This window comes from Arcobacter sp. YIC-80 (genome assembly GCF_044841725.1).
Taxonomy (GTDB): Bacteria; Campylobacterota; Campylobacteria; order Campylobacterales; family Arcobacteraceae; genus Arcobacter_B.
The window spans coordinates 288,357-346,027 of record NZ_JBJBSI010000001.1 but is presented as its reverse complement, the minus strand read 5'-3'; the positions used below and the strand labels follow the sequence as shown (position 1 = coordinate 346,027).

General features: G+C 26.6%; 57 protein-coding genes (2 of these 57 cut by a window edge). 31 read left to right on the top strand and 26 right to left on the bottom strand.

Features of this window, described 5'->3' with window-relative positions; all coding sequences use genetic code 11:
• The 3 genes from ACH5BK_RS01530 to ACH5BK_RS01520 all read left to right on the top strand — a co-directional run.
• Positions 1-1,434: the 3' portion of a transporter substrate-binding domain-containing protein gene (locus ACH5BK_RS01530; RefSeq protein WP_404304041.1), read on the top strand. 1,992 nt of this gene lie to the left of the window's left edge; only the last 1,434 of its 3,426 coding nucleotides appear in the window; its start codon lies off the left edge, out of view; the stop codon is at positions 1,432-1,434.
• A 69-nt stretch (positions 1,435-1,503) separates the two neighbouring features.
• Positions 1,504-2,721, top strand: coding sequence for a tryptophan synthase subunit beta (gene trpB / locus ACH5BK_RS01525; protein WP_404304040.1), 1,218 nt, complete (start codon positions 1,504-1,506; stop codon positions 2,719-2,721).
• A 172-nt stretch (positions 2,722-2,893) separates the two neighbouring features.
• The gene (locus tag ACH5BK_RS01520; RefSeq protein WP_404304039.1) at positions 2,894-3,781 is read left to right on the top strand and encodes a formate dehydrogenase subunit gamma; all 888 of its coding nucleotides are present in this window, start codon (positions 2,894-2,896) and stop codon (positions 3,779-3,781) included.
• A 25-nt stretch (positions 3,782-3,806) separates the two neighbouring features.
• On the opposite strand, the gene ACH5BK_RS01515 is transcribed toward ACH5BK_RS01520, so the two are convergent.
• Positions 3,807-4,709, bottom strand: coding sequence for a DMT family transporter (locus ACH5BK_RS01515; RefSeq protein ID WP_404304038.1), 903 nt, complete (start codon positions 4,707-4,709; stop codon positions 3,807-3,809).
• A gap of 76 nt (positions 4,710-4,785) precedes the next feature.
• On the opposite strand from ACH5BK_RS01515, the gene ACH5BK_RS01510 reads away from it, so the two are divergent.
• The 12 genes from ACH5BK_RS01510 to ACH5BK_RS01455 all read left to right on the top strand — a co-directional run bounded on the left by ACH5BK_RS01510 (position 4,786) and on the right by ACH5BK_RS01455 (position 16,182).
• Positions 4,786-5,391: a hypothetical protein gene (locus ACH5BK_RS01510; RefSeq protein WP_404304037.1), complete on the top strand. Its 606-nt coding sequence runs from the start codon at positions 4,786-4,788 to the stop codon at positions 5,389-5,391.
• Between the two features lie 98 nt (positions 5,392-5,489).
• Positions 5,490-6,260, top strand: coding sequence for a bifunctional hydroxymethylpyrimidine kinase/phosphomethylpyrimidine kinase (thiD, locus tag ACH5BK_RS01505; protein WP_404304036.1), 771 nt, complete (start codon positions 5,490-5,492; stop codon positions 6,258-6,260).
• 13 nt (positions 6,261-6,273) lie between these two features.
• On the top strand, positions 6,274-7,032 hold the full coding sequence (locus ACH5BK_RS01500) for an SDR family NAD(P)-dependent oxidoreductase (protein ID WP_404304035.1): 759 nt from the start codon (positions 6,274-6,276) through the stop codon (positions 7,030-7,032).
• Positions 7,029-7,460, top strand: a complete 432-nt coding sequence (locus tag ACH5BK_RS01495) for a nuclear transport factor 2 family protein (protein WP_404304034.1) — start codon at positions 7,029-7,031, stop codon at positions 7,458-7,460. Before ACH5BK_RS01500 ends, ACH5BK_RS01495 begins: the two co-directional genes overlap by 4 nt.
• A 346-nt stretch (positions 7,461-7,806) precedes the next feature.
• A complete protein-coding gene (locus ACH5BK_RS01490) occupies positions 7,807-9,045 on the top strand; it encodes an NAD(P)/FAD-dependent oxidoreductase (protein WP_404304033.1) in 1,239 nt (412 codons plus the stop codon).
• The gene (locus ACH5BK_RS01485; RefSeq protein ID WP_404304032.1) at positions 9,042-9,788 is read left to right on the top strand and encodes a DUF1365 domain-containing protein; all 747 of its coding nucleotides are present in this window, start codon (positions 9,042-9,044) and stop codon (positions 9,786-9,788) included. Before ACH5BK_RS01490 ends, ACH5BK_RS01485 begins: the two co-directional genes overlap by 4 nt.
• A 1-nt stretch (position 9,789) precedes the next feature.
• Positions 9,790-11,016: a class I SAM-dependent methyltransferase gene (locus ACH5BK_RS01480; RefSeq protein WP_404304031.1), complete on the top strand. Its 1,227-nt coding sequence runs from the start codon at positions 9,790-9,792 to the stop codon at positions 11,014-11,016.
• A 52-nt stretch (positions 11,017-11,068) separates the two neighbouring features.
• The gene (pdxH, locus tag ACH5BK_RS01475; RefSeq protein ID WP_404304030.1) at positions 11,069-11,710 is read left to right on the top strand and encodes a pyridoxamine 5'-phosphate oxidase; all 642 of its coding nucleotides are present in this window, start codon (positions 11,069-11,071) and stop codon (positions 11,708-11,710) included.
• Positions 11,711-11,719: 9 nt separating this feature from the next.
• The gene (locus ACH5BK_RS01470) at positions 11,720-12,775 is read left to right on the top strand and encodes an EAL domain-containing protein (protein WP_404304029.1); all 1,056 of its coding nucleotides are present in this window, start codon (positions 11,720-11,722) and stop codon (positions 12,773-12,775) included.
• Complete coding sequence (locus ACH5BK_RS01465; protein ID WP_404304028.1) at positions 12,775-14,169, top strand: cryptochrome/photolyase family protein; 1,395 nt, start codon at positions 12,775-12,777, stop codon at positions 14,167-14,169. Before ACH5BK_RS01470 ends, ACH5BK_RS01465 begins: the two co-directional genes overlap by 1 nt.
• Before the next feature lie 41 nt (positions 14,170-14,210).
• The gene (locus ACH5BK_RS01460) at positions 14,211-15,452 is read left to right on the top strand and encodes a putative DNA modification/repair radical SAM protein (RefSeq protein WP_404304026.1); all 1,242 of its coding nucleotides are present in this window, start codon (positions 14,211-14,213) and stop codon (positions 15,450-15,452) included.
• Between the two features lies 1 nt (position 15,453).
• The gene (locus ACH5BK_RS01455; RefSeq protein ID WP_404304024.1) at positions 15,454-16,182 is read left to right on the top strand and encodes a TIGR03915 family putative DNA repair protein; all 729 of its coding nucleotides are present in this window, start codon (positions 15,454-15,456) and stop codon (positions 16,180-16,182) included.
• A gap of 15 nt (positions 16,183-16,197) precedes the next feature.
• On the opposite strand, the gene ACH5BK_RS01450 is transcribed toward ACH5BK_RS01455, so the two are convergent.
• On the bottom strand, positions 16,198-16,866 hold the full coding sequence (locus tag ACH5BK_RS01450) for a hypothetical protein (protein ID WP_404304022.1): 669 nt from the start codon (positions 16,864-16,866) through the stop codon (positions 16,198-16,200).
• Positions 16,867-17,080: 214 nt separating this feature from the next.
• Here ACH5BK_RS01450 and ACH5BK_RS01445 point away from each other — a divergent pair, with 214 nt between their 5' ends.
• From ACH5BK_RS01445 to ACH5BK_RS01415, 7 genes are all read left to right on the top strand, one after another.
• The gene (locus tag ACH5BK_RS01445) at positions 17,081-17,593 is read left to right on the top strand and encodes a lipocalin family protein (protein WP_404304021.1); all 513 of its coding nucleotides are present in this window, start codon (positions 17,081-17,083) and stop codon (positions 17,591-17,593) included.
• A gap of 4 nt (positions 17,594-17,597) precedes the next feature.
• Positions 17,598-17,882: a TIGR03643 family protein gene (locus ACH5BK_RS01440; protein ID WP_404304020.1), complete on the top strand. Its 285-nt coding sequence runs from the start codon at positions 17,598-17,600 to the stop codon at positions 17,880-17,882.
• A 141-nt stretch (positions 17,883-18,023) separates the two neighbouring features.
• Positions 18,024-21,197, top strand: a complete 3,174-nt coding sequence (locus ACH5BK_RS01435; protein WP_404304018.1) for a hypothetical protein — start codon at positions 18,024-18,026, stop codon at positions 21,195-21,197.
• Positions 21,194-23,209, top strand: coding sequence for a hypothetical protein (locus tag ACH5BK_RS01430; RefSeq protein WP_404304016.1), 2,016 nt, complete (start codon positions 21,194-21,196; stop codon positions 23,207-23,209). The genes ACH5BK_RS01435 and ACH5BK_RS01430 overlap by 4 nt, the downstream gene beginning before the upstream one ends.
• 103 nt (positions 23,210-23,312) lie before the next feature.
• Entirely contained in the window at positions 23,313-23,576 is a 264-nt protein-coding gene (locus ACH5BK_RS01425) for a hypothetical protein (protein ID WP_404304015.1), read from the top strand.
• A gap of 65 nt (positions 23,577-23,641) precedes the next feature.
• Positions 23,642-25,129 (top strand): ABC1 kinase family protein, encoded by a 1,488-nt coding sequence (locus ACH5BK_RS01420; RefSeq protein WP_404304014.1) that lies wholly within the window; start codon positions 23,642-23,644, stop codon positions 25,127-25,129.
• A gap of 9 nt (positions 25,130-25,138) precedes the next feature.
• Complete coding sequence (locus ACH5BK_RS01415; protein WP_404304013.1) at positions 25,139-26,056, top strand: NAD(P)-binding protein; 918 nt, start codon at positions 25,139-25,141, stop codon at positions 26,054-26,056.
• Positions 26,057-26,163: 107 nt separating this feature from the next.
• Here the strand turns inward: ACH5BK_RS01415 and ACH5BK_RS01410 are convergent, their stop codons facing one another.
• The 17 genes from ACH5BK_RS01410 to ACH5BK_RS01330 all read right to left on the bottom strand — a co-directional run bounded on the left by ACH5BK_RS01410 (position 26,164) and on the right by ACH5BK_RS01330 (position 40,447).
• The gene (locus ACH5BK_RS01410; protein WP_404304012.1) at positions 26,164-27,792 is read right to left on the bottom strand and encodes a DUF6119 family protein; all 1,629 of its coding nucleotides are present in this window, start codon (positions 27,790-27,792) and stop codon (positions 26,164-26,166) included.
• 47 nt (positions 27,793-27,839) lie between these two features.
• Positions 27,840-28,580 (bottom strand): MBL fold metallo-hydrolase, encoded by a 741-nt coding sequence (locus tag ACH5BK_RS01405; protein ID WP_404304011.1) that lies wholly within the window; start codon positions 28,578-28,580, stop codon positions 27,840-27,842.
• Positions 28,581-28,613: 33 nt separating this feature from the next.
• Entirely contained in the window at positions 28,614-29,303 is a 690-nt protein-coding gene (locus ACH5BK_RS01400) for an endonuclease/exonuclease/phosphatase family protein (protein ID WP_404304010.1), read from the bottom strand.
• Positions 29,296-29,826, bottom strand: a complete 531-nt coding sequence (locus ACH5BK_RS01395; RefSeq protein ID WP_404304009.1) for a hypothetical protein — start codon at positions 29,824-29,826, stop codon at positions 29,296-29,298. Before ACH5BK_RS01395 ends, ACH5BK_RS01400 begins: the two co-directional genes overlap by 8 nt.
• Before the next feature lie 9 nt (positions 29,827-29,835).
• Positions 29,836-30,474: a DapH/DapD/GlmU-related protein gene (locus tag ACH5BK_RS01390; RefSeq protein ID WP_404304008.1), complete on the bottom strand. Its 639-nt coding sequence runs from the start codon at positions 30,472-30,474 to the stop codon at positions 29,836-29,838.
• Between the two features lie 55 nt (positions 30,475-30,529).
• On the bottom strand, positions 30,530-31,669 hold the full coding sequence (locus ACH5BK_RS01385; protein ID WP_404304006.1) for an alpha-D-ribose 1-methylphosphonate 5-triphosphate diphosphatase: 1,140 nt from the start codon (positions 31,667-31,669) through the stop codon (positions 30,530-30,532).
• Between the two features lie 116 nt (positions 31,670-31,785).
• Positions 31,786-32,478 carry a phosphonate C-P lyase system protein PhnL gene (gene phnL / locus ACH5BK_RS01380; protein ID WP_404304005.1) on the bottom strand — a complete coding sequence of 231 codons (693 nt, stop codon included), beginning with the start codon at positions 32,476-32,478 and terminating at the stop codon, positions 31,786-31,788.
• Between the two features lie 8 nt (positions 32,479-32,486).
• On the bottom strand, positions 32,487-33,323 hold the full coding sequence (locus ACH5BK_RS01375) for an ATP-binding cassette domain-containing protein (RefSeq protein ID WP_129088956.1): 837 nt from the start codon (positions 33,321-33,323) through the stop codon (positions 32,487-32,489).
• Positions 33,323-34,153 (bottom strand): alpha-D-ribose 1-methylphosphonate 5-phosphate C-P-lyase PhnJ, encoded by an 831-nt coding sequence (locus ACH5BK_RS01370; protein ID WP_404304003.1) that lies wholly within the window; start codon positions 34,151-34,153, stop codon positions 33,323-33,325. Before ACH5BK_RS01370 ends, ACH5BK_RS01375 begins: the two co-directional genes overlap by 1 nt.
• The gene (locus ACH5BK_RS01365) at positions 34,150-35,226 is read right to left on the bottom strand and encodes a carbon-phosphorus lyase complex subunit PhnI (RefSeq protein WP_404304002.1); all 1,077 of its coding nucleotides are present in this window, start codon (positions 35,224-35,226) and stop codon (positions 34,150-34,152) included. The genes ACH5BK_RS01370 and ACH5BK_RS01365 overlap by 4 nt, the downstream gene beginning before the upstream one ends.
• Before the next feature lies 1 nt (position 35,227).
• Positions 35,228-35,764 (bottom strand): phosphonate C-P lyase system protein PhnH, encoded by a 537-nt coding sequence (gene phnH, locus ACH5BK_RS01360; protein WP_404304001.1) that lies wholly within the window; start codon positions 35,762-35,764, stop codon positions 35,228-35,230.
• A 9-nt stretch (positions 35,765-35,773) separates the two neighbouring features.
• Complete coding sequence (locus ACH5BK_RS01355; protein ID WP_404304000.1) at positions 35,774-36,187, bottom strand: phosphonate C-P lyase system protein PhnG; 414 nt, start codon at positions 36,185-36,187, stop codon at positions 35,774-35,776.
• The gene (phnE, locus tag ACH5BK_RS01350; RefSeq protein ID WP_404303998.1) at positions 36,187-37,044 is read right to left on the bottom strand and encodes a phosphonate ABC transporter, permease protein PhnE; all 858 of its coding nucleotides are present in this window, start codon (positions 37,042-37,044) and stop codon (positions 36,187-36,189) included. Before phnE ends, ACH5BK_RS01355 begins: the two co-directional genes overlap by 1 nt.
• Before the next feature lie 49 nt (positions 37,045-37,093).
• Entirely contained in the window at positions 37,094-37,957 is an 864-nt protein-coding gene (phnD, locus tag ACH5BK_RS01345) for a phosphonate ABC transporter substrate-binding protein (protein ID WP_404303997.1), read from the bottom strand.
• Between the two features lie 31 nt (positions 37,958-37,988).
• On the bottom strand, positions 37,989-38,714 hold the full coding sequence (phnC, locus tag ACH5BK_RS01340; protein WP_404304646.1) for a phosphonate ABC transporter ATP-binding protein: 726 nt from the start codon (positions 38,712-38,714) through the stop codon (positions 37,989-37,991).
• Between the two features lie 21 nt (positions 38,715-38,735).
• Entirely contained in the window at positions 38,736-39,458 is a 723-nt protein-coding gene (locus tag ACH5BK_RS01335) for a GntR family transcriptional regulator (protein WP_404303995.1), read from the bottom strand.
• A gap of 170 nt (positions 39,459-39,628) precedes the next feature.
• The gene (locus ACH5BK_RS01330; protein ID WP_404303994.1) at positions 39,629-40,447 is read right to left on the bottom strand and encodes a ferritin-like domain-containing protein; all 819 of its coding nucleotides are present in this window, start codon (positions 40,445-40,447) and stop codon (positions 39,629-39,631) included.
• 52 nt (positions 40,448-40,499) lie between these two features.
• On the opposite strand from ACH5BK_RS01330, the gene ACH5BK_RS01325 reads away from it, so the two are divergent.
• Genes ACH5BK_RS01325 through ACH5BK_RS01315 form a run of 3 tightly spaced genes read left to right on the top strand, consistent with a single transcriptional unit; the run spans position 40,500 to position 43,001 of the window.
• Positions 40,500-41,102: an MBL fold metallo-hydrolase gene (locus ACH5BK_RS01325; RefSeq protein ID WP_404303993.1), complete on the top strand. Its 603-nt coding sequence runs from the start codon at positions 40,500-40,502 to the stop codon at positions 41,100-41,102.
• A 9-nt stretch (positions 41,103-41,111) separates the two neighbouring features.
• On the top strand, positions 41,112-42,017 hold the full coding sequence (locus ACH5BK_RS01320; RefSeq protein ID WP_404303991.1) for a GGDEF domain-containing protein: 906 nt from the start codon (positions 41,112-41,114) through the stop codon (positions 42,015-42,017).
• A 9-nt stretch (positions 42,018-42,026) separates the two neighbouring features.
• Positions 42,027-43,001, top strand: coding sequence for a GGDEF domain-containing protein (locus ACH5BK_RS01315; protein ID WP_404303990.1), 975 nt, complete (start codon positions 42,027-42,029; stop codon positions 42,999-43,001).
• 2 nt (positions 43,002-43,003) lie between these two features.
• Here ACH5BK_RS01315 and cmoB read toward each other — a convergent pair whose 3' ends face one another.
• Positions 43,004-43,918, bottom strand: coding sequence for a tRNA 5-methoxyuridine(34)/uridine 5-oxyacetic acid(34) synthase CmoB (cmoB, locus tag ACH5BK_RS01310; protein ID WP_404303989.1), 915 nt, complete (start codon positions 43,916-43,918; stop codon positions 43,004-43,006).
• Between the two features lie 173 nt (positions 43,919-44,091).
• Between cmoB and ccsA the strand changes: the two genes are divergently transcribed.
• Positions 44,092-46,851 (top strand): cytochrome c biogenesis protein CcsA, encoded by a 2,760-nt coding sequence (ccsA, locus tag ACH5BK_RS01305; RefSeq protein WP_404303987.1) that lies wholly within the window; start codon positions 44,092-44,094, stop codon positions 46,849-46,851.
• Positions 46,852-46,873: 22 nt separating this feature from the next.
• Here ccsA and ACH5BK_RS01300 read toward each other — a convergent pair whose 3' ends face one another.
• From ACH5BK_RS01300 to ACH5BK_RS01290, 3 genes are read right to left on the bottom strand one after another with little or no spacing between them, the layout of a single operon-like run.
• Positions 46,874-47,461: a hypothetical protein gene (locus tag ACH5BK_RS01300; protein WP_404303985.1), complete on the bottom strand. Its 588-nt coding sequence runs from the start codon at positions 47,459-47,461 to the stop codon at positions 46,874-46,876.
• Positions 47,462-47,469: 8 nt separating this feature from the next.
• Positions 47,470-49,257, bottom strand: coding sequence for an ATP-binding protein (locus tag ACH5BK_RS01295; protein ID WP_404303982.1), 1,788 nt, complete (start codon positions 49,255-49,257; stop codon positions 47,470-47,472).
• Positions 49,250-49,906: a response regulator transcription factor gene (locus tag ACH5BK_RS01290; protein ID WP_404303980.1), complete on the bottom strand. Its 657-nt coding sequence runs from the start codon at positions 49,904-49,906 to the stop codon at positions 49,250-49,252. Before ACH5BK_RS01290 ends, ACH5BK_RS01295 begins: the two co-directional genes overlap by 8 nt.
• 150 nt (positions 49,907-50,056) lie before the next feature.
• Between ACH5BK_RS01290 and ACH5BK_RS01285 the strand changes: the two genes are divergently transcribed.
• From ACH5BK_RS01285 to ACH5BK_RS01265, 5 genes are all read left to right on the top strand, one after another.
• Positions 50,057-52,432 (top strand): cytochrome C, encoded by a 2,376-nt coding sequence (locus ACH5BK_RS01285; protein WP_404303979.1) that lies wholly within the window; start codon positions 50,057-50,059, stop codon positions 52,430-52,432.
• Positions 52,433-52,544: 112 nt separating this feature from the next.
• Positions 52,545-53,195, top strand: coding sequence for a thioredoxin family protein (locus ACH5BK_RS01280; protein WP_404303977.1), 651 nt, complete (start codon positions 52,545-52,547; stop codon positions 53,193-53,195).
• Position 53,196: 1 nt separating this feature from the next.
• Positions 53,197-53,673: a thioredoxin family protein gene (locus ACH5BK_RS01275; RefSeq protein ID WP_404303975.1), complete on the top strand. Its 477-nt coding sequence runs from the start codon at positions 53,197-53,199 to the stop codon at positions 53,671-53,673.
• A gap of 13 nt (positions 53,674-53,686) precedes the next feature.
• Positions 53,687-54,028, top strand: a complete 342-nt coding sequence (locus tag ACH5BK_RS01270; RefSeq protein WP_404303974.1) for a hypothetical protein — start codon at positions 53,687-53,689, stop codon at positions 54,026-54,028.
• A 43-nt stretch (positions 54,029-54,071) separates the two neighbouring features.
• Positions 54,072-55,364 carry an aminoacyl-histidine dipeptidase gene (locus tag ACH5BK_RS01265; protein WP_404303973.1) on the top strand — a complete coding sequence of 431 codons (1,293 nt, stop codon included), beginning with the start codon at positions 54,072-54,074 and terminating at the stop codon, positions 55,362-55,364.
• A gap of 2 nt (positions 55,365-55,366) precedes the next feature.
• Here the strand turns inward: ACH5BK_RS01265 and ACH5BK_RS01260 are convergent, their stop codons facing one another.
• The 3 genes in view from ACH5BK_RS01260 to ACH5BK_RS01250 are tightly spaced (at most 28 nt apart) and all read right to left on the bottom strand, a layout consistent with a single transcriptional unit that may run on beyond the window.
• Positions 55,367-56,176 carry a DUF1853 family protein gene (locus tag ACH5BK_RS01260; RefSeq protein WP_404303972.1) on the bottom strand — a complete coding sequence of 270 codons (810 nt, stop codon included), beginning with the start codon at positions 56,174-56,176 and terminating at the stop codon, positions 55,367-55,369.
• Positions 56,177-56,179: 3 nt separating this feature from the next.
• Entirely contained in the window at positions 56,180-56,524 is a 345-nt protein-coding gene (locus ACH5BK_RS01255; protein ID WP_404303970.1) for a hypothetical protein, read from the bottom strand.
• Positions 56,525-56,552: 28 nt separating this feature from the next.
• On the bottom strand, positions 56,553-57,671 hold the 3' portion of the coding sequence (locus ACH5BK_RS01250; RefSeq protein ID WP_404303969.1) for a PAS domain S-box protein. It continues 372 nt past the right edge of the window; 1,119 of the gene's 1,491 nt are visible here — the last part of the coding sequence; the start codon falls outside the window, past its right edge; the stop codon is at positions 56,553-56,555.

Sequence of the window (57,671 nt, the reverse complement as noted above, 5' to 3'; positions counted from 1 at the left end):
AATAAAGTAGATGTCATAGTTGATTCTATGCCTATTTTAGTTCATAATATTAAAAAATATGCATACAGTAATATAAAAATATCTGGAAGTACAGGTATTAGTTTTGATTTACAAGTGATGATTAGAGATGATTATAAAGTTTTACAATCTATAATTAATAAAGTTTTAAAAACAATGACTTCTGAAGAAAGACGAGCTATATATGATAAATGGTCAAAACTTGAATACACTCAAGTATTTGATTATTCAATTCTTTGGAAATACTTTTTGCCTTTACTTATTATAATATTTGTTATTCTTTATAAAAATAGACAGTTACTTAAATATCAAAATAGTTTAAAACAAACAAAAAGTGAATTAGAGAATACAGTAGAAAACTTTCGAGCTTTAATAAATCTTACAATTGAAGGAATATTTATTGTAAAGGGGAATAGGATTCTTTTTACAAATATAGAAGCTATAAAAATGTTTAATTTAAATAAAAAAAAGTTAAAAGATTTAGAATTTGATTCTTTATTTAAATATGAAAATAAACAAAAATTAGACTTTATAATTAAAGAGTCTAAAACAAAAACTTATGAATTAACAGCAATTAAGAAAAATGCAAAGGTATTCCCTGTTCTTTTAAAGTCTAAAACAATTTTCTTTGAGAATAAATATTGTGATATTGTATCAGTTATAGATATGAGCGAAATAAAAGATAAAGAACAATTAATAATACATCAATCAAAAATGGCAAGTTTAGGTGAGATGATAGGTAATATAGCTCATCAATGGAGACAACCTTTAAGCTTTATATCCACAGCTGCAACAGGAATGAAACTACAAAAACAGTTCAATCAATTAGATGATAAAACTTTTAATACTACTATTGATAATATATCACAAACTACAATGTTTTTATCACAAACAATAGATGACTTTCAAAACTATCTTAAAACTGATAAAACGAAAATAAAATTTAATCTTAATAAGAGTATAGAAAAACTTTTAAATATTGTAAAAAGTTCTTTTTCAAATAATTTTATTGAAATGGAATTAAATTTAGATAAAGAGATTTTTATAATTTCTTATGAGAATGAATTAACTCAAGCATTGTTAAACATAATTAACAATGCAAAAGACGCTTTAAAAGATAAAGAATATAATACTAGATATATAACTATTAATTGTTTTAAAAATAAAAATAATGTATTTATAGAAGTAATTGATAATGCAGGAGGAGTAAAACCAGAATTAATAGATAGAGTTTTTGAACCATACTTTACAACAAAACATAAAAGCCAAGGAACTGGACTTGGTTTATATATGACTCATAAAATTGTAAATGAAAGTTTAAATGGAGAAATTAAAATAGAAAATATTTCTTATATATTTCAAGAAAAATCATTTGATAAATGTGCAAAAGTGACTATTAAACTTCCACTTTCATAAGAGATTAAAAACATATAGAATATAATATTCGCCATTTATTACGCTTAGAAAAGACAAAAGGAAGCACTTATGGCTAAATCTTATTTAGAATCAAATCCAGATGAAAATGGTTATTTTGGAAGATTTGGGGGTTCTTTTATTCCTCCAATGTTAGAAAAACCATTTGCAGATATTACAAAAGCTTATGCAGAGATTAAAAATTCTCCTGAATTTATTGAAGAGTTAAAATATGTAAGAAAGCATTTTCAAGGAAGACCAACTCCAATTACTTATGCAAAAAATTTAACAGCTCATTGTGGTGGAGCTAAAATATATTTAAAAAGAGAAGATTTAAATCATTCAGGTGCACATAAATTAAATCACTGTATGGCAGAGGTAATTTTAGCTAAACAGATGGGGTTTAAAAAAGTTATTGCTGAAACAGGTGCAGGACAACATGGAGTTGCCTTAGCAACAGCTGCTGCATACTTTGGTTTAGAGTGTGAGATACACATGGGAGAAGTTGACATTGCTAAAGAGCATCCAAATGTTGTAAGAATGAAGATATTAGGAGCAAAAGTAATTCCTGCTACGCATGGTCTTAAAACTTTAAAAGAAGCTGTAGATTCAGCTTTTGAATCTTATGTAGCACAAGCTAATAATGCTATTTATTGTATTGGATCAGTTGTTGGGCCTCATCCTTTCCCTATGATGGTAAGAGACTTTCAAAGTATTATAGGAATTGAATCAAAAGAGCAATTTTTTGAGCATGAAGAAAATTTACCTGACAATGTAATAGCTTGTGTTGGTGGAGGATCAAATGCAATGGGAATCTTTGCAGGTTTTATTAATGATAAAGAAGTAGAACTTTATGGTGTTGAACCTATGGGTAAAGGAGAAAAACTAGGAGAACATTCAGCTTCATTAACTTATGGAGAAGAAGGAATTATGCATGGATTTAATTCAGTAATGCTTAAAGATGAAAAAGGTGAACCTGCTCCTGTTTATTCAATTGCATCTGGTATTGATTACCCATCAGTTGGGCCTGAACAAGCACACTTAAATGATATTGGAAGAACAAAAGTAGGACTTTGTAATGATACACAAGCTATAGATGCTTTCTATAAATTATCTCAACTTGAAGGAATCATTCCTGCATTAGAGTCTGCCCATGCAGTTGGTTTTGCTATGCAATTAGCAAAACAACTTCCAAAAGATAAAACAATTTTAGTTAATTTATCAGGTAGAGGTGATAAAGATATTGATTTTGTTGTAGAAAACCACCCTATTCCTAATGCTAAATTCTAATAAAAACTAAAAAAGAAATTTATTTCTTTTTTAGTCAAAAATAGTTTACCTAACATAATATATCCCTAAAAAATCTAATAATACTAGTAAAAATATATTTACTAAAATCAAAAAGTCATATTAAAGTCATTTTAGGAAGAGATAATTTTGGATATTTATTTAGGAGAACATTATGAAAAAATGTCTTTTTTTAATCTTAGGCTTATGCACGGCTTTATTTTCTTACACTACAGTTAGTGAGTCCAATCAAGAAATTATTACCAATATGTTGTCGCAACAACAAAATGGGAATAGTCATTTTGGTGACTTATTTGTTTTTTTACAAACAAAACTTTTTGAAAATGCTTACTTGTCAATTATTATAATTGTACCTTTAGTATTTTTAATCCACTATTTAATTATTGGGCCAAAAAAGTTTAAACATGATGGTAAAAAATATTATGTATTTACTCTTTTTAATAGAATAGTTCATGGTATTGCTGCTATTTCTTTTATTATAATTATACCTACAGGTCTTATTATGATGTTTGGATCTACTTTTGGTGGAGGAGAGTTTGTAAAAGCTTGTAAAGAGCTTCATGCTGTTTCTACAGTATTATTTATGATTAGTGTTGTACCAATGTTTTTAATGTGGCTTAAAAATATGCTATTTACTGCTGAGGATGTAAAATGGTTTATGATTTTAGGGGGATATTTATCAAAAGAGAAAAAACCAGTTCCAGCAGGTAAGTTTAATGCAGGGCAAAAAATGTGGTTTTGGGTATGTACTTTAGGTGGAGTTGTTATGATTTTTACAGGTGCAACTTTATATGTACAAGATTTAAATTTAGCAGTTTTAACAATGTTTGGATTAACAAAAATTGAGATGTTAAGATTATGTATAATTGCTCATAATATTGTAGGACTTGCTATGACAGCTTTATTTTTTACTCATATTTATATGTCAATTTTTGCTATTAAAGGTGCTATTGCTAGTATAATTAATGGCTATAAAGAAGAAGAGGAAATGGCTATTTTACATAGTTCATACTATAAAGAAATTCAAAAAGATAAGAAATAAATAAAGTTTCCACTTTTGTGGAACTTTATTTTTTTATACTCCTTCTTTCATGTCTAATCAAATATAAACCTGAAAAAATCACAATCCCTGCTCCTGTTATTGTCAATGAATCTGGAAGATGGTTAAATATTAACCAACCTAGTATTGAAGCACTTATTATTTCAAGATATTGAAAAGATGCTAAACTTGAAGCTTTAGAATAAAAGAAAGCTTTTGATACAAGAAGTTGAACAATTGTAGTTATTATTCCTAATAATAGAATCAACCACCAATCGTTAAGTTTGATTTGGTTAAAACCAAATGAATCTATATCTAAGAATTCACAAATGATGATAATAATAGATAAAATCGATGTAGATAATATTCCAATAAAAAACTGTAAACTTTTATTATTTGATTTGGTTGATACTTGTCTTAAACTTATTAAATATAAGGCATAAAATATTGCTGATACAATAGGAAAAAAAGATGCCATTCCATAAGCTGACCAGTTGGGTCTAATTATGATTAAAGTTCCAATTAAACCTATTATTACAGCTACTATGTGGTTTTTTTGAAGTTTTTCTTTTAGAATGATTACACTAAGAAGTGTTAAAACTAAAGGTTCAATAAAAAATAGTGCTATATTATTTGCTAAGGGTAGATATTTTAATCCCCAAAATAAAAATACAATTGAAGCACTAATAAAAAAACTTACGAAAATATACTTTTTTTCAAATGCAGATATTTTGTATTTTAAGATAAAAGATAATATTAATAATATTATAGCTTGAATAAAAAACCTAAGCCATGCTATTTGAATAATAGTGTAAGATGATGATAACCATTTTGCTATGGCATCACTAAAAGGTAGAATTAATACAGCTAATACCATAAAAAATATACCTTTTAGATTTTCTTGATTTTGATTATTGATAGTATTTTGCATAAGAAATTATAACAAAATATAATTTTATAAAGCTTTTATTTTTCTTTGATAAAATATTAAAATACAAGGAAGGAATATGAAACTAGAATATGCAGGATTAAAACCAATTATTAGTGAACATGGTATCTCTTTTAAAGATGGGAAAGAAGATAAATTTAAATACTTAAAATATGCAGCAGAACTTTTAGAAGCATTTGATCATGAATATAAAAGAAAAACTAACTATAGTCATGAATTAAAAGAGCAAAGGCTAAATTCTGATGAGATATTAAATATAATATTAAAATTTCATCCAAATATTGAAAACACAATGAATAAAGAAATTGATTCATATTTAGAACATTTAGATGAAGAAGAAAAAAATGTGCAAAATAGAGCTTCTCTTTCAGAATTAGAAAAACAAGCTTATATAAATAATCTTAAAATAATGCGAAACTATAAAATACAAAGAGCAAAAAACAAAATATTTTATTTTCATTGTATTGAAACAATTGTTGAGTTAATTATGGAACATGGTATAAAAAATATAGAAGTTCCTTTTAATGAAAGGTTTTGGCATATTTTGCAAACTATTGAAGGTAATTTATCATTACATAAAATATCAAGTGATATAAAAACAATAAAAAAAGATGAAACTCTAAAAGCAATTTTAAATATAGATATCTATATTGCTAATAAGTAAGCTTCTTTGAGCTTACTTTTTATAAACTTACAAAATACAAATACAAAAAATTAAATTATAAAGTTAAACTAACAATATAAAATTAAAAGGATTCAATAATGAATACAATTTTATCTATAGCAGGAAGTGATAGTGGTGGTGGAGCTGGTATACAAGCAGATATTAAAAGTTCTTTATATCACAATGGATTTATGACTACTGCAATTACAGCTATTACAGCACAAAACACTCAAGGTGTTCAAGGTGTTGTGGCTTTAGAACCAAGTTTTGTTGAAAAACAAATACAATCAGTAGCAAATGATTTTGATATCAAAGCAGTTAAAATTGGTATGTTAGGTTCTCCTGAATTAATAGAAGTCGTAAAAAATTATATTTGTAAACTAGATATTCCAATAGTTTTAGATCCTGTTGCTATTTCAAGAGCCAATGCTAAACTTTTAGATGATTCTTGTATTCAAAACCTTAAAGGTCTTTTTCCTTATGCAACATTAATTACTCCCAATAAATATGAAGCAAAAGAGTTTTTTGGGGTTGAACAAATAGAAGATATTTTATCATGCGAAAATTATGGAACAAATATTTTATTTAAAGATATTGAAGATAATACTGATTTTGCAGTAGATGTTCTAAAAACAAGTGATGGAAAACTAGAGTATTTCCAAACTAAAAGAGCAAGTGATTTAAATACACATGGAACAGGTTGTTCTTATAGTGCCAGTATTGCTACATTATTATCTCAAAATAACAATCTTAAAGAAGTAATAAAAATTTCAAAAGAGTATATATATCAAGCTATCAAAAATGCTCCCAATTTAGGTAAAGGAAATGGTCCTATAAAGCATAATTTAGAAGGCTTTACTGAAATATAATAAAGGATTTATTATGTCTAAAAATATATGGATAATTGGTGCTAGTAGTGGGATTGGCTATGAGCTTACAAAACTTTTTTTACAAAATGGCTATACAGTAATAGCTAGTTCAAGAGCTGCTAAAGAGTGCCATGAATTAAAAGGATTAAAGTCTTCTTTTAAACAAACTTTATACCTAAAAAATATTGATGTAGAAGATAACTCTTCTATAAAAGAAGCTACAGCTTATGTTTGGCAAAAATTAAAATATTTAGATATTTGTATTTTTAATGCAGGAGTTTATGAGTTAACATCAGTGGAAAAGTTAAATATTCAAGATTTTGAAGAAATGACTAATATAAACTATTTAGGTGCTGTTAGACTTACAAATATAGTAAGTAAATATTTCCTTTCTCAAGGCTTTGGTAGGTTTGTTTTTAATGGAAGTTTATCAAGTTATTTTGGTCTACCAAATGCGGCAGCTTATGGTGCTAGTAAAGCTGCACTTGTAAATTTTGCTCAAGCAATACAACCTGAACTTATAAAGAAAAATATTGAAGTTCAAATAATAAATCATGGTTTTGTAAAAACAAAGTTAACTAATAAAAATAATTTTGAAATGCCTGAACTTATGAATAGTAATGAAGCTGCTTTAAAAATTTTTCATGAATTAAGTAAATCTTCTTATAAATTTGAAATTAAATTTCCATATAAATTGTCATTTTTTCTTACATTATTAAGGCTATTGCCATATAAAATATCTTTAGCAATAACGAAAGGATTAATAAAATGAATTACTCAAAACAAATACAAAACTATGCGTTATTTTTTGAAAATTTAAATAAAGATATTTCTTTTTTTGAATATAAAAATATTTTTAGTGATGATGTTTATTTTGAAGATCCTTTTCAAAAAACTAAAGGTATTCAAGCTATATATAATATTTTTAATGAGATGTATAAAACTATCGATGAACCAAGATTTCTTGTAAAAGAGATAATTCAAAATGATGATATTGCTTATTTACAATGGAACTTTATGTTTAAATATAAAAATAGCAAGAATATGGAAAGCTTTACAGGAGTTAGTAGAGTACAATTAGATAGTCAAGGTAAAGTTATTTCACATATTGATTATTGGGATGCTGCTTCAAATATATATGAAAAAATTCCTGTATTAAAATCTATCTTACGATTTATAAAAAATAAAATAAAAGCATAAATAGAATAGTTTTCTATAAAATGACAAAATACAGCTATTAAAAGTAATTAATAGTTGTTATTATTACTTCAACTAAAATATTTAAGTGTCCTTGTGAGTGTAAAATTATTTATTATTTTGCTATGTTCTCATTATTACATTCAAAGCCTTTAAAGTCAGTCCAAATTGTTAAGCTTAAATATTTTAGTAATCTTGTACGAAGTAGCTCGTACTTGTAACAGTTTCCAGCAAAACTGTGTAGCCTCAACTGTTGAATACTATTTTAAAAATACTAACATATATAAAGTATTCAACAGATGTTTAAAATTAAATTGATAAATCTAATTTTTTATAAAAGGAAGATAATATGAGAATAGCAGTTCTAGGAGCAGGTATTAGCGGTTTAGGAAGTGCATATCTTCTAAGTAAAAAACATCATGTTGATTTATATGAAAAAGAAAATCGGCTTGGTGGTCATGCAAGAACTACACAAGTTGAAGAAGATGGTAAAAGATTTGGTGTTGATACAGGTTTTTTAGTTTTTAATTATGAAACATATCCTTTACTTACAAAACTTTTTGATATGCTTGATGTTAAAATAGAAAATAGTGAAATGAGCTTTGGTTTTTGGGACAAAGATAAAAACATAGCTTACAATGGAAACTCTCTTTCAGGATTATTTTTTCAGAAAAAAAATATTTTTAATTTTTCACATTATTTTATGATAAATGATATAATAAAATTTAATAAAAAAGCTAATAAAGACTTAGAAACAAATAGTTATGATTTAGATAAAACTTTAGGGGATTATCTAAAACCTTATGGTAAAGCTTTTAAACAAAGATATATTATTCCTATGGGAGCTTCTATTTGGTCTACTCCCAGTAATAGTATGAATGACTTCCCTGCAAGAACTTTTTTACAATTTTTTAAAAATCATGGTTTATTAGGTGTTACTACTCATCATCAATGGCTTACTGTATCAAATGGAAGTATAAATTATGTAAATAAAATTAAAGAAAATATTTCAGGCCAAATATTTTTAAATGCAAATATAAAAAAGGTTGAAAGAAAAAAAGATGGTGTCTTTATAACTTTTGAAAATAATGAAATTAAAGTTTATGATAAAGTTGTTTTTGCTATGCATGCTCCTGATGTTTTAGAGCTTTTAGCTGATGCAAGTTTAAATGAAAAAGAGATTTTAGAAGCTTTTAAATATAAACAAAATGATGCCCTACTTCATAATGATAAAAAAGTTTTATATCCAGATAAAAATATCTATGCTGCATGGAATTATAAAACATCTACAAAAAATAATAACGCAGTGACTTTATCATATTGGATTAATACATTACAAAATTTAAAAACGAAAAAAGATTATTTTGTATCTTTAAATGAGTTAAGTAATGTTGATGAAGTAATAGAGAAAATCTCTTATTCTCATCCTCAATTTAATACAAAAGCAATTGAAGCACAAGATAAAAGAGCTGAAATAAATGGAGTAAATAATACATATTTTGCAGGTGCTTATTGGAGATATGGATTTCATGAAGATGGTCTTTGGAGTGCAAATACTATAGCTTCAAAGTTTGGATGTGAGCTATGAGTTCAAATTTTTTTTATGATGGAGTAATATACCATAAAAGATTTCTCCCAAAACAACATGATTTTAAATATAAATTTTTTATGTTAGATATTGATATAAATAATTTAAATAAAGAAAAAAGTAAACTTTTCTCATATAATAAATTCAATCTTTTTTCTTTTAAAAGTAAAGATCACTTTGGAGGGAAAAAAGATTTTTTAGAAAACATAGATGAACTTTTAAAAAAATTTGATATCAAAAAACCTACTAAAACTAGATTTATAACACTTCCTAGAATTATGAATTTTGTATTTAATCCTATTAGTTTACTTTTAATAATTAATAAAGATGAAAAGCTTGACTTTATTTTAGCAGAAGTTCACAACTATAATGGAGGAAGAGTTATATATCCTATAAAACTAAGTCATAGAGGACATAATTTATATAGAGGTGAAATACCAAAAGATATGTATGTTTCGCCCTTTTTTAAAAGAGATGGTTCTTATAGTTTTTTATTTAGATACGACAAGTCAAATGTGGCTTTAAAAATAGATTTATTTGAAGAGAATAAAAAAATGCTAACAGCATCTTTTAGTGGAACTCCCCTTCAGTTCTCAGACAAAAATATTATAAAACTATTTTTAAAGCACACTTTTTTAACTTTTTTTGTAGTTACAAGAACTTTATGGCAGTCTTTAAAACTTTATAAAAAAGGTTTGAAATTTAATAGTGTAGAAGATATAGATACAAAAAGGAGATATTAAAATGAAAAAGCTATGGCATAAGTTTGGTGATTCTTTTTTCTCAAAATTAGAACAAGGAAACTTGAAAGTACAGTTCCCAAATAATGAAATAAAATATTATGGTTCAAAACAAGAAAAAGAAGTATTTTTGAAATTAAATAGTTATAACTTCTTTTTAAAAATAGCTTTATACGGAGATATAGGTTTTGCTGAGAGTTATATGGATGAAGAGTTTGAAACAAATGATTTAACAAAGTTAATTCAAATAGCTTTAATAAACTCCGATAACTTAGGGGTAAAAAGTGAAGATAATAAAAACAATTTTTTTATAAATATTTTACCTCATTTTAATAAAGTAAAACATTTTTTAAGAAAAAACTCTAAGAAAAACTCAAGAAAAAATATTTCTAAACATTATGATTTATCAAATAGTTTTTATAAATTATTTTTAGATGAAACGATGATGTATTCAGCTGCTATATTTGAAAATCCTGATGAATCACTTTATGAAGCACAAAAAAGAAAAATCACTCATTTAGCAAATAAATTAAATATAAAAGAAGGTGATAATGTACTTGAAATAGGTTCAGGATGGGGATCAATGGCAATACATTTAGCAAAAGAAAAAAAGTGTAAAGTAACTACAGTTACTTTAAGTACTGAGCAAAAAAAACTATGTGAACAAAGATTTAAAGAAAATAAAATTGAAGAAAGTATTGATATCTTTTTAAAAGATTATAGGGACTTAAAAGGGAAATATGATGCAATAATTGCAGTTGAAATGTTTGAAGCAGTAGGACGTGAGTATTTTGATGTTTTTTTCAAAAAATGTGAGAAGCTTTTAAAACCAAATGGCGTATTAGCTTTACAGATTATCACTATGCCTGATAATAGATATGAAACTTATTCTAAGGGTACAGATTTTATACAAAAGTATATTTTTCCAGGAGGACATTTACCTAGTGTTTCAAGAGTCCTTAAAAGTACAAGTAAACACACAAGATTGAATCTTTTGAATTTAGAAGAGTTTACAGAAGATTATGCCAAAACTTTAAATCTTTGGTATGAAAATTTTAATAAAAAAATTAAAGAAATCAAAGCCTTAGGTTTTGATGATTATTTTATTAGAATGTGGAAAATGTATCTAAATTATTGTGAAGCAGCATTTTTAACAAGAAATGTAAATTTGGTACAAGTAGTATTTACAAGAGATCAAAACATTTATTTAAATAAAGGCTTAATTGCTTAGTAGTTGTAAAAGCTATAAGTGGTAAAATAACAAATCAGTAAAAGGAATTTAAATGTTTGATTTATCAACAATGAGACAAGAATATATGACAAAAGGCTTAGATATAAATGATTTGGATTCATGTCCTTTCAAGCAATTCGAATTGTGGTTTAATCAAGCTTTAGAAGCTAAATTAATAGAACCAAATGCTATGAGTGTAAGCACAGTTGGTCTTGATATGAAACCATCAATTAGAACAGTTTTATTAAAAACTTTTGATACAGATGGTTTTGTTTTTTTCTCAAATTATAAAAGTAAAAAAGCTAAACAAATTGATGAGAATCCTTATGGAGCTGCACATTTTGCATGGTTGGGATTAGAAAGACAAGTTAAAATTGAAGGGAAAATAGAAAAAATCAGTAAAACTGCTTCTATGAAATATTTTTTATCAAGACCCAAAGGAAGTCAATTAGGTGCTTGGGTATCCCATCAAAGTGAGGTTATCAGCTCAAGAAGTTTACTTGAAGCAAAATTTGATGAAATAAAAAATAAATTTTCTAAAGGAGAAATTCCTTTCCCTTCTTTTTGGGGTGGATATATTCTAAAACCTGAAATAATTGAATTTTGGCAAGGTGGGAAAGATAGGCTTCATGATAGATTTGAATATAGATTAAATGAAGATAATAGTTGGGAAATAAATAGACTAGCACCATAGGAGTTTAAAATGAGTTGTATTTGTAATAAAAATTTTTGTATTGAAAACAGTGAGGGAAAAGTTCATTTTATCACAATCGTTCCAGAACTACTTTTTAAATGTAGAGATCTTTTAAAAGATATGAATAACTTTACTCAAGAAGAGAATATTTGTAGTTTTGATATTGAAAATGTAAGAAGTTTTTTTGAAAATAAAGTTGATTTTTTTGATGAACATTTTACTTTATTTGAACAAAAAGAGATAAAAGTATTTATAGAAACGAAAAATGAACTTTTAAGTATATCTTCTGTATTAAAAGCAAAATCTTTAAATATTTATTTAAACTTTATAAAAGACAATAGTTTTTTTGAAATTTTAGAAAGTGAAACCTTAACTACACATTTTCAACCAATTGTTGATTTAAGAAAAAATAAAATATTTGCTTATGAGTGTTTGACAAGGGGTGTTTTACCAAATGGAAAACTAATGTACCCTAATGAACTTTTTGAAAAATCAAATAGAAATGATACAAATTTTAGACTTGATAAATTATGTAGAGAATCAGCTTTAAAAACAGCAGCTGTAAAAAAAATAAATGCAAAAGTATTTATAAACTTTATTCCAACTGCAATTTATGATCCAAAATTTTGTTTACAAAGTACAGTAAAATGGGCAAAACAACTTGAACTAAATCCTAAGAATATAGTTTTTGAAGTAGTTGAAACTGAAAATGTAGAAGATAAAGTACATTTAAAACAGATATTAAACTACTATAGACAACAAGGATTTAAGATAGCTTTAGATGATGTGGGAGAGGGGTATTCTTCTTTGAATATGATTATTGATATAAAACCAGATATTATAAAAGTTGATAGAAATATTATAGATGGTATAGATAAAGATGAATTAAAACAATCTGTATACAAAGCTTTACAGTCTCTTTGTATTGATAATGATATTGAAATTTTAGCTGAAGGAATTGAAACCCAAGAAGAACTGGATACAGTAAAAAAACTTGGGGTTGATTATGCACAAGGTTATTTTTTCGCAAGGCCTAGTTCAGAACCTGTAAGAAGAATTTTCTAATGCAATATTTTTTGATATATCCTCATCAGTTATTTAAAAAAACTGATGAGTTAAAAGATAAAAAAGTCTTACTTATTGAAGAGCCATTATTTTTTACTCAATATAAATTTCATATACAAAAACTTGTATTACATAGAGCTTCTATGAAATTTTATGAAAATTATTTAAAGCAAAAAGGTTTTGATGTAGAGTATTTTGAAGATGAAAAATATCTACAAAAATATATAAATGAAGAGATTTTTATGTATGAACTTTTTGATGACTATTTAGAAAAAAAAGTTTACAAAAACTTTAAAAATATTACTACAGTTAAAAACCAAAACTTTTTACATCCAAATGATAAATCAAAATTTTTACATCACTTTTATATGAATAGAAGAAAAGAGCTTAATATTTTTATGGAAAATGGCAAACCTTTATATGGCAAATATAGCTTTGATAGTGAAAATAGAAAGAAATTACCTAAAGATATTTTTGTACCAGCCACATTAGCTTACGAGAATAAGTATATTCTTGAAGCAAAAGAGTATTCTAAAAAGTTTAAAACAATAGGAACTTGTGAAACTTTTAATTACCCTACTTCTTTTTCTGAGGCTTCTTTACAATTGGACTATTTTATAAAAGAAAAATTTGAAAACTTTGGGGATTATCAAGATGCAATAACAAAAGATGAAAACCTAATATATTTATTTCACTCAAATATTTCCAGTAGTTTAAATATAGGACTTTTAAGTTTAGAAGATGTAATAAATAAAATCAAACAAGCAAATGCTCCTTATAATGCCAAAGAAGGTTTTATTAGACAGATTATTGGATGGAGAGAGTTTATGCTTAAAATCTACGAAGATGATGGAGTAAAACTTAGAAATTCAAACTTTTTTAATTTTAAAAACAATATGCCAAAAGCAGTTCTTGAAGCAAAAAGTGGTATTTCTATACTAGATGATGTAATAAAAAAAGTTAATAAAACTGCTTATGCTCATCATATAGAACGACTTATGATTTTAGGTAATATATTTTTACTTTTAGAAATAAAGCCAAATGATATTTATGAATATTTTATGCAAAATTATATTGACGCTTATGATTGGGTAATGGTTGGAAATGTATATGGAATGAGTGGCTTTAGTGATGGTGGAAGTATAACAACTAAACCTTATATAGCTAGTTCTAATTACCTTATAAAGATGAGTGATTATTCTAAAAAAGAGCCTTGGTGTAAAATAGTAGATGGTTTATATTGGAGGTTTTTACATAAATACTCACATCTTTTTAAAGATAATCCTAGAATGAAAATGCAAATTGCACTACTAAATAAAATGTCAAAAGAAAAACTAGACTTACATCTAAAAACAGCAAATGAATTCTTAGATATATTATATTACAAAATGTAATATTTTTACTTTAGATGGTATTTTTTTAATAAAATATAAGTATGAAAAATAGTATATATAAAAAGATGGAAGTCTTAGCAGACTCGGCAAAATATGATGTTTCATGCAGTTCAAGTGGAAGTGATAGCAACTATAAAACAGGTGAACTAGGAGCTACACATAAAAGTGGAATTTGTCATACATATACAGCTGATGGAAGATGTGTATCTCTTTTAAAGGTTTTGTTTACAAATCATTGTATTTATGACTGCTCATACTGTATAAATAGAAAGTCAAATGACATAAGAAGAGAAGCTTTTACACCTAGACAATTAGCTGATATAACAATAAATTTTTATAAAAGAAACTATATAGAAGGTCTTTTTTTAAGTTCTGGAATTGTAAAAGATGAAGATCATACTATGAATTTAATACTAAGAGCTTTGAAAATATTAAGACATGAATATAAATTTAATGGTTATATCCATGTGAAACTAATTCCTGGTTCATCAGATGAACTAATACGTGAAGTAGTAGCATTAGCAAATAGAGTAAGTTCAAATATAGAACTACCAAGTAACAAATCTTTAAAGCTTTTAGCTCCAAATAAAACAAAAGAAAAAGTACTACAACCACTAAAATATGCAAGAGATATTAGTCTAGAAAAAGAGACAAAGCCAATAGGAATGAGTACACAACTAATAGTAGGAGCTACTCCTGAAAGTGATAAAGATATACTAAAACTAAGTTCTGTTTTATATGATAAAGCTTTATTAAAAAGAGTATATTATAGTGCATATATTCCTGTAAATGATGATAAAAATTTACCAGCAGTTATTACTAAACCACCTTTACTTAGAGAACACAGACTTTATCAAGCTGATTGGCTTTTGAGATTTTATGATTTTACTTGGGATGAAATAGTAGATGAAGAAAATCCAAATTTAGATGAAGATGTTGACCCAAAAACTTTTTGGGCACTACAAAATCTACAATATTTTCCTATGGAAGTAAATGCTGCAAGTAAGGACGAGCTTTTAAGAATACCTGGTATTGGTGTAAGAGGTGTGTTTAAAATACTAAAGGCTAGAAGATTTAAAAGCTTAGATTTTGAGGACTTGAAGAAGCTAAAAATATCTCTAAAAAGAGCAAGATACTTTATAACTTGCAAGGGAAAATATCAAAAAGATGTAGCTTTTTATAAAGAAGATATAAAGCAAGCCATTGTAAAACCACCTCAAAAAAAGATAATTCAACCTAGTTTATTTGATATGGATTATAGTGCTATAACAGGTGAGATATAAGATGGTTTTACAATATGATGGGAGTTTTGAAGGTTTTTTAAGTCTTGTATATGAGGTGTTTTATAAAAAATACAAACCTAGTAAAATACTAAGAAGTGAACCTAAAACCTTGATTTTAGATGAGATAAAATATATAAAAACAGATGAAAAAAATGCCTTAAAAGTAGTAAGGGCAATAGAAAAAAAGTTTGATAAACAATCTTATGAAAAAATTATTAATACCTTTATGTGTGATACAAAAGAGTTTGAGATAGAGCTTTTAGCATTTGTTATTTATGGCTTTAAAAACAAAGATGAACTTTTTAATATAAACAATTCATCAGTTTTTTATATAGATAATCTACAAAAAGAACTTTTTAGACATGTACATAAAATGACTGGTTTTACAAGGTTTGAAGAGCTTGAAGATGGAACTTTATATGCAAAAATTGACACAAAGTTTAATGTGGTTTATTTTTTAGGTAAGCATTTTTTTAAAAGATTAAATAATCAAAAATACATAATCCATGATATTAATAGAAAAGTCGCATTTATAAAAAATGATTATTTTCTTGGCGTTAAAGAGGTTTTAGATTTTGAAGAACCAAAGGTTTCAGATGATGAACAGATGTTTCAAAATCTATGGAATACTTTTTTTAAAGCTGTTAGTATTGATGAGCGAAAAAATGAAAAATGTCAAAAAAACTATGTTCCCCTACTTTATAGAAAATATATGACCGAGTTTGTTTAAAACTATTTAAAACTTTTAGAACTGTTTTATGAAATTTGTATTTTGATTTTGAGCATTTTTATACTCTTGTTTTAACTGTTCATATTGTAAATAGTAGTCATTATATAAAAATGAATAATCACTATTTTTATCTTTGTATGTGTCATACTGATTTTTGTATGAACTACTTAAAGTATCCAAAAATGAAAAAGAGTTAATCTCAAGTAAAATCTCATCAAGTTGTTCTTGGGGTATTTGCTCAGTTGTTTTAAGATTTTCATTATTTATTCTGTAACTTGCACTTTTATGTAATAAGTCACTTAAACTATTATTTGTATTAAGTGATGAAAAATAATTGTGTTTATCTTCATATTTTGTTGATAAAAAAGTAAAGCCCATATTGAAAGGTTTTCCTAATACTGTGTTAAACATAGCTTTAGATAAATTTTCATCATTTGAAAAAAGTGTAGCAAGTCTTAAGTTTTTTGCCATTTGTTTATTTTCTTCATCTTTGAAAAGATACTCTATTTCTTCAAGTGAAATATTTTTTATATTTTCAAAACTAAGACTAGTTGTTTTATCTGTTTTAAAATCTTTATCTAAAGAGTTTTTAACTTCTTTTAAAAACTCCTGATTTTTCGTACTAATATTATCTTTTTTAATATTTGCTAGAAAATTTAGCTCATTTATATTTGATGTAAACAAAACACAACCTTTTCATAGTTAAAAATACTATCAAAATATAGTAAATAGCCATATTTGGCCTACAAAGGCTTTTTATGATTTTAATCATGCCATTGCACTACTAAAACAAACCTCGTCCAAATATGTGATTAAGAATATTTTAAGATATAAACTTACATTTTAAGCCTATTAACATTTATTCTTATTATATATAATAAAACAAAAAAGGACAAGTATGAAAAACTTTTTTCTTCTTTTATTAACTGCATTTTTATTTTTGGGGTGTAGTTCTAAAAATCTTCCCTTAGAAACAGTAAACAAAGTTGACATTCAAAAATATCTAGGAACTTGGTATGAAATAGCAAGGTTTGAACACAGATTTGAAGAAGGTTGTAAAAATGTAACTGCAAATTATTCTTTAAAACAAAATGGTGATATAAAAGTAGTAAATTCATGTACTCAAATTAAAACAGGAGAAAAAACCCAAGCAACAGGAGTTGCTTATGCAACTGATGAAACAAATAGTAAATTAAAAGTTAGTTTTTTCAGACCATTTTATGGGGATTATTGGGTTTTGATGTTAGATGAAGATTACAAATATGCTTTAGTTGGTTCACCAAATAGAGAGTATTTATGGATTTTATCTCGAACAAAAACAATAAGTAAAGAAACAAAAAATAAGATTTTAGCAAAACTTCCAGCTTTAAAGTTTGATGCTTCAAAATTTATTTGGACTATTCAGGATTAAAAATATGTATTATAAAAAACTTCTTAAACCAAAAAAAGCTAAAGAGTTAGAAAATGATATGCAAGAGTTTGATGATAACAGACTTATTGAAATGGCTTGGCAAGATAGAACTACATTTGATGCTATATACCTTCAATATGGACTTACAGAAAATCAAGTAAAAAAAAGAATGAAAAAATTACTAAGTAAAGATGGTTTTAAAAGATGGAGAAAAAGAGTTCATGGAAGAGCTACTAAACATAAAAATAAAATCTATCATAAACCAGATAGATTTCAAGGGCCATGGTAAAAGAGAAATTACTTATTTATTTCTCGTTTTTTACAATAAAATTTCATTTAATAACGAATATTAATCTCACTTTTATTTACTTATAATAGAATCTTTTCTTTATTATAAAATAAACAAATAATTTGTTTTAGAGGAAATTTTATGCAAGAACTTGAAATAGAAGTTAATTTTAATGATAAAGAATCATTAAAAGCTTCTTTAAAAACATTAAATAAAAAGATGTTAAAAATCTTTAATTATACTGAAAACAATAGTTATTTTATGTGTGAAAACTATCTACCTATCATTACTAATGAAGGTAAAAGTATAACAAAAGAAGAGATGTTTGACAATGAGATTTTAGATAAGGTTATTGGTTTAGCAGCTGATTTATCAAAAAATAATCTATTTAAAATTGATGAGACTTATGTAGATAATTCATTAAATGTATTTACTCAGTGTTACTTAGTTCATAAAGCTTTAGAAAATGGTTTAGAAAATGAAGTTTTAGATTTTGTAGAAAATATTGTAGCTTTTAGTATAAAGATAAATGATTCTAGTTATTTTTGGTATGATGAGTGTAATGTTTATGGAATTGACATCATAACAACACTAGCTTTACATAACCCTAAGTATATACATTTGATATCTGAATATATTATTCCTTATTGGGATGATGAACACGCTCCTTATATTTTTGAGTATCTACCATATTTTATGAAAAAACATGGATTTTCAAAAAATATACTAAAAGCTCTTGCTTATACACATAGTATTCAAAGCTTTTTTGCTTGTTTTATGCAGTATGATGAGCAGTATGGAGAAGTTAGTAATGGTAAACTTTTTGAGCATTTTAAAGATAATTATGATGATTATATTTATTTTAAAAAAGAGTTTTTTAACTATCTTAGAAAATACCCAAGATCAAATGAAGATGAAGATTTTGTACATTTAAGTACTAAAATATTTAAAGTAATTATTGGTGAAAATTTAGAAGAAAGATTTGAAGAAGAGTTTACAAGTAATACAATAGAAGAAGAACTTGTAATATTTTCAGATGAAATTGATGAAGTTTTAGAAGATTTCTCTTTAGATGAATATCCTTTTATAAGGGATGAAGATGGGGAAACAGAAGAGATAGAAGATTATGAAGAAGATATCCTTGATACTATTAGAATAAATGAAGAATTTTTTATGAAAGGCTTTGATAATGGTGAAAAGATATATGATTATGTCCTTTATGGTAAAAATCAAGAACTTTTAAAAGACATAAAAAAAGTAAAAGATTTTAAATATTTTGCTGCAAAAAAAGAGTTAAAAATATTAAAAAGATTTAACTATTATGGTGTAGATTTCTTATCAGATATAGCAGAGCCATTTATTACTCAACAATTAGAATGTGAAGTTAGACAATCTTTTATTGGAAAATTTTTGAATAAACAAAGGGACATTAGTCCTAAACAAAGAGCTTTAAGAGCTTTTGATGTTTTATTTAGAGCTTATGGTCAAGATTTAGATGAGTTTAGTATAAGACAATTAACTCAAGAGTATGAACTTTGTAGTTTAGATGAAGTATTTAAAAGATATTCATTATATACAAGTAAAGAAGATTTAATAAAACAAATACAAGGTTTGATGAATAAATTTTATGGCAATGAAACTTCAAGAGAAGATTTAGAACAGTTAAATGCTTTATTTTTAAAAGACAAAACACTTTGGGATGATATCTTGTCTTCTGTTATGCACAATAAGACTGTGGGTGTAGATGAAGATATAATTCAAATAATGCCAAAATTAAGTAGATCTGATATAAAAGGTTCTTATTTAGTTAGTGTTGCATTTATTATTCATAAAAACTTTAATGAAAATGATGAAAATATACAAAAACTAATTAATTTCTTTAAAAATAATGTATTTATAGTATTTGCTACAATTCTTAAAGAGTATGGAAAAACAAGTTATTATGTTGAAAATGATACTGTAGATCAGTCATATTTAGTTGATGAAGTACTTAAGTATTGTATTGATTCTTCTTATGATTATGAGAAAATTAAAGAAAATATGAGAGAACTTTCTTATATTAATGAAGCAAAAAATGATACAAAATATGTAGGTCATGAGATGGGTATTCCAATGCTTGGTTTATTTAGTAGTGACGAAATGCAAGGCTTATTAGCTTCTATAGTATATATTTATAAGTATGTATCAAAAGATATGCAAGAACAAATTTTAAGAATATATACATTGATTCTTGATCTAGCACCTGTAAAAACAATCAATGGAACTTCTAAATCTTTTTTTAATCAATATTCAAAAGAAGAATTAGAAAAAAATCCATTAGTTTATTATGACTTTATAGAGCTTTTAGAAAATATGGGTCTAAAAAGTGAGTATATTTTAGCTTGGGAAATAAACAGGGCAAATAGAAATAAATATAGAGACTTTTTTGTTAATAGACTGGAAAGTCTAAGTGAAGACTATATATCAGACTCCCAACAAAGTGGTTCTATGATTGATGCCTATAGAAACAAAAATGTAGTAGCAATAAAAGACAGCATACAATATTTAGACTTCATAACAAAAAGAGAATTTCTAAAACTTATAAATGATATAGAACCTAGTGATGAGTATTTTATATGTTGTAAAAAGCAGTTTGACAAAATGAATTTTGATTTTGCTAGAAGATTAACTCCTTGGGATAATCCAGAATGGAATATGGATGAAGATGAAAAGTTAAAATATAAAGAAACGATAGAAGCCAATGCTAAGTTAATTGAAGATTTTTTATTTAATAATAGCTCTTTTGATGAAATTCAAGAAAAAATTGTTAACCAAAAAGACCATTATACTCCTGATGATTTATCTGAAATCATTCCTCATTTTGATACAAAAATACAAGATAAATATTTTTATTTAATATGTAAAATTGGATATATAAATAGAGTTTATGATCATGTAAGAGTAGCTTATGAAGATGAGTTTGAAACTTATGGCTTAACACATAAACTTTTTTATAAAATAACTAGTTTAGGGATAGATGAAAGTTTTGCTTTAATGTTTATTTTATCACAAGCTACAAGAGAAGCGCAATATGCCGAAGATGATGAAGATAAAAACTTTCTAAAAGCATTGATGGATATTTACCCTCAAATAGACCTTTATGAAATATCAAAAGATTATAAAGAGAATAAAATCATATTTATTTTAAGAGAAATAGCAAATGATGAAAGAGAACAAACACAAGAAATAAAAAAACAAATACTAGAAAAATTCACTAATCATAATAAGCTAAAAGTACAAAAAGTTGCTAAAAGCTTTTTAGAAGGCATGAAATGAAAAATATAATATTTTTATGTTTAACTGCTTTATTTTTTGTATCTTGTAGCTCACTAGAACCTCAAAAAATTGAGTCAAAAGACTTGCTTATAAAAAAAGCAAATCAAGGTGATATAAAAGCTATGGTTAGCTTGGAGAGAAATTACAACTTTGTAAATAGCAAAGAAGGTTTATTTTATTATGAAAAATGGTATAAACTTATAGATAATAAAAGTGATAAAAATGATGTTTATAGTTTATATAAAATTTTTGAAGAGTATAAATACAATATTGCTAATGGAAAAATAAAAAGTAAAAAACTTTTAGAACTATCTAAAAATTCAAAGAACTTTGAAGGACTTTATAATCAAATAGAACAATTAACTTTACAAAGAAAAAGAAAAGAACTTCAAAAGTTTTTTGAAGATAATTATAAGAGTTTTACTAATGAACAGTTAAATAAAGTACTTCTATTTCTTGAAAAGAAAAGATATTTTCCTAGAAATTTAGACATAGTTACTTATATGAAAAGTAAAAATTTTGTTTTACCTTATGATTACTATTTTAAGAAGATGAAAAGTGATAGAAAAAATGAGCAAAAAAGATTAGAATCTATCAATAAACAATATAGTTTTAATGATAAAGAAAAATTAAAAAAAAGTATTAATTATTTTATTTATAGAAAAGATTTTGTAAATGCAAAAAGATTTATAGATAAACTTAAAACACTAAATGAAGAAGATGTAGTTATAAATACACTTTACGCAAAGTTAGAAGATAAAAAGAAATATGAGTCAAAAGAGGCAATAAAATACCATAAAAAAGCAGCGATTTTAGGTAATTATGAAAGTTCATTAAAATTAATAAGATTTTATATGAAAAACAAAGATTATAAAAGTTATATGGATTTTAAAGAAAAAAATAAAAATACAATTTCATTTAAAAAAGCAATGGGATTTTTTTATTCAAAAAAAGGTGAATACACTAAAGCAGTAGAATATTTTGATAAAGTGGCACAAAGTGGAGATACTGATACTATAATAGCACTTGCTGCTTACACAAATGATAGATATAGATTTTCTCCTGAAATCCAAAAAGTTAGAAAAAAATATCAAGCTTATATATTAAAAAGTGATGATTGGGAACTTATAGAAAAAATATTAGATAAAACTACACGTTATGGTAATAAAAAATATTTTAAACAATTCAATAAAAAACTTTTAGATAAGTTTGTAGAAAAAGGTAAATATATACAAATAAATAAGTTTTATAGAAGAGTACCCAATGAAAAAGATTCTTTAAATTATCTAATAGAAGCTTCTAAAACAGGAGATATTGTTTCAAATATAACTTTAGCAAAATACTATTCAAGTAATAAAAAATATTTTAATCCTTTAAAAACTATTGAAATCTTAGAAAAATTAGTACATAGAGGAGAGATTTTTGCTGTTAAAATTTTATTAAGATTTTATCATAAACCAAGTTATAAATTTAAAAAGTACGAAGATATAAATAAAGCTGTCAAATACTTTGATATACTTGCTAAAAATGATGATTTAAATGCAATAAGAAGTTTAGTTAGAATTTATATGCAAAATGAAAAAATAAAAGATTATAAAAAAGCTTTATATTACCAAAAAATGCTTGCATACAAAACTAATTATAGAGAAGACTTTAGGGAGCTTGGAGCCTTATATACTCTAAAAGAAACACAAGATTTTAAAGAAGCGAGAAGATATCTTAATAAAGCTATAAAACTAGGCAGCAAAAAAGCTTATTTACATTTAGGAATGCTTCACTTTAAAGATAAAAACTATCAAAATAATGTGGAAGAAATTAATCATAAAAAAGCTTTTGAGTATTTTAAAAAAGCAGAAAATTATTCATCTACATCATGGTATTTTTTAGGTATTTTTTATAAATATGGTTATGCTGTACCAAAAGACTTAAAAAAAGCAAAATTCTACTTAGGAAAAGCCTCTGCTTGGGCTGTACAACACGCAAAAAAAGAATCAAGAGAAATAGAAGAATAATCTTCTATTTCTACACTTTTAAACAATTTATATAATCAAATGACAAAAACTACATACTAAAAGCTCTTCTTTTCTTATAAAATAAATAAAAAAAGGACATAAGATGTTAAAAGAATTAATTTTTACAGGTTTAGGGGCAACTGCTGTTATCAAAGAAAAAGTTGAAGATGAACTAAAAAAACTTGAAGAAAAAGGGAAAATTGATTCATCTGATGTTAAAGGCTTTATAGAATCTTTGGAGAAAAAGGGACAAGACGAAGAAGAGAAGTTCAAAAAGCAAATCAAAGATAGTTTAAAAGAAGCTATTGATGAGCTAGGTCTTGTAACTAAAAAAGATTTAGAGAAGTTAAAAAAGGATTTAAAATAGAAACTTTTTTCTCTAAACTGAAACTCTACTCACCTAAAAGAGTCTATAAAGTCTTTAGGTTTTTAATGACTGTTTATTTAGTTATTAAGAAGAAAGAGAGTTTTATGTGGATCAAACCCCTTGACCCTAAAGGCTTAAAAAACACTACTATACATTTGGGTGCAAGTTTCATAAAGCTTGCACAAGTTCTAGCAACTAGAGCTGATTTTTTTAGTGAAGATTACTTGAGTGAATTAAGAGAACTTCACGATCAACTTCCTACAATGTCAAATGACAGTTTCCAAAGGGTATTTGAAAGAGCATTTTCAAATACTCCTTTTAAGAAGTTTGATAAAAAAGCTATTGCTTCTGCATCTATAGGTCAAGTCCATATAGCTAAACTAAAAGATGGAAGTAAAGTAGCTGTAAAACTTAGACGTGAGGGAATAAAGCAAAGAGTTATTGCTGACATAAATATAATCTCTTTTTTTAATAAAATATTTAAACCCCTATTTTCACACTATACAAAAAACTCAATAGAAGCTGTGATAGTTGAGTTTTCAGCTATGATTAGACAAGAAGTTAGTCTAACTACTGAACTTCAAAACTTGAAAAAGTTTTCAAATACTTATAAAGATGAAAATATAGGTTTTCCAAAGCCTTATGAGCAATACTGTAGTGATGATGCTCTTGTTATGAGCTATGAAGAAGGCTTTAGATTTGATGATAAAAAATCAATACTTAAGTACAATATAGATTTTAACAAGATTATCGCAAATCTAGTAAGCTTTTATACAACTCAGATGTTAATAAAAGGGTATTTTCATGCTGATCCACATCCTGGAAATATTTTAATAACAAAAGAAGGAAACATCACTATGCTTGATTTTGGTATGGTAAAAACCGTGCCAAATGATAAAAGAGTAGCAATAATTGAGCTTATAAAAGCTGCAAATGAGCAGGATTATGAACTATATATTAGTGCTAGTAAAAGACTTGGAACTATTGCTTATGAAGCACCTACAAGTGAACTTGCTGAGTTCACAAGCAAGATGTTTGATATATTCTCAAATGATAACCTTGATAGCGAATCTATGCAAAAACTAGCATTTGAAGTTTTGGAAAGCACTAGAAATATGCCTTTTAAACTTCCAAGTGATGCTATATATATTTTAAGAGTTAGTGCTATTATCGAGGGTCTTGGAACTACATATATTGAAAACTTCAATGGTGTAAAAGATATTTTGCCAATACTAAAAGATAATCTTCCAAAAGCTCTTGGAGCAAAAGACTCAATAGTTGAAACAATAATTGATGAGATAAAAGATATACCTTTTACAATCAAAGATTTAAAATCTACTATAAAACAAGCAAGTGAAGGTGACCTTGAAGTTCAGATTTCGCAAAATCAGTTGGAGTACTTAACTAAAGAAGTTAAAGAGTATTTAAAACCTAAGTTTGTATCTTTGTCTTTGATGATAAGTTCGATTTTTATTTTACTTTTAGATAAAGAATATAAAGAAATAGCAATAGGACTTTTTGTCTTCGCTCTTGCTAGAATAATATATAAATAAGGAAATATTATGAATATAGCTATAATTGGTGCAGGCTTTAGTGGTTGCTACTTATACAATAGATTTAAAAAAGAAAATCATGATATTAAAATCTTTGAAAAATCAAGAGGATGTGGTGGAAGACTTAGTACAAAATATATAGATGATAAATTTGTAGATCATGGTACACCCTATTTTGAGACAAATGAACCTGACTTTATATATTTTGCAAATAGGCTTGAAAGAAAAGGTATTTTAAGAAAAGAAAAAAACAAATATTTCCCAACAAATGGTATAAATAAATTTTGCTCTTCTTTAATAAACAAGCAAGATTTGATAAAACAAACAAAGATTACAAAGTGTGTTAAAAAAGAGTCTTTATGGTACTTGTATGATGAAAAATCAAAATGCTATGAAGGTTTTGATTTACTTATATTAACTATTCCTGCACCACAAGTTTTAGAAATGGATATACAAATAGATGATAAAATAGCTGATGATTTATCAAAAGTAAAATACAATTCAATAGCAACACTTATACTTCATGATGATAAAGAGTTCAAAATAAATGAAGATTTATATAGCTCACAGTTTTTTAAAAAAGTAGTAAATAATAGTGAAAAATACAACTACAAAGAGTTTTCAAGTTATGTTTTCCATGCAAATGAAAGCTTTTCTACAAACAATAATGACAAAAATAAAGAAGATTTAGGAGTACAAATATACAACTATATAGACTATTTTCAAAAAGTAAAACTACCTAAATCAATATACCACATCGCTCATCTTTGGAAATACGCAACTGTTAAACAAGGTTTAGAATATAGCTATTATTTAAATAAAACAAGAGATTTAGCACTATGTGGGGATTATTTCAAAAAAGCAAACTTAGAGGGAAGTTTTCTAAGTGCTAAGGCTTTGGGGGATGAGTTAAGTAAAAAAGAATAGTATTATAAATATTGACTTCAAAATTATATAATCATTCTTTTAATAGTTAATTACAATTTATAAATTGTCTCATAAACTTTTGTAAAATATTGATTTGTACTTATTTATCAAGAATTATTATCAATTTTTAACACCTTAACTTTTATTCCACTTGAAACTATGTTCTTTATACTTTGTCTTAATGCAATTTTACTAAAAAAAGGTAAGTCGAGTATTTCTTTTTTTGAAATAATCCCATATATATAAGTGATTTCATTTTTATTTATGTTGTCTAAGTCATCAAATAAACCTATGGAATGTACATTATAAAATGATTTATTTATAATATCTCTATATTTTTTTTCATTAATCAATAATTCACATGAAACAATACATTGCGATAATAAATGACTTAAAGATTGAGATGAATTTTTATATCTTTTTATACAAATAAATTCTTTATTTTTCGTTAAAATATCACAAATTTCAATTTTGTCATAAGGTCTATTAGGAATATTTTTGAAGTTTTGTTTATCTAAATTTATTACTATATGAGAATTCTTTATTGAAAAATCATCATTATATATACCTTCTGATAATTCACCTTTTTCATTTTTATGGTTGAATGCAATAACATTTAAATCTTTCAATTCTTTTGTAATATATTCTTCTAAATCTTTATCAATTATTTTATAGTAGGAGGTTTTTACATGATACAACTTATTATCAGTAAATATATATTTTTTGTTCTCTTTAATGAAATATTCAAAATATGACAGTTCAATTATGGATTGCTTTACAGGTTCATCTTTATTTCCTAAATTAATATTAATATATAAATCTTTTAAATTCAGCTCATTATTTCTTAAATTATTTTGCTCTAAGAATAATAATAAAGTATCTAAATTAAGTTCATCAATTTTTTTATTATAATTTTTATATTCAATTGTATATGAATCAATATCATAGTAATCTGCGCTGGGTTGGATTAAAGTTAATGATTTATCTTTATTAACTATTCTTTCTTTTAACTTCTCATGTGCTACTTTTATCTCTTCATCAAAATCAATTATTTTTAAATTCTCAATAAAGTCAAAACCATTAGTTTTAAAATTAGTTTTATTATAAGAGTCTAGTAGATTTATACAGAAATCATTAATCAAATCTAAGTTTAATTCCGTAATGACTTTTAGAGAATCTTTTCCTATTAATGATTTAGAAAATGTTGACTTATCAGTAGTTCCTGATAAAGAATGAAGTAATTCCATATTCTTATCAAAATCAAAACTACTCATAAAATCATTATTGGGAGTAGTTTCTCTTTTGAGTTTTGCGTTGTAATCTAATCTTCTTGCATCGATTGCTTTTATACTATACATATCAAGTTCATTAGCAGCTATTTTTATACCAAAATCTTGTACAATTTTAGATTTATTAATAGAATGATATGAATATCCCATCGTGAAAGCAAATGTTCTATTCTTTACTGTTATGAAAAACAAGAAAGAATTTGATTGATTTTCAATTTTTGGAAAATTGAAAACTGTCTTAAGTTTTTTTGTCCATTTTGGTTCTTTAGGTTCTGTTTTCTTTATAAAACCTTGAATATTATTGAAGTTATCATTCTTTACTTCAATTGGGTCATATTCATTAATTACAGATTGTCCTTTTACTAACTTAAATAATTTATTAATATCATTTTCATTTTCTTTAAATAAGTAGCAAACAAAAGTAAATGTTGGATTTTTAGCAATCAAAATTATAACCTTTTTATTAAATAATATCAAAATAATAATTAAAATGCTTAATCTACCAAAAACTCATCCCCTGCTTTCACATACTTATACTTCAACTCTATTTTATTTTTTAGAATATACTCCAAAGTAGTATGTGAGATGTGCATTAGATATCCCTCTTTTACTTTTAGTTCATCTAGTATGTCACTTGCTTGTTTATAGTTTAGGTGGTTTCCTACTTCTTTTCTTTCATCATAACAGGCATCTATGTAAGCTAGGTCTATTTTATGTGATTTTAAAAACTCTAAACTTTTTTTAGGTATTCCTGCACAATCTGTTAGGTATGCTATGGTTTTGTTTTTTGTTTTTATTAGATAACCAAAAGTGTTTTTTGAGTGTTTTAAAGGAATTGTTGTAAAGCTTATATTTTCGATAGTCTGGGTGCTAAATCCTTCTATTTCGTTATAACAAACTGAGTGTTTGTGTTTAAACAAATCAGAAAAACCATCTTTATCATTTGGGTGAAAACAGTTGATTTCTTGAGCTGAGTGTCTAAGTCTTAAAAGCCCTAGACAATGATCAGCATGAAAGTGCGTAAGAAATACAGCTTTTATGTCATTTCCATCAAAGATATTTGATATATCTTCTATTCCTGCATCTAAAAGTATGACACTATTATCTACTTTTATATAGGCACTTGTTGATAGATTTTTTAGTCCTTTTTCTCTGTGGTATGTACATACCATACATTGGCAGTTATGAACTGGAAAGCCTGCACTATCAGCAGTTCCTAAAAATTTAAGTTTCAATCCTATTCCTTATATACTTTTTTATTATTATAATTATTTAAAATTAAATGTACTAACTAAACAATAGTGATCACTATAATCTTTTAATACAATCTTACTATGTACTTTTATTTTTTCATCACTTTTATAAAAAATATAATCTATAGTTACTCCATCTTTATGGCTAAACTGAATATTCTCATCCCTAAAAGCATTTTCTTTTATTAGTGCAATCTCTTTTGAGTTAGGTAAGGCATTTAAGTCTCCACAAAACATAGTCATGTTATAAAGCTTATTATATTTTTTTAAATATTGTAAGATTTTTTTTATTTGAGATATTCTTTCTTGTTCACTTATATGTGATAGATGAATATTAACCAAAAGTATTTTTTTATCTTTTATATTAACTTCAATTATTTGACAAGCTCGTTCTTCTTTTTCATTTTTGTTAAAAAAAATCTCATCTATTAATTTTATTTTATATTTAGAAAGTATAGTAAGATTTGAACTACTTAACTGATTATTGCGAACTTTTCTTCTAGTTTTAGTACTAATGTAGTTAAATTCTAAACTTTTATTTAGATATTTGCTACTTGAAAACTCTTCTGATTCATAGTCTTCTTGTAGACAAATAATATCGAAATTATTACTTTTAAGTTCATTATTTAGTTTGAAAATACGATTTGGAAACTCTCCATCGTTCTTCCATATATTAAAAGTAGCAATTTTTATTTTGTTATTCACTAGCAATCTTCTTTATAAGCTCTACAAAATCTTTTATACTAACTTCTATATTTTTACTATTGTCAAACTCAATTAAATTTTCAGCCTCTATTTTTGGATAACTTCTATTTAATCTTTTCTCAATCTGCTCTAAAGACTCTCTCTTTCTTAGTAAAAGTCTGTTTCTTAGCTCTTCTTTTGGTACAGTAATATTTATGGTATAGACTTTGTCATATTGTTTTTCAAAATCTGAAATCTTAGCTCTTGATACTGATATGATATTAACTTTATTTTTTATAGAGTTTTTTGCTATTGCATAATAGTTCCCATGGGCATTCCAACTAGAAGCAAAAAAACTGTTATGTTTTAAAATTTCAAAAGCAAACTCATCTAAAAAGTAGTTTTTTTCATTTTTATCAGGTTTTCTTGTGATATACCTTCTTACAAAATTTATTTCATTTTTCAAAATTTTTCTTGCACCTTTTAATAAAGTGTCTTTTCCAACTCCACTTGGGCCTACTATCAAAACTATTTTAGTATCCATGTAACCTTCTTATTTTGAATATTTATATATAAATTCTCTAATATCTTTTAAGTCTTCAATTCTTTCATTTATTTCATCATGAGACCAATTCCACCAAGATATATCTTCTAAAGCTTTTATGATATCTTTTGAAAATCTATACTTAAGTACTTTTGCACTTACACCTGCAACTATAGCGTAAGAAGGTACATTTTTGGTTACAACAGCATTTGAGCCAATAATTGCACCATTCCCTACTTTTACTCCTGGCATGATAACTGCTCCATGTCCTATCCAAACATCATGACCAATATCTACTTTTTGAATATCTCTATAGTTGAAAAAAGCTTTGTCATCATCACCAAAACCATACATCTCTCTTCTATACATAAAGTGATGTTGGCAAGGCATTTCATAGGGATGAAACCCTGGATTTATTCGTACATTAGAAGCTATATTTACAAATTTACCTATAGTTGTATTTGTGATTTGAGAATACTCACATACGTAAGAATAATCATCCATAGATGAGCTTGAAATATTTACAAAATCTCTTATTTCTGTATATTTACCAAATTCGCAATTTTCAATAATCGCATTGGGGAAAACATAAGGTTTATCCCCTAATACTACTTTTGGTTCACGATTATAACTTTCTATTTTTGTCATTATATCTAACCTCAAGGTGTAAAATACTTCTATAAATTGTAACCATTTTTAATCCTTATAGTTTAAAGCCTCTAATCCCATTGTAGATAGAATCACCATCTTTTAAAGTAAGAACTACTTTTGGAATATGTGTATCATCAACTACTATAATATCAGCTCTTTTACCTTCTTTTATTTCACCTCTATCCTCTAAGTTAGCATATCTTGCAGGAGTTGAAGTTACCATAGAGAAACCTTTTGCAATATCAAGGTTTGCATCTTCTTTCATTCTATATACTGCTTGAAGCATTGATGTTGGATGATAATCTGAACAAAGGTACTTACAAACTCCTTCTTTTACTAAATCAATAGCAGCAATATTACCACTCTGAGAACCACCTCTTACAATATTTGGTGCTCCCATTCCTGTAGCTATACCTTTTGAAACTGCATATTTTGCTACTTCTAAATCAAGTGGAAATTCTGAAATTTGAACACCTAAATTAAGTAAACCATCAAGTTTTTCAATACAATCATCATCATGACTTAAGAGTGTTAAATTATGCTCTTTTGTATAAGCGATTAATTCATTAATTTTATCTTCATTTTTATTTATTTTTTTATCAATTACTTTTTGTAATTCTTCTTCATTTAAATCATAATAACTTCCGTAATAACTTTTAAAAGATTCTAATGATTTAAATTGTCCTTGCCCTGGACTATGATCCATAAGAGAAACAAGTTTAACCATTCCTTTTGAAATCACTTCTTTGATTGGTTCAACTGCTTCATCACAACTTAACTCAAATCTTGCATGAACATAGTTATCAACACCTAGGTGTTTATCATTTGCTTTATTTATTTCTTCTATTTGTGAAATTGCTAAATCAATACTTCTTTTTTTCTTTGGGTTTTCTTCAAAACCAATAGCATGAAACATTGTAGTAACACCTGCCATTGATAGTTTTTTATCAAGTTCTGCAACTGCAAGTTCAACTGGAAAAGTAGCATTTGGTCTTGGCTCTATTTCTTTTTCAATAGCATCTGAATGTAAATCTACAATCCCTGGAGCTATTTTTTTCTCACCTAAATCAACTGCTACTTCATTTTTCCCATATTCATCTATTCTTTCTATAAATTCCCCTTTGATTACAACATCAGCAGGAACGAACTCTTCGTTTATTAATACATTTTTACTTCTTAAAATTGTTTCCATAATCTTCCTTAAAAAATGTCCCATTTTTGAAGGGACCGAATTATCTAATAACTACTTTTTAACACTGGAAATAAATTCCAGTTAAAAGTAGATAAAACTCTAAAGAGGCTAACGAGTTAGCCTTGAACTCTCTCTAATTTATAAATCTTATCACTAATCATTTCCATTGCTTCAAGGTCATGGAAAATACCAACCATAGCAACACCTTGAGTTTTTAGCTCTTTTAATTTCTCTACTACTTTCATAGTGTTTGTTTTATCTAGTGAAGCTGTTGGTTCATCAAGTAAAAGTAAACTTTTGGGGGCTATGATACCTTTTGCGATGTTTACTCTTTGTTGCTCACCACCAGAAAAAGTTAAAGGCGATAAATCAAAAAGTTCTTCTCTAATTGATAAGTAATTTAACATCTCTTTTGCTTTAATTCTTGCAACTTCTTCACTTTCACCTTTTAATATCAACTGTTCTGCTACAACATCAACAGCACTAATTCTAGGTAAGATTTGTAAAAACTGTGATACATAACCTATCTCTGCTTTTCGTAAATTTAGTATTTCACTTTCAGTTGCAGTTGCTATATCTATTTTACTTCCATTGTCTCTGTGAAATATAATATTTCCACTTGTTGTAGTATATGTTCTAAATAGTGTTTTTAAAATAGATGATTTACCTGCACCACTTGGTCCAAATAGTGATAAAAACTCACCTTCTTTTACATCAAAACCAATATTTTCAAAACCTTTAACTTCAATACTTCCTTGTGTATGTACTTTAAAAGTTTTATTTAAATCTTTTACTTCTAATCTAATCACGATAACTCCTAAAGAATTGATGACACAAGTAATTGTGTATATGGGTGTTGAGGATCTTCAAGTATTTGATCAGTTAATCCTCTTTCAACAATTTGTCCATTTTTCATAACAACTGTAATATCTGTTAAGTGTTTGATAACCCCTAAATCATGGGATACAACTACCATAGCAAAACCTATTTCATGTTGTAACTCTTTGATTAAATCAAGAATCTTAGCTTGAACTGATAAATCAAGTCCTGTTGTTGGTTCATCAAGTAATAAAATTTTTGGATTACTTGATAAAGCTTTTGAAATTTGAATTCTTTGTTGCTGTCCACCTGAAAAGTACTCAGGATAAGCATCAATTCTACTTGTTGGAATTTCTGTTTTATCTAAAAAATACAAAGCTCTATCTCTAATCTCATCATATTTTTTATTTCCACTCATTATTACTTTTTGGGCAATATTTCCACCTGCTGAAAAATTATAATTAAGCCCTAGTCTTGGGTTTTGATAAATCATAGACATTAAAGAGTTTCTAAGATGAGACAATTCATTTAAGTTTGCATCTAAAATATTTTTTTTCTTTCCATCTTTTCCAACAAAATCTTTTACAAAAATCTCTCCAAGACTTGCTTTTTGGTCTTGATAAATTAGTTGTAAAAGTGTGGATTTTCCACTACCACTCTCACCTACTATTCCTAATACTTCCCCATTAGCTAGTGTTAAATTTATATCATTTACCCCAACAACACTTTTACAAGTAGGACAAATAGAACTGTTATAATTTGCACCAGTTGTTTCTAAACATTTTGGACAAAATTTTCCAAAAACTTTAGATACATTTCTCATATCTAGTATCATTAGTTAATTCCTTGTTTTTCTTTTTGAGTATCACAATAATCTGTGTCATTACAATAATATGTTGCTTTACCTTCATCATCATATACTTCATCTAAGAAGCTATGAGTACTTCCACATCTTGCACAAGCTTTTCCTTCAAAGTTTTCAACTTTAAACTCTCTATCTTCAAATTTTAAAGGCTCTACATGAGTATATGGAGGAATAGCATAAATCTTTTTTTCTCTTCCTGCTCCAAAAATTTGTAAAGCTTTACAATCATTTAATTTTGGCGTATCATATTTTGGAATAGGACTTGGATCCATTGCATATCTATGATTTACCATCACTGGATACCTATTTGAGATTCTTGAATCCCCAAACATTGATGTATCTTCATATAATAAAACCCATAACTTAGAATAATCAGCATTTGCATGTAACAGCTTAGCTTTTGAGATATTTGGCTCAACTGTTTCTAAAATATCAGGCATTGGAACTTGAAAAACTAATGTTTGTCCTTCTTGTAAATCAATCTCTGGAATTCTATGTCTTGTCTGAATAATAGTTGCATCAAGCGTTTTAGTTGTAGTTTCAACTTTTGTAACGGATTTAATAAAATTTCTAATATTTACAGCATTTACACTTCCATCACAACCTTGGTCAATTACTTTTAAAGTATCTTCTTCATTGATGATTGATAATGTAACTTGTAATCCACCAGTTCCCCATCCACGTGCTACTGGTAGTTCTCTTGAAGCAAAGCCTACAATATATCCAGGAATTGCGATAGCTTTTAAAATAGATCTTCTAATCTCTTTTTTTGCTTCTTCATCTAAAAATGCATATCTCATTTTTCAACTCCTTTTTCATTTTCTTTTTTTTCTTCTGTATATTTTTGTGCTGATTTAAAGATTTGATAATCAGTTTGGAATGTTACATAGTGTGGCAATTTAAAGTGATTTGTCATACCATAAGACTCTATTCCATCTAAATGGTGCATAATCATGTCAAAATCAGCTGCAATTACGTGCTCCCCACCCACAGAATAGTGAGTATTATAAAGTGATAGATCAATCATCGACATAGAAATAGCTTTTGTTTCATTTTTTCCAAAACAAAAACCAAAACCAGTTGTAAGTTTTGTATCTCCATCTTCATCTTGATTAAAAGTACCAACACACTCAACAGCTGTAGCTTCTATAGTTCCAACTTTTACTTCATTTTTTGTAAAAGGATGTGTAAACTCAACATCTAATTCACCTATTCTTAAATCACCAATTGTAGGGTGAATATCTCCATAACCTCTCATAGTTGTATATCCAACACATAAAAGCGAACCAGTTTCAGCTCTTGCCATTACTTGTAAAACTGCACTTCTAGGATAAGGTTCAGTTGGATAACTTCTTGTAATATCCCAAGGTTTTTCTTCTTGTGGAAGAATTTTTATTAAATTATCTTCTCTAAGTGGTGTTAATGCTGATTTAATTACATTATCTTTTGTTGAATACTCTTCAATATTAGTTTGAACTTTTTCTAAATCAACTAAAAGTTTAATCTCATAATCATTTGAAGGCCCAAGTAATTGTCCACCTTCAATGTCTTTAAAAGCTGATGAAATTCTTCTTGTTAATCTCATATCATTTATATCAACAGTTTTAGCAATACCAATTCTTTGACAAGAACTTCTATGAGCTCTTAAGAAAAATGAAGCATTCAGTAAATCTCCAGCACTTCTTTTTATAGCTTGTGCAGCTAATTTTTTAGAGTATAAAGACCCTTCACTAATTACTCTATCAATTGAGTAAGTCAAAGCTTCAATTAAATCATTGTCATTTAATTTCTCAGACTCTTTTGTAATATCGCCATAAAAATCAAGAGAGTTTTTAATAGCTTCTTCCCCACCTTTAATTGCATAATAAGCCATTTTATAAAACCTCCATTTTTGTAGTTCTTGAAATAGCTGTAATCTCACCTTTTTGACTTAAAAAGAATACTTCATTTCCAAGTGGATAATATGAATTTTTTTCATTAAAAAACTCAACAAAAGACTTATCAATTGGTAAGTTTACATTTTTACTTCCATCTATTCCTGGTCCAGTTAGTTTTACTTCAAGTCCATTAAAATCTTTACATTTAAAAACAAACGTTGATGAGTATTCAGGATCTTTTGAAGTTCCAACCTTTCCTTTATTAAATAAATACTCATTTAGTTCATCACAAAAAATATAATCGGCATTATCAGCTTGTGTATTTTGAGCATTAGTAATTGCTTCAATTAAACTAAACTCTTCTTTTCCTTCATAATAAAAACTAACCTCTGAGTATAAAAGTGTATTAGCTATTGCTAATAAATTTGATTCAAATAAAGGTTGAATTTTCTCTACTTTTCCAGGCATAGATAATGCATTCATCATTGATTTAAAGTTATCTCTATTTAGTTTTTCTATATCAACTGTATTCACTTTTTTCTCCTACATTAAATCAAAAGAAACTCTTGTAGCGTTTACTTTTTGATTTATTTTCTCTTTATTTAAACTATCTTGATTTTTTGCTTCTTTTAAAATAGTTATAATCTCACTTTTAAAAATATCAGCTTCAAAAGCAGCGTCAATAACGGCTGTATAAAGTGACAGTTTCTCATTTGTATCCATAACCATCGACCAACCTTTAGTATCATTTACTTGAACTATTGTAGAAGTAACTAACACCTCTCCTGCATAAAAATCACTATTTGAAATAGGATCTTTTACAGGAACTAAAATTGTTTGCTCACTTGGTGGTGTTAAAACTTGTACCCTATTATTTTCATCAATTTTTTTATATAAATTTTCTAATTTTTCATATTGCACTAATTGTGCTAAATTATTAATATCTTCTCTTTTCATTAAATAAACCTTTTTCTAATCATTGCACTAATTTTGTCAAGTACCCAAACTGTAATTACAATAATGATAATAATTGAACAAACATCACTATTTTCAAAAGCCCTCATCTTATCAAATAAGTAAAAACCAATACCACCAGCTCCTACAAATCCTAAAATTGAAGCTGCTCTTACATCACTTTCAAATCTATATAAAGCCATTGAAACAAAATGTGGCATAGTTTGAGGAAGTACTGCATAAACTAATACTTTAAAAAATCCAGCACCTGTTGTAGTTAAAGCTTCTACAGGACCTGGATCAATTGATTCATTTCCTTCACTTAAAAGCTTTGATAAAACACCTGCTGTATGCACACCTAAAGCTAAGATACCTGCCATTGGGCCAAGTCCAACAGCACTTACAAAAATCAATGCCCATACAATTTCATTGATTGATCTAAATATATTAGCAACTAAGGTAGCACTTCCATATATCACTTTCTTAGTAAACTCATGTATTGGAGTCTTACCTGGAATTAATATATTTAAGATATTTCTTGAACTCATAAATGATAATGGAACTGCTACTACTATAGATAAGAAAAGTGCAACAACAGCCATTTGAATAGTCTCTAACATAGATAAAACATAAGTCATTAAGTCACTACTATTTAAATTTGGTGGGAAAAAACCACTTCCTTCAATATTTGGATTACCAGAAATATACTCAACCATATACCCAGCTCCATCATATAATGATGAAAAACTCATATCCGTGTCATTCCAACTTTGAATTAAAATTAATAAAAATATTACGATAACTGCTGATTTTCCAAAAGAAAAAGGATTACTTTTTGCTTTTAATTCTTCTACATTCATTTTTTTTCCTTATTTAAAAGTAAGCGTACAAACGCTTACTTTGTTTTAACTATTTTTTATTTTTTAGTTGTTTTTTTAATTTTATTAATTCTCTTACAGAATCATAAACAGAATCATCACCTTTAACAAAACCTTTATTTTTTAGTTTTTCTAAACCTTTTGGATCGTTATAAGATAAAAATGCACCTTTTAAAGCCATTTTTAAAGAGTTTGGTAAATCACCTCTTGCTGCAACAGGAGCACCAGGAATTAAATCAGAAGTCCAAATAACATTAAATTGATCTCTTTCCCAATGTTTTCCAACACCTCTATTAAAATCTAAGTTATTTGTAGAAGCCGCATCAATTCTTCCTGCTTTTACTGTTAAAATTGAAGCTTCATGTCCACCAGAATAAACTACTTTAGAGAAATATTTTTTAGGGTCAATACCTTTTTTTGAGAACATTACAGTTGGAACTAATGTTCCTGATGTTGATTGAGATGATGTAAATGCCCAAGTTTTACCTTTTAAATCAGCAAGCGTTTTTAAACCACTTCCTTTTTTAGTAATAATCGTACCTCTATATCCTGGAAGTCCTGATTCACCATCAACTTCAACAACTAAAGCTTCTGCATTAGCTCTTTTTGCAGCTTCAACATAAGATTTTGGTCCTAAATAAGCAACATCAATATGTTTGTGTTGCATACCTGTAATAATCCCTGTGTAATCTCCTGCTAATTTCATTTCTACTTTGATACCTAAAGATTTTGATATATAATCAGTTAAAGGGCCAAAATTTTCTTTCATAGAAGTTGAACCAGCTACTGGAATCACACCAAAAGTAATTTTTTCAGGCCATTTTTCTTGTGCGAACATTGATGTTGTTAATCCTAAAGCTATAGAAGCTACAGCAATTTTCTTAATTAATTTCATTTTTATTTCCTAATTTAATTATTGTTTTACACTAGTTATTTGTGTAGATTTTTTCAACTAACTTTTCAGTTAGCAACTCACTCTTATCATCAAAAACTACTTGACCATCATTAACTGCAACAATTCGATCACAGTACTCTTTTGCATATTCTAAATGATGAAGGTTAGCTATTACAGTTACTCCATAAGTTTTGTTTACCTTCCTTAAAATCTCCATAACCTTTTTTGCACTTTTGGGATCTAATGCAGATACAGGTTCATCAGCTAAAATAATCTTTGGTTCAGCGGCTAAAGCTCTAGCTATTGCAACTCTTTGTCTTTGGCCTCCCGAAAGTTCATCACACCTTTTTAATGAATATTTTGTAATATCAACAATGTCCATATACTCTTTTGCTTTTTTTAACTCCTTTTTTTTATAAAGTTTAATTATTGCTCTTGTTAAAGGTATTTCTTTTAACATCCCACTAATTACATTATCAAGTACAGAAATTCTATCAACCAAGTTATAGCCTTGGAAAATAACTCCAATTTGTTCTCTTAATTTAATAAGATTCTTTTTTTTGATATTTTCTAAATCATAATCTAAGACTTCAAACTTTCCATCAAATACTTTGATACCACCTGTAATTGACATTAAAAGTGTTGATTTACCTGCACCACTAGGGCCTATAATTCCAATAAACTCGCCATCTTTAACTTTAAAATCTACATTCTTTAGTATTTTTTCTTTTTTGTACCCTAATGTTAGGTTTTTCATTTTTATCACTATGTTCTCCTCTTAAATTAAATCTACTTTGATTTTACAAGTATCGCCTCTAAAGTATGATGTTCCATACTCAATATAATTACCTTCTTGATCTTTTGATAATGTACTAGCAGCTAAAATTGGAGAATTTGATGGCATCATTAATAATTCACTTAATTCATTTTTAGCAACTAGGGATTCAAATACAGTTGAAACTTTTGTAATCTCCAAATTTGGATAACATTTATTTAAGATTTTGTATAAAGAAAAAGGTTCTAAATCTAAATGATTTATAATATCTCTATAAATAAATGCATCAAAATATGAATATGAAACAGAAATAGGTAAATCGTTTGCGTATCTTAAAAGTTTCAACTCTATTACTTTTAGTTTTTTACTTAAGTTTAAATTTTTTGCAATATCTTCATTTGGTTCAATAATATTTGAACTTAGAAGTTTAGTTTTTGGTTCATACCCTAAGTCTAAAATTTTTGATGAGTATGAACTTTTATCACTAATTGAATAAGGAACTTTTATATTTGATATAAAATTGCCTTTTCCTTTTAGAGTATAAATAAAACCTTTATCTTTTAATAAGGATAAAGCTTGTCTCACTGTATGTCTATTTACATCAAATATTTTTGCTAACTCATTTTCTGAGGGTAATTTTTGGCTTACACTATATTCTTTTGTTTCAATACTTTTTAGTATTTGCTCATAAAGTTTTATATATGTAGGTTTTGTAACTTTCTTCACTTTTTACCTTGTTATCTTGTCTATACAAGCTTGATAATGGAAGTATAAATCACATAAATTACACAATGATTACAAGTTGTCTATACAAGTTAAGTACCTTGTATAGACAAGTAAAAGATTAATCTATTTTGATAATTGATTTGATAGGAATTTGATTTAATTATTACAGTTTAATTACAATCTTGTTTTTTTGAAAGTGTTTTTAGTAGTTCACAAGAAAAACCAGCTTTTTTTCTTGCTTCAAAATTTAAATCCATTTTTCTTTTTGTAGAGCCTGGAAATACTTCTTCAATAATTTTTAAATAAGTTTCATCATAAGGTAAATTCTCTAAATCACAAGCATATTTATACCATGTATCACCTTTTGTTACATGATCAACCTCTTCTTCTAAAATAATATTTAAAGCTTCTAATATTTTTCTATTAAATGGATCATTATTTGATTTTAATTTTTCCATTATTTTTGGATTTTGATCTAAACCATTTGCTTCTAAATATCTAGGTACTGCAGCCATTCTTCTTAGAAATTCTGGTGTATTTTCCATAGCTTCAAATAGATTTTTATGAACAGGAAAGTCTCCATATTTTCCGCCTAATTCATTTAATAGATTTTCAAGCATTATAAAATGCCTTACTTCATCGTTAGCAACCTCTAACCAGTCTGAATAGTACTGTAATGGTAGGTTTTGATATCTTAATGCAGCATCTAAAGCTAAATCAATTGCACTATATTCAATGTGTAAAATAGTATGAAGAAGATACTTTTTCCCTTCAATTGTATTAAAGTTTTTTATTTTTGGTAAAGCAGTTGGTTTTACAATTTCTAAAAAGTTAGAATAAGATGGCTCTTTAAGCTTACAAGGTATATAATTATCTTCAAAAGTAAATTTATTATTTATAAAATTTTCATAGAAATGTTTAAATTTTTCTATTTTTTCTTTTGGATATTTAGTTAATAAAACTTGTTCTAAAGTAAAAAAATAATTCACGTATAACCTCTTTTATGATATAATCAATGTATTTTAGCGAAAAGGCTTTAAAATGGATATAAAAGTACAGCCAATGGGCGATTATCAAACAAACTGTTATATAGTTACAATAGATAATAAAGATATAATAATTGATCCAGGTGTAGATGCAACTAGATGGATAAAACAAAATGTAACAAACCCTGTCGCAGTTTTAAATACACATGGACATTTTGATCATGTTTGGTCAAATACAGAAGTTAAAAATGAATATAACATAAAATTATATACTCCAAAAGATGACTGTTTTTTATTAGAAATAGATCCTTATGGTTTAGGAATGCCACCATCTGTTGCAGATATTGAAGTGCAACCTGATGAAGAACTTGAAATAGCTGATGTAAAAATTAAATTTCATCATTTTCCAGGTCATACTCCTGGATGTTCAGCTATTCAAATAAATGAGCATTTATTTACAGGTGATTTTATTTTTAAAGGAACTATTGGTAGATTTGATTTTCCTATGTCAAATGCAGCTGATATGAAAAAAAGTATTAATAAAATATTATCATGGGAAAATACAAATTTCCATATCTACCCAGGACATGGTGATAAAACTACGCTGATATCTGAACTTGATTCATTAGCACAATGGGAAAAATATATAATTTTATAAAGGTACTTGATGAGTCAAATTTGTGAGAATATAGTTAAAGAAAATGAAAATTTAAAACTTGTAAGAACTTTAGAACAATTCTATACAGATGTTTTAATGTATTTGAAAGATAAATTTAATGTAAATGATATAGAAATTGTTTTACTTGATACAAGTAATAAAGATACAGAAGAAATACTTTATAAATCTTCAAATAATTTAGTAGAAACAGAAAATACAGTTTTTGAATTAGTACAAAGTGATTATACAAAAATCAAAGTAATTGTATCTTCAAATGATGATAGCAATATAAAAAATAATAAATTTGCTATAACTTTGGCATTACAAGCATTTTCTCAAACTTTATATAATAAACTTTTAAAAGACACACTTAAAGATTTAAGTTTAGTTGATCCTGTAACAGGTTTATATAATAGACACTATTTAGATAGTTATTCTGAAAAACTTTTAAGTTTATCTTTAAGAGAAAATAATACTTTAGGGTTTTTAAAATTTGGTATTGATCAATTTAAGGCTGTAATTGATGAATTTGATTATAATATTGGAGATAAAGTACTAGTTGCTTTATCTAAGGTTTTAAAACAAACACTTAGAACCTCAGATATTATATTAAGAATTGATTCTGATGAATTTTTAGTGATATTAATGAATATAAATGATAATGAAAATGCAAAAATGATTGCTCAAAAAATTATTGACAACTTTAGTAAAGAAGAAGTATTAGTAAATAAACAAACTAATCAAACTTTAAAAAAGACTATTTGCTGTGGAATAGCAATATTTCCTAAAGATGCAACAACAATGGATGAAATTTTTAGAAAATCAGATATTGCTTTATATGAAGCAAAAAATAAAGGTAGAAGTCAAATTTTCGAATTTACAGAAGAAGATACGAATATTATAGACTTATTTTAGGAGTTTAGTATGAAAGAAAAAATATTAGAACTGATAAAAGATTCAAACTCAAATGAAGAAAGTTATAAATCTTTAGTATCAATTTATAATTTATATGAACAATTACAGTACTCAACAAATATCGTTCAAATGGCTGAAGATATTTACGAATGGCTAAATAAATTTTTTAGTATTGATAATGTAACATTTTCATTAATTGATATGCATTCAAACTCAAAAGAAGAGATTTTTGTAAAAGGTAAAGAGTTTTTTCTTGATGATGAGAAGGCATATTTTTTTATTATTAACACACATACTAATTTAAATGCAACAGTTTCTTTTAGTGCAACATCAAATGTTCATTATAAAGTATTACAAGCTAAATATGATACTATTGAAGCTGCATTCTTTCAAATATCTCCTATAATTCAAAATGGAATATTAAAAAAGAACTTTATTGAGTCTTCTTCTATTGACTCTGTAACAAAAGTTTATAACCGAAATTATCTAATTGAAAATTTGAATAAACATCTTACTATATCAAATAATACAAGAGAAGAAATATATTTTCTAATGATTGGAGTTGATCATTTTAAAGCAGTAATTGATGAATTTGATTATGATATTTCAGATAAAGTTTTAATTGAATTAGCAAAAATAATTCATAGTAATATAAATGAATTTGATATGGTAGCAAGACTTAATGCTGATGAGTTTTTAGTAACAATACTAAGTAATACTCCTAAATATCAAGTTGAAGATTTAGCTAAAAAAATCATAGAAGATTTTGCTGATGTTTCTATTGAAGTTAATTCAATTACAAAACAAAAACTTAAAAAAACAATATGTATTGGTTTAGAAACCTTTAAAACAGATTCAAGTGAAACAATAACAGATGCTATTAAAAATGCTGATATTGCTTTATATGAAGCAAAAAATAAAGGTAGAAGTCAGTTTTTTGATTTTGACGAACTTACAGAAGAAGATACAATAGAACTATTTTAATTCTACTGTATTTTTCTAGCTTTTATATAAACTCTTTTAGGTGCAGGATAACCTTCAATAGTTTTACTATTATCATTAGGATCTAAAAAGTCCTCTAAACTTTGATCGAAAGACCATTTTGTTTTTCTTTGTTCTTCATTTGTTGTAATAGTTGTAGCTATTACTTCAATATTTTCAAAACCAGCTCTTGATAGCCAATTTTTAAGTGCAGGAATTGTTGGTATAAAATAAATATTTGGGATTTTTGAATACCTTTTATTTGGTGTTAAACAAAGTTCTTCTTCCCCATCTATCATAAAAGTATCTATTAAAATTTCACCTTTTGAATTTAATCCTCTAGCAAGTGATTTTAAAGTACCTACTGGATCAGGTCTATGATATAAAACTCCAAGCATAAAAATAAAATCAAATTTATGATTATAAAACTCTAAGTGTTCAACTCCCAGCATTTCATAAATGATTTCTGATTTTACAAAATGATTTATAAATTCAAATTGATGAAGTGTTAAAGCACTTGGATCAAAACCTATTAATCTTTTTGGTTTATCTTCAAGCATTCTAAACATATAATAACCATTATTACACCCAATATCAGCAACAACTTTATCTTTTAAATTAAAGTGAGGTCTAATCAGATTGTATTTAATATTACTTTGCCATTCACTATCAATTTCTAAACCAAATAAATTGAAAGGGCCTTTTCTCCAAGGAATTAACTTTTTTGCTGTTTCTTCGATTAGATCATATTGTTCTTGAGTTATATCTTCTCTTTTTCCAATAGTAAACCAATCTCCATAATCCACATAAAGTTCATCTGTTTTTATTTCTCTGGCTTTATTTAATTGATCAAACCAAGGTTGTACATTTTTCCAACTTCTGCAGTCGTTTTTCTTTTTTTGTAATTCTTCTAAATTCATAGTCGTATTATAAGACTATAAAATAAAATATTGTCTTAAATCAAGGCAAACAAATCAATCTTTTGCTATACTTGTATCTATGTTAGAATATGAATTGCTTTTCATTTTAGTTAACTTATAGTTAACTACTTGTGAATATAATTCATTTGATAATCAAATAGAAAGGATTTTTTTTGAAAGGAACTAATGTCTTATTTTCCTTTAAGACTACACTAATTTTATTGGCTATATTAGCAATTGGAGCTGGCTATGCTACATTTATCGAAAATGATTTTGATACATCTTCAGCGAGAGTTTTAGTATACAATAATATATGGTATGAAACGATACTTGTATTAACAACAGTTAACTTAATGGGAATTATTTACAAATATAAAATGTGGAGAAATAAAGCAAGATTTATTTTCCATTTATCTTTTGTAGTTATTCTGATTGGTGCTGGGGTTACAAGATACGCAGGTTATGAAGGAATTATGCAAATCAAAGAAGGTGCTACTGAAAATAGAATGAGTTCACTAGAACCTTACTTACAAATTACAATTAAAGAAAATGGTAATACTTATTATAAAGAGTATCAAAAAGAATTCACTACTTTATTAAAAAGTGTAAATGATTTCGCTCATACTATACTTTATGGTGATAACAAAAAAATAGATGTAGTATATAAAGATTATATCTTAGCAAAAAAAGGTAGTGCTAAAATGGGACTTTTAACTGTAGATGTTACAGTTGATGGAAAAACACAAGAGATTAAACTTCCTGGACAAAGAGGACAAAGAGGTCTTAAAAGAGAACTTTTCTTTGGAGATACAACTGTAGTTTTATCTTATGGTTCAAAAACATTATCGTTACCTTTTGCTATTAAATTAAATGATTTCCAACTTGATAGATATCCAGGTAGTAACTCACCTTCATCTTATGCTTCTGAAGTTACTGTTATTAAGGATAATAAAGAGTATGATTATAGAATTTTCATGAATAGAACTCTACATGAAGGAAACTTCTTATTCTTCCAAAGTTCATATTTCCCAGATGAAACAGGAACAGTTCTTTCAGTTAACAATGACCCTGGTAAATGGCCAACTTATTTAGGTTATTTTTTATTAACACTTGGATTAGTATTAAATTTATTTGATAAAAAATCAAGATTTTGGAAACTTACAAAATATGTTTCAGAAAAAAATGTAGCTTCTCTTGCTATTGCCTGTATGATTGCTTTTGCTTCAACTTCAGCAAATGCAGAAGAAAGAGTAATGGAAAATGAAGTAAAAGCTCAAAGTACAGTTGAATATCTAAAGAAGTTTAAAGAAGAGTCAAAAGTAACTGCTAATAAATTTTCTAAGCTTGTTACTCAAAGTCAAGGTGGTAGAATGAAGCCTGTATCTACATTAAATAGAGAAATACTTCTTAAATTAAGTGGTAGAAAATCTTTATTTGGTATGAATGCAGATCAAATTGTTTTAGGTATGTTATCAAGACCTGAAATGTGGAGAGATATTAGACTTATCAAAGTTAAGACTCCTAAATTAAAAAAATTTATTGGTATTGATGAAAAAAGAAAACATATTGCTTTTTCCGAAGTATTTGTAGAAGGTAATTATATTTTAAATAAAGAAGCTGAAAAAGCTGCTATTACTAAGCCTCAAGATAGAGGAACTTATGAAAAAGATATTGTTAGACTTGATGAAAGATTAAATATTACTTTTGCTACATTTAATGGTAACTTATTTAGAATCTTCCCAAAACCAGAAGATAAAACTAATACTTGGCATGTTCCACTTGATGCTATGAAAACATTTGAAGGACAAAGCCAAAGAGCTGTTGAATTAATGACAAGAGGATTTATAAACTCTGTTATTGAAAGCGATTGGGAACAAGCAAATAAATTTATTGATATGATTAAACTTTATCAAGAAAAGCTTGGTAAAGATGTTATGTTAAGTGATTCACAAGTTAATAATGAAATTTTATTTAATGAACTAGATATATTCTTAAAATTAACACTTGCTTATATCATAACAGGTTTAATTATGCTTATTGTTGCATTTGTTGTTGTATTTAATCCAAAAATTAAACCAAGAAAAACTACATTTTTCTTCTTTATTGTATTAGCACTTTTATTTGCAGCACATACATTTGGAATGGGATTTAGATGGATTATCTCAGGTCATGCACCATGGTCAGATACTTATGAGTCACTTTTATATATCTCGTGGTCAGCTGTATTTGCAGGAGTTGTATTCTTTAGAAAATCATTACTTGCGTTAAGTGCAGCTGTTATTGTTGCAGGTATTTTCATGTTTACTGCACATTTAACAGGTATTGATCCACAAATTACAAACTTAGTACCAGTACTTAAATCTTATTGGTTAACAATTCATGTATCAATTCTTACAGCTTCTTATGGATTCTTTGGTCTTGGAGCTATTTTAGGATTTATGGCATTAATTATGTTTATCTTTAGGAAGAATAGACCTCATTTAGATGAGACTATTAAAAGTATTACAGCTATTAATGAAATTGCATTAATCATTGGTGTTACATTTATTACAATAGGAAATTTCCTTGGTGGTGTTTGGGCAAATGAATCTTGGGGTAGATACTGGGGTTGGGATCCAAAAGAGACTTGGGCTTATGTATCAATTGTAGCTTATGTATTTGTAATTCACATGAGATTTGTAAAATCTCTTAATAATCCGTTTGTGTTCTCTACAGCGTCATTATTAACATTTAGTACAATCTTAATGACTTATTTTGGTGTAAACTTCTATTTATCTGGAATGCACTCTTATGCTACAGGAGATCCTGTACCAATTCCTACTTGGGTTTATTATGTAGTGTCTATTGTATTTGTTACAATTGCACTAGCATATAAAAATAGAAATTTAAAAGATGCTGTAACTAGTATCGATAATAAAAAAGCTAAGAAGTAAAACTTCTTAGCTTTTTTGCTTTTTATTGATTATTCTTTTCACATTGAATATATTTTTTAACTTGTTTCGTATAATCTTTTAACCAATAAACTATGCTTGTACCTTTTAAGTTTGTTGCATCTTTTTTAATACCATAAATAAACACTGAAAAAGTAAAATATTTATCTTTATACTTAAAAAGTATCTGTTCAGGTGTAAGTTGCATTTCATAAGCATTTTCTATCCAATCATTCCAAAAACCTTCAAAGTCATTATTTATTTCTTCTGCAATGCTTATATCTGTATATCGATAAATATTAACTATTGATATACTTATTTCATCAATATTTTGATCTTTTATTTTATAAGAGAATAAGCCTGATTTTTTAGGATAAATATATTCGCCATTTTTAATATGTTCATTTAAAAAAGTATTATTTTTTACTTCCTTTAGCTTAAAATCTTGATATTCTTTTTTATTTCCAAATAAAGGTTTATTTTTTAAATGTTCTTCTATTAAATTAACTAAATATTCTGGTGCCTCATAAAATTTATCGGGATTATAGTAAGGACTACACTCTTTTGAGTGAAGCAAGCCTAAGAAAAGTATAGTAAGCATAAATATTTTCATGTAAATCCTTATAATAAAATAGTAAACACAGCACCCTGCTCTTTGTTTACAACTAAAAGTTTTCCATTCATTTTATCTTCAATAATTGCTTTAGATAAATAAAGACCTATTCCCGTACCCTTTTCTTCTTTTGTAGTAAAATATGGGTTAAATATTTCTTCAATTAAACAGCTTGGTACTCCTCCTGCATTATCACTAACTTCTATTTTTTTGTATTCTTTCGTTTTTGAAATATTTATATCTATTTTTCCATTTTCAATTTTATTTTCATCTATAGCATCTTTAGCATTGATAATTAAGTTCATAAGTACTTGAGAGAATTCATTTTTATTGCCATGTAAAGTAACTTTTTCTTGACAATTTATATTTAGTTTTATATTACTATGCTCTAGCACTGCACCTATAATATTTAGGACATTTTCAACTGCTTCTCTAACTATAAAATCAGATTTTTTTTCATCTTTTTTATAAAAATTTTTAAAATTATCAATAGTATTTGACATAAACTCAATTTGATATAAAGAATTACTCATAGCTTCATCAAACATTTCATCACTCATTCTATTTTTCTTTTTATATGCTCTTAAATTTTGAAGAGTTAAAGATAATCTTGTTAAAGGATGTCTCCATTGGTGGGCTATATTTCCTATCATATCCCCTAATTCAGCTAGTTTACTTTGATTTTGAAGCAATCTATCTTTCTTAGCAATTTCAAAAGTCTTTAATACAACTTTATTATCTAAATTTGTTGCTAAATCATGTAATTTATCAGCTTGACTAACAACTAATTTAAATAAACCTTCTAATTTTCTTGTAAAAATAAAAGTAAATAAAAGTGACATAATTGTTGCGAAAATTAAGATAGCAACAATCATAGTATTATTATTGTTTTCTACTTCTTCAATAGATTCTTCTTTTTCAAGCATTATTAAATTTAACTTTTGATTATCCAAATTTAGAGTTTGAACAAAGATATTTTTATTATAAACAAAAGAAGAATCTTTGTTTTCTTTTATTTTATAAATAAACCTAATATCAAAATCATCTTTTAATGTTTTTTTTGAATTATAATAAGACCAGTCAAACTCTTTATTTTTATGTTTTAGATAATAGCCGTTATCATCAGTTAAATAAATATCATATAAAGATGAATTGGTAATGTTTTTTAATAATTCTTCCATAAAAATATTTATAATTAATATCCCTTTGAAGTTTCCTTGAATTATTAAAGGAGTAGCAACCCTAACAACAGGTTTATAAGGTATTTCAAGATGTCCATGTTCTATATTTAAATCAATATTAGAGAACCATACATCATTTTTTTTCATTTTAGATACATTTTTAAAATAATATCTATTAGCTTTATTTTGTAAACTTTGAGATTTATATGGTTCATGAGAATGTTTTTCTCTATCAAATCTTAATACTTCACGTCCTAATTCATTTATATATCTTATTTGCATATAGTCTTTATTTGCTTCCATTACTGTAAGTAATAATAAATCTATATAGTATTTATAAGAACCATTTTCTACATATTTTATAAAATATTCATTTTTACTAATTGCTTGAAGTGCATCCTTTTTTGTTTGAAAATATTTATCAAATGTATCTTTTTTTTCACTACTTTGTAGTTTTACTTCTCTTAAAAATTTATTTGCTACTAAATCTTGTGAAAAATATATATGAATAATAGTAATAGAAATTATAAGTAAAACAGTAAAAACAATATAAGAAAGAAACAGTTTAACACCAAAATTTCTGTTCTGTTTTGATAGCTTATTTATCTCAACCATATTTTTCTATCTTATAACCAGCATTACGAACATTGATAATAAAATTATCTTTTAGTTTTGCTCTTATTTTTTTGATTTGTGTTCTTAATGTATTGTCACAAACATCTTTATCATCCCAAACATAATCTTTAATTACACTTGGACTAAGTATCGTGCCAATATTTTTTACTAATAAATATAAAAGATTCCTTTCATGTTGTTTTAAATCTATTGGATTACCATTATAAAATAACTGCATATTAGATAAATTGAAAATATAATTATCACTTAATTTAATATCATCACAATCTGTGTCTTTATGAACTATTTTGTTAATTCTTAATTCTAATTCATCTAAAATAAAAGGTTTTCTAACATAATCACTGCAACCTAAAGCATAACCCTCTTTTACATGTTCTATATCACTTTGAGCTGTCAAATAAATTGCTGGGGTATTAATATCCTCTTGTCTTATCGCTTTTAATGTTTCAAAACCATTTTTTTTAGGAGTATTTATATCTAAAAGAAATATATCATAATTACTTAGTATGGCATTATCAAGAAGTTCTTCTCCATCATGGTAAAAATCAACTTTATTTCCATCTAGTTCAAAATAACTTTTTATTGATTCACAAATAAAAGTATCATCTTCTAAAAGTAGAATTTTCATTTCTTCCCTTTTTTAAAATAGGTATCTACCTATTAGTTTATATAAAAATGTATTAAAAGTAAAGTTTTTTATTTAGCACTTTAGAAGCACTTTTGTTGGTTAAGATTTTAAATAATTGAGTTTTATGCTCAATAATTTAAAGGAGATGAGATGAAAAGCTTAGTATCTAAATTTGCTTTGATTGCAATATTTGCTTCTATGTTTTCATTTTCAACTGTTTTTGGAGCTGAACACTCTAAAGGCATGATGGAAATGGAACCTGTGTCTGGCGGGGATTCTTGTATTAAATGTCATAAAGGCATTGAATCTATTAGAGATACAAAATCAGACATGATGCAACAAATTATTGCAATGGGACAAGGTCTTGGAGATAGTGCTGGTTGTGTAGTTTGTCATGGTGGTAATCCAGAAGATGGAACTGTAAAAGGTGCTCACAAAGGTGCTCCTGCTGCTCATGCAGGTGGATTAGCTGAATTTGTTAGAGATCCAGGTTCTATGTGGATTGCTGATAAAACATGTGGTATATGTCATGCTGATACTGTTGAAAATACTATGAAGTCATTAATGATGACAGAAGCAGGAAAAATTCAAGGTAATATGCACTCTTGGGGAACATATAATACAAAAAAAGTTCAATACGCAAACTATGATGTAAAAGATAAAGATGGTAAAACACCTGCTTGGGGAACAAAAGTCTATAAAGACTATATGATTAAAATGATTGATAAATATCCAAATCAATTCCCAACAGAATTAAAACAATTACCATTACCTCCAAGTGGACCTGAGGATTTTGCTGGAAAATCTGAAGATGAAATAGCTGCAATGGCTTCTATTACTTACCAAAGATCTGATTGTCAAAGATGTCATATTGGAGTTAGAGGTAGAAAAGGTAGAGGAGATTGGAGAGGTATGGGATGTAGTGCCTGTCATATTCCTTATGGAAATGAAGGTATTTATGAAGGTAAAGACCCAACAATCAATAAAAAAGAAAATGGACATTTATTAGTTCACATGATTCAAGGAACAAGAGAAGCTAAAGTAAAAACTCCATCTGGTATGGAATTTAGTGGTATTCACCCTGAAACTTGTAACTCATGTCATAATAGAGGGAAAAGAATCGGTGTTTCTTATGTTGGTTTAATGGAACAACCTTATGGTTCTCCACTTAATGTAGGTGGTAAATCTCAATCTAAACATCATGGTAAAAGATATAAACATATCAAAGAAGATTTACACTTTGAAGCTGGTATGACTTGTCAAGATTGTCATACATCTGTTGATATGCACGGTGATGGAACACTATTTGGTACTACTTTAGGGCAAGTAGAAATTGAGTGTTCAGATTGTCATGGTACAAACGATAAATATCCTTGGGAATTAAAAATTGGTTTTGGTGAAAACTTTAAAATCAAAACTTCCAATAAAGCAAGAGGTATGGCTGAGGAATTACCATATTGGATGACACAAGGTACTGTTTATGATAAACAAGGTGGATATTTATTATCTACAAGAGGTAACCCTTTAGGAAATGTTGTAAAAGTTGAAAACAAAGAAAAAGTAATTGTACATTTAGCATCAGGAAAAGATTTAGAAGTGCCATTATTAAAATATAAAGCAAAAACTAATACATATAAATCAAAAGATGCACACGTAGCTATGGGAGAAATTAAAGCTCACATGGAAAATTTAGAGTGTTATTCTTGTCACTCTGATTGGGCACCACAATGTTATGGATGTCATGTTAAAGTTGACTATACACCTGGTAAATCACAAATTGACTGGATTGCTTCTGGTTCATCAAACTTTAAAAATGGTGAGACATCAGAATCAATTTTAGGTACAAAGGGTAAAAAACTATTTGGTAAACCAAGTGAAACTAGATCATACTTAAGATGGGAAGATCCAATTTTAGGTATTAATGGTGAAAACTTAGTAACTCCTGTAATTCCTGGATGTCAAGTTACATTTACAGTAATTGGGCCAGATGGAAAAACATTGATTTTAAATAAACAAGCAAGAGTTGATGACAATGGGCAAAATGTTGCAGGTACAGATATGTCACCTGTTCAACCACATACATCAGGAAGAAAAGCAAGATCTTGTGAATCTTGTCATTCAAACCCTAAAGCTTTAGGTTATGGTATTCAAGATGGTCAATTCTTACAAAAACAAGGGGAAGATTTATATATGGATCTTCAAGATTTAAGAACAGGTAAATATGTTCCTAAAAATAAAACAGTTCAAATGAAAGGTATTCCAGGTATGGATTATGATTGGTCACAAATTGTAACTAGAGATGGAAAACAACTTCAAACTGTTGGTACTCACTGGCCTGACTCAAGACCACTTGATCAAGGGATGAGAGAAAGAATGGAAAAAACAGGTTTATGTATGGGATGTCACCAAAATATGTCAAATGATGAAATTTGGGGGAAATTAAATACAGATAAAAAACTTGATATGAATGAACATATTAAAAAAATGCACGAAATTGCTAAAAAAGCTGCTAAAGCTACAAAATAGTAATATTAAATGAAGAAAAGAGAATTTATTCTCTTTTCTTCTTAATAGTTTAACTTATGATAATTAGAATTTAATTATTATAAGTTTGATTATTTATAAGGAAGGGATTAACATGAAAATTAAATTTTTGAATAAAACAATCATCACTTCATTAATAGCAACTGCTATTTTATTTAGTGGGTGTAGTGAGTCTAAGTCTAAAGCAGAAGTTGTTAAAGAAGATACAAGTGAAGATATAAAAGTACAGGTAAAAGAAGAGCCAAAAGTAGTTTATACAAAAAACGACGAAGTGGTGAATAAAGTATTTAAGGATATAGCTAAAATAGGACCCCAAGGTAAATATATGCTAATTGTATTTGGAACAAACACAGATCCTTATTCTGATAGATTAAAAGCAGATATCAAAAATACTCCTGAATTATCAGATATGATTACAAATAAATTATCAGCATTTTATTTAAAAGCCCATGAAAATAAAAGAGTAAAACTTTTCCATGAAGGTGATTATATGGATGTAGATACTAAGACTATGATTTCTATTTATGGTGTTACATCAACTCCAACTTTAATTTTTGCTGATAAAAAAGGTAAAGCTGTTATTGTTGTACCTGGTTATATGCCAGCACAACAGTTTGTAGAGACAATTAAATTTATGGAAAGTAAAAAATGGGAAGGCAAAGATAGAAAAAATGGTGAAGTATATGAAGCTTTAAGAGACCATTATATAGCAAATGGTATTAATGTAAAAAAGAAAGAGTCATAAAATGATAAAGAAACTATTAATAACAATTACCCTACTTTCATCTTTGGCTTTTGCCAATAATGTTTTAAAAACTGATACGAGGTTAGTTGCTCAAGGTAAAGCTGTAATGTTTATTTTTGAAAGTTCATCTTGTCCATATTGTGAAGTTTTAAAAAAAGATTTTAAAGAAAATAAAGAAATGGCCAAACTAGCAAAAGAGTTTAATATTTATTTAATAAACCAAGATAAAGAAGAAAACTTTATAGTAGGAAAAACAAAGAAAAAAGAGTCTACAACAACTTTAAGAATGGCTTTTAGAGCAAAAGCAACTCCAAATATAGTAATGTTTGATAAAAATTGGAATAGAATTTTCCAATTACCTGGATATGCTCATCCTGCCCAGATGATAACTTTTATGAAATTTATTAAAGGTTTACATGAAGGTAAATATACAACTAAAGATTGGCAAAAATATTTAAAAGATAATGGTGTATCTTAAATAAAGGCAAGTAATGAAATTTATTAAAATACTTATTTTCATTTTTTTAATACCTAATATAGCTTTTTCTAGTACTATTTGGCTAGAAGAAGCTCAAGAAAGAATGAATTGGCATGATGCTATGACTTATTGTAAAGAAAGAAATGCGAAACTTCCTTCAAAAAAACTATTTATAAAACTTTGGCTTGAAAATAATAAAGCTTCTGATATAAAAGGTTTTGACTTATCTGTGTCTTATTGGACTAGAGATGAAGTAAAAAATAATAAACATGCAGCTTATCCTTTTTACTTTATGGAGGGTAGAGATACTTGGTATTATAAAGCTGATAAATATGGAGTTAGATGTATTAAATAAGAGTTTATTTGTTATAATCCTTTAAAAATTTTGAAGGTATAAAATGAGTAAAGTTATAGATATATTTAAAGAAATTACTGCAATCCCAAGATGTTCAAAAACTCATGAACCATTTATAAACTATATGAAAAACTTATCTCAAAACTTAGGTTTTGAGTGTCTTGTAGATAAATACAATAATATTTTATGTAAAAAATCCTCTTCTCAAGCAAAAATCGTATTTCAATCACACTACGATATTGTATGTTTAGAAGATAACTGCGTTCCACAAATAATACAAAATGATGATATTTTAAGTGCTAAAAACTCTACACTTGGTAGTGATAATGGTATTGGATGTTCATACATGATAAATCTTATGTATGAAGGAGTTGATGCTGAGTATTTATTTACATCAGATGAAGAGATAGGACTTATTGGTGCAAATAATTTAGAGCTTGAAATAAATGCCCCTTATATGCTTAATCTTGATAGCGAGGAAGAAGGTGAAGTTTGTATAGGTTGTGCTGGAGGAGTTGATATTTTTGCTATTAATTCAAATAAAAAAATTATCCCAAATACAGAAAATTTAGATTTATATGAGATTACAATAGGCAAATTACAAGGTGGGCATAGTGGAGTTGATATAGATAAGAATATACCAAATGCAATAAAACTAGTAGCACAAACAATCAAAGAAGCCAATGGAAAACTTTTAGATTTTAATGGTGGAGAAAGAATCAACTCAATTCCAGTAAATGCAAAAGCAATTATAGCTTGTAAAGAAGAACCCAAAGCAAGTCATGAAAATATGAAAATCACAAAAATAGATGCTCAAAGTGAACATTTAAGCGTATTTGATGATAAAATTATTGATTTTATATATGACTTTAAACAAGGTGTTATCTCAACAAACGAAGAATTAAAAGTTGTTCAAAATTCTATAAATATAGCAATTATTTCAACTACATTAGATAGTATCAAAATAGAATTTAGTGCAAGATCAATGGCAAACAATGAGTTAGCAGCAATAAAAGAAGAAACTATAAATATTTTAAATGAGCATGGATTTAGTGTAACTACTGATGGAAAATATCCAGCATGGAAACCTGATATTAACGAATTTACTTCAAAAGTTTTAGATATTTATCAAACTATTCAGCCAAAAGCTTCCCTTGAAGCTATTCATGCAGGTTTAGAATGTGCAATTTTTAAAGATAAATACCCACATTTAAAAGTAGCTTCTATTGGCCCTACTATTAACTTTCCTCATTCAAGAAAAGAACAAGTATCAATAAAATCAGTAGAAAATGTATATGAAGTTGTAAAAAAAATAGTTGATGAAGTTTATAAATAGTTTTACCACCAAGTGATAAAAAACTCTTCATATCTATCATCTTTTTTTAACCAAACTAAAGGAGATTTTTTCAAATCTAAAAAGATTTGAATTTCTTCTTGTATTTCCTCATAAGCTTTCCAAGTTTTATTTATTTTAGCTGATACAATCCAATCATATCTATGTGGTAAAAAATATTTGTACTTTTTAAAATTCTCTTGCTTTTTAAAATCCTCAATATTTATATAAAAACCTTTTATACAAGCTTTGTTAATCAAAGAAACATCTACATGTTTTTTATAAGGTAAAAAGATATTTGCTTTAAAGCAAGTATTTTGATAAATATTTTTTAAATCTATATCATAAAGCATTTCCATTGTTTTTTCTTTAAAAAGTAATGGAAATTGTTTTGTTTTTAACTTATTTAATTTTTTAACTAAACTATCATCTCTATTAGGGCCTATATATCTATCTATTTCTTTTTCAAAGTTTTCATCATACAAATAAAATTTATATACAAGCTCTGCATGTAAAAAAGAATTTTTAACTTTATCAAATAAAATAAAGTCTATTTCACCTAAAGTATTTTTATCTTCAATTACTTGGATATTCTTGTGTATTAGGTTATAACGACTTGAATGTTTTATATACTCTTCAAAAAAATATTCAACTCTTTTTCCTAAAGGAAGCTTCTGTATAATCTCAAAATCTGCATAATTCTTATCTTTGTAAGATATCTCTTCAAAGATGAATTGCTCTATGTTTTCTAGCTTTGAAAATAAATCAGGAGTATTATAAAAACTCTCAAATTGTATTTTGATATTTGTTTTCATAAATTATGATTTATTTTTAGCCTTATTTATTTCTGTCATATATTTATATACCATGTAATCAAACATTTTTGAATTTTGATTTTTTTGAAAAAAGAAAAACATTTCTATAAATCTAAGTGACATTCTAAAAAATGCTGTAAAAGGCACTATGTAAGTGATAATCGTAGATTGTGTTCTGTATGGATAGTATTTATCCATTTGTTCTTTTAAATCTTTTAATATTAAACTTTCCTCTTGTAATTTATCACTGTTTTGACTACTAATAACTTTTATAGCCATAACAAAATTAATTAAAAACATTAAGGCATTTAAATTCCAGCCTAATATACATATATCAAGATAACTCATTTATTCTCCTAAACTTAATTGTAGCAAGTTATATCACAATTCTAAATAAGGCACCGTAATAACTCTTTTTTTCAAAGTCAAAATCAAGATTTTTTACTATAATTTCACCTTCCATGTGCTTAGTAATAATTTCTCTTGTCATAAACAACCCTATTCCTGTACCTTGACTTTGATGTTTTGTTGTAAAGTATGGTTCAAATATTTTTTCTTGAATATTTTGAGGTATACCACCTGCATTATCAACTATATCTAATACTACTTTATCATCATTTTTATATAAAGCTATTTTTATTATTTTTCTTTCATTTTGCATTTCTTTATTTAAAATCAAGGCATCTTTTGCATTATTAATTATATTAAGTAAAACTTGCATAAATTCATTTTTATAATTTTCTATAGTAATAGTATCATCAACTTGTCTAAAAATTTCTATGTCACTACTACTTAAACTCATTTCTATTAAGTCTATGGTTTTATTTATTAAAGAAGAGACATTAAAAACAGATTTTTCTTTATCTCTTTCAAAAAAGTTTTTAAAATCATCTATAGTATTAGACAAATAACTAGTTGTATTCATTATTTTTTGAAGGGATTCATCTAGTATCTCATCAGTTAAAGTATTAAACTCTTTTTGAAGTGTTATTCCACTTGTACAAGTAGAAATGACACTTAAAGGTTGTCTCCATTGATGAGCAATATTTTCAAGCATTTCTCCCATAGCTGCCATTTTTGATTGTTGAATTAAAAGTTTTTCTTTTTGAAGATTATCATCTTCATACTCTTTAAATTTTGTCAAATCATAAACATGAACAACAACGCTCTCAACAATATTGTTATTATAATAAGGTTCATAAAATACTTGTAAATAATGTTCTTTTTCATTTAGCTTAACATTTGTATTAAACTGTATTGCTTCACCTTCTAAAGCCTTATCAAATTTTTCTTTTACAATATTATTAAAGTACTCTTTCCCAAATACAAATGACATTTTTTTACCAACAAAATCTTCTTTTTTTATACCAAAAAATTTTGAATAGTAATCATTTACTTGTAAATATCTATAATCTTTATCAACTAAAGCTAAAAAACTTGAAGACTTTTCTAAAGCTTTATTGTAATAACCAATTAACTTTTCTCTTTGTTTTCG

Bases quoted from the DNA above. Each gene is read 5' to 3' on its own strand.
- ACH5BK_RS01370 (WP_404304003.1), bottom strand. From the start codon at position 34,153: ATGAGATATGCATTTTTAGATGAAGAAGCAAAAAAAGAGATTAGAAGA.
- ACH5BK_RS01420 (WP_404304014.1), top strand. From the start codon at position 23,642: ATGACTGTTTATTTAGTTATTAAGAAGAAAGAGAGTTTTATGTGGATC.
- ACH5BK_RS01285 (WP_404303979.1), top strand. From the start codon at position 50,057: ATGAAAAGCTTAGTATCTAAATTTGCTTTGATTGCAATATTTGCTTCT.
- ACH5BK_RS01515 (WP_404304038.1), bottom strand. From the start codon at position 4,709: ATGCAAAATACTATCAATAATCAAAATCAAGAAAATCTAAAAGGTATA.
- ACH5BK_RS01485 (WP_404304032.1), top strand. From the start codon at position 9,042: ATGAGTTCAAATTTTTTTTATGATGGAGTAATATACCATAAAAGATTT.
- ACH5BK_RS01385 (WP_404304006.1), bottom strand. From the start codon at position 31,669: ATGGAAACAATTTTAAGAAGTAAAAATGTATTAATAAACGAAGAGTTC.
- ACH5BK_RS01315 (WP_404303990.1), top strand. From the start codon at position 42,027: ATGAAAGAAAAAATATTAGAACTGATAAAAGATTCAAACTCAAATGAA.
- ACH5BK_RS01290 (WP_404303980.1), bottom strand. From the start codon at position 49,906: ATGAAAATTCTACTTTTAGAAGATGATACTTTTATTTGTGAATCAATA.
- ACH5BK_RS01260 (WP_404303972.1), bottom strand. From the start codon at position 56,176: ATGAAAACAAATATCAAAATACAATTTGAGAGTTTTTATAATACTCCT.
- ACH5BK_RS01440 (WP_404304020.1), top strand. From the start codon at position 17,598: ATGTATTATAAAAAACTTCTTAAACCAAAAAAAGCTAAAGAGTTAGAA.
- ACH5BK_RS01295 (WP_404303982.1), bottom strand. From the start codon at position 49,257: ATGGTTGAGATAAATAAGCTATCAAAACAGAACAGAAATTTTGGTGTT.
- ACH5BK_RS01430 (WP_404304016.1), top strand. From the start codon at position 21,194: ATGAAAAATATAATATTTTTATGTTTAACTGCTTTATTTTTTGTATCT.
- ACH5BK_RS01490 (WP_404304033.1), top strand. From the start codon at position 7,807: ATGAGAATAGCAGTTCTAGGAGCAGGTATTAGCGGTTTAGGAAGTGCA.
- ACH5BK_RS01270 (WP_404303974.1), top strand. From the start codon at position 53,687: ATGAAATTTATTAAAATACTTATTTTCATTTTTTTAATACCTAATATA.
- ACH5BK_RS01425 (WP_404304015.1), top strand. From the start codon at position 23,313: ATGTTAAAAGAATTAATTTTTACAGGTTTAGGGGCAACTGCTGTTATC.
- ACH5BK_RS01265 (WP_404303973.1), top strand. From the start codon at position 54,072: ATGAGTAAAGTTATAGATATATTTAAAGAAATTACTGCAATCCCAAGA.
- ACH5BK_RS01280 (WP_404303977.1), top strand. From the start codon at position 52,545: ATGAAAATTAAATTTTTGAATAAAACAATCATCACTTCATTAATAGCA.
- ACH5BK_RS01465 (WP_404304028.1), top strand. From the start codon at position 12,775: ATGCAATATTTTTTGATATATCCTCATCAGTTATTTAAAAAAACTGAT.
- ACH5BK_RS01390 (WP_404304008.1), bottom strand. From the start codon at position 30,474: ATGACAAAAATAGAAAGTTATAATCGTGAACCAAAAGTAGTATTAGGG.
- thiD (WP_404304036.1), top strand. From the start codon at position 5,490: ATGAATACAATTTTATCTATAGCAGGAAGTGATAGTGGTGGTGGAGCT.
- ACH5BK_RS01355 (WP_404304000.1), bottom strand. From the start codon at position 36,187: ATGAAAAGAGAAGATATTAATAATTTAGCACAATTAGTGCAATATGAA.
- ACH5BK_RS01275 (WP_404303975.1), top strand. From the start codon at position 53,197: ATGATAAAGAAACTATTAATAACAATTACCCTACTTTCATCTTTGGCT.
- ACH5BK_RS01510 (WP_404304037.1), top strand. From the start codon at position 4,786: ATGAAACTAGAATATGCAGGATTAAAACCAATTATTAGTGAACATGGT.
- ACH5BK_RS01300 (WP_404303985.1), bottom strand. From the start codon at position 47,461: ATGAAAATATTTATGCTTACTATACTTTTCTTAGGCTTGCTTCACTCA.
- ACH5BK_RS01500 (WP_404304035.1), top strand. From the start codon at position 6,274: ATGTCTAAAAATATATGGATAATTGGTGCTAGTAGTGGGATTGGCTAT.
- ACH5BK_RS01520 (WP_404304039.1), top strand. From the start codon at position 2,894: ATGAAAAAATGTCTTTTTTTAATCTTAGGCTTATGCACGGCTTTATTT.
- ACH5BK_RS01365 (WP_404304002.1), bottom strand. From the start codon at position 35,226: ATGGCTTATTATGCAATTAAAGGTGGGGAAGAAGCTATTAAAAACTCT.
- pdxH (WP_404304030.1), top strand. From the start codon at position 11,069: ATGTTTGATTTATCAACAATGAGACAAGAATATATGACAAAAGGCTTA.
- cmoB (WP_404303989.1), bottom strand. From the start codon at position 43,918: ATGAATTTAGAAGAATTACAAAAAAAGAAAAACGACTGCAGAAGTTGG.
- ACH5BK_RS01255 (WP_404303970.1), bottom strand. From the start codon at position 56,524: ATGAGTTATCTTGATATATGTATATTAGGCTGGAATTTAAATGCCTTA.
- ACH5BK_RS01495 (WP_404304034.1), top strand. From the start codon at position 7,029: ATGAATTACTCAAAACAAATACAAAACTATGCGTTATTTTTTGAAAAT.
- ACH5BK_RS01460 (WP_404304026.1), top strand. From the start codon at position 14,211: ATGAAAAATAGTATATATAAAAAGATGGAAGTCTTAGCAGACTCGGCA.
- ACH5BK_RS01455 (WP_404304024.1), top strand. From the start codon at position 15,454: ATGGTTTTACAATATGATGGGAGTTTTGAAGGTTTTTTAAGTCTTGTA.
- ACH5BK_RS01435 (WP_404304018.1), top strand. From the start codon at position 18,024: ATGCAAGAACTTGAAATAGAAGTTAATTTTAATGATAAAGAATCATTA.
- ACH5BK_RS01415 (WP_404304013.1), top strand. From the start codon at position 25,139: ATGAATATAGCTATAATTGGTGCAGGCTTTAGTGGTTGCTACTTATAC.
- ACH5BK_RS01320 (WP_404303991.1), top strand. From the start codon at position 41,112: ATGAGTCAAATTTGTGAGAATATAGTTAAAGAAAATGAAAATTTAAAA.
- phnC (WP_404304646.1), bottom strand. From the start codon at position 38,714: ATGAAAAACCTAACATTAGGGTACAAAAAAGAAAAAATACTAAAGAAT.
- ACH5BK_RS01480 (WP_404304031.1), top strand. From the start codon at position 9,790: ATGAAAAAGCTATGGCATAAGTTTGGTGATTCTTTTTTCTCAAAATTA.
- phnE (WP_404303998.1), bottom strand. From the start codon at position 37,044: ATGAATGTAGAAGAATTAAAAGCAAAAAGTAATCCTTTTTCTTTTGGA.
- ACH5BK_RS01325 (WP_404303993.1), top strand. From the start codon at position 40,500: ATGGATATAAAAGTACAGCCAATGGGCGATTATCAAACAAACTGTTAT.
- ACH5BK_RS01395 (WP_404304009.1), bottom strand. From the start codon at position 29,826: ATGGATACTAAAATAGTTTTGATAGTAGGCCCAAGTGGAGTTGGAAAA.
- ACH5BK_RS01445 (WP_404304021.1), top strand. From the start codon at position 17,081: ATGAAAAACTTTTTTCTTCTTTTATTAACTGCATTTTTATTTTTGGGG.
- ACH5BK_RS01470 (WP_404304029.1), top strand. From the start codon at position 11,720: ATGAGTTGTATTTGTAATAAAAATTTTTGTATTGAAAACAGTGAGGGA.
- phnD (WP_404303997.1), bottom strand. From the start codon at position 37,957: ATGAAATTAATTAAGAAAATTGCTGTAGCTTCTATAGCTTTAGGATTA.
- trpB (WP_404304040.1), top strand. From the start codon at position 1,504: ATGGCTAAATCTTATTTAGAATCAAATCCAGATGAAAATGGTTATTTT.
- ACH5BK_RS01375 (WP_129088956.1), bottom strand. From the start codon at position 33,323: ATGATACTAGATATGAGAAATGTATCTAAAGTTTTTGGAAAATTTTGT.